This is a genomic window from Clostridium sp. D46t1_190503_E9, assembly GCF_015555225.1.
In the GTDB taxonomy this organism is placed as follows: domain Bacteria; phylum Bacillota; class Clostridia; order Clostridiales; family Clostridiaceae; genus Clostridium.
This window is the reverse complement of record NZ_JADNKB010000010.1, coordinates 1-57,671: the sequence shown is the minus strand read 5'-3', so window position 1 is coordinate 57,671 and position 57,671 is coordinate 1. Positions and strand designations below refer to the sequence as shown.

Genomic DNA, 57,671 nt, shown 5'->3' with positions numbered 1-57,671 from the left:
TTACAGATGTAGGACCAACATTTATTAAAACTGCTGATAATAATAACATTAATGAGCCTAGCCACTTCTTCATTTTCATTTACCTTTCCCTCCTATCTCTTTATATTTATTAAACATTAATATAGCTTGTACTAAAATAGTCCAAACTATTATTTGTGAAATCCAATTAACTTCAAACATCATAAGAGATAACAGAGTCAGTATTACTACATTTATAATTCCAATTTTTCTATTTTTTCTAATAAGATTTTCCCTTGTAATAGGCATTTTGTCATTTATTATTGGCGCCTTATTATAAACAGAAAATATACTAATAAAATTTAAAACAATGGAACTAGTTAAATTTAATTTATTGTTTTCGAATAAAATTATTATAATTACCATTAAAATTAATGTTGCAGTAAAACACTTTAATTGTGTATCTTCGTGATAACCACCAATAAAAGGCTTTGTAATTGACATTATAAAAAGTATTAATAAGCTTTCTTTAAAATATCCTAAAATTGAAAAAATTATAATTAAAAATATTATTTTTATCAATTCATATACTATTACTTTTAAAGAATATTTTATTTGTTCTATTTGCTCATCATTATAATTATTATATTCACCTAAACTATCAACGAATTTATATATTAATTTTTCCATAATATAAATCTTTCCTTATTAATTTACCATACCGCACCTATAAAGTGCAATAATTCTACATATTTTTTTCTGTATTTTAAATTTTATTTTTTTTATTATATTATTTCTTATATTAATTAAGTATTATTCACATTTAATTAATAAAAAATCTATATACTCTAAATATATTTTAAAGAGATTTACTTTACATAACATCTATCTATTATTATACATTAAATACCTATATAAAATATATATTCATATAGGTATTTTCATAACATATTTTCCATTTTAATGTAAATGAAAAAAGCCTTCTAAGTTTTTCGATATTAGAAGACTCCTATAAAATCATTTATTTATTTATTTATTTATTTATTTATTTATTTATTATATTCAAAACCTCATCTCCATACTTTTCAAATTTCTTTTCTCCCATACCTCTGATACTAAGTAATTCATCCTTGTCCTTTGGTATTTTATTAGCAAGTTCAATAAGAGTTGAATCTGAAAATATAATATATGGTTTTATTCCTAGTATATTTGCTTTTTCTTTTCTCCATAATTTTAGTTTATTAAATAAATCTTTATTTTCTATTTTTTCTTCAATATCTTCACTTAATTTGCAAATAACTTTTTCCTGTGATTTTAATACTTTTATCGATTTAGGATTTAATTTCAGCATTGAATATGTACCTTCTTTTAAATTAACATATCCTAAATCTAACAAAGTCTTGATTAAATCTCTTATAAATTTGCTGCTGTATTCCTTCATGATTCCATATGTAGTCAGGCTATCTAAGTTATTTTGAATTATCTTAGGCCCCTTAAATCCTCTTAATATATCAACTAATACTGAAATACCATACAGCTCTCTAGTTCTATATACACATGATAAAATCATTTGAGCTTCTATTGTAAAATCTCTAAGTTCTTCGTTATTTAAACAGTTGCTGCAATTATTACAATATGGCTTTGCATTTTTATCTCCAAAATAATTTAAAATAAAGCTTCTATAACATTTATCATATTCACAAAAATCAACCATACTTTGAAGTTTTCTTATTTCAATTTCTTTTCTAGTATTACCAACTGTAGTATATATTAAATATTCTAATGTTCTTATATCTTCCCTATTATATAAAAGGTGACATTCTGTTCTTTCTCCATCCCTGCCACCCCTACCTATTTCTTGATAATAGTTTTCAAGGTTCTTACATAAAGTGAAATGAATTATATATCTTACATTAGATTTATCTATCCCCATTCCAAAAGCATTTGTTGCAATCATTACATTAAAATTATCTTTTAAGAATTCTTCCTGATAATAGTTTTTCTCATCATCTTTTAATCCACCATGATACTTTGCTGCATCTATTCCTCTTTCTTTTAAATAATAATATAAAGCATCAACTTCTTTTCTAGTTGCACAATAAACTATTCCAGAAGCCTCTTCATGATCTCTTATATAATCTTTGACAAACTCTGCTTTATCTTCTTCCTTATGTACACATATTGATAAATTTTCTCTATCAAAACTACCTAAGTACATATATGGATTGATAAGTTCTAAAAGCTTAAAAATATCCTTTCTTACTTCTGTAGTTGCTGTAGCCGTAAATGCAGTAACCACAGGTCTAACATTTAAACTTCTTATAAAAGGAGCTATAAATGTATAGCTTTTTCTAAAATCATGTCCCCACATAGAAACACAATGTGCTTCATCTATTGCAACTTGACTTATCCAGAGCTTTCTTAACATCTTATTGAAGTATTCACTTTCTAATCTTTCTGGTGCTATATATAAAAGTTTAACTTCTCCATCGTAACATCTCTTTAATATTTTCTTTATTTCATCTAAACTTTGAGTACTATTTATATATTCTGCCTTTATCCCTATATCATTAATGGAATCAACCTGATCCTTCATTAATGATATTAAAGGAGAAATAACTAAAGTAATTCCATTAAAAATTAAAGCAGGAATTTGATAACAAATTGATTTTCCTCCACCTGTTGGCATAATGCAAAGGCTATCCCTTCCCCTTAAAATATTTGATATTATTTCACTTTGTCCTTCTCTAAAGGAGTTATATCCAAAATATTTTTCCAAAACTTCCATTGCTTTATTCATAATGTTAATCACTCCTTTCTCCTTAAAATTCTACCATATTTTCTAACTATTAAAACACATTTTATAATGAAATAATTAAAGAATTAAAAAATGAAAGAATTGTGGATGTTTTGCTATAATATAACAATAGCGAAGATAAATAGACTGTGAAATAAGCATATATCTAATACTTCTTTACATATCTATTTATCTTCGCCAACTTGTATTTCATTACTTTAAATTATCAAATGAAGAATTATCCTCATTAATGATATGTATTAAATTGGAGATATTATATAAAAATCGGAAAGTTAATATATATCATTATGTTTAATTCTCATTTTATAAGTTAACCTTTACATACATCTTAATTTAACCTTTTAATTATCTTATCATTTTGCTCTTTTGTTAAATTAAGTTTTTTTGTTATATTTAATAATTTTTCAAATAATTCATTTTCATTTATCATACTTCTTAAATAACTAGTTATGGAATTACTTATTTCTAAAACTCTTTGTAGAATTTCTATTCTATCTTCAGCTTTAAGTTTATTTTGTTCCACAGCTCTATATAATATATAGCCATATACTGAACATAACTCAACATAATCTATTATTTCTTCTGATGATATTTTATTTATCATGCATTCAATTTGTATTGGTGAATACTCTTTATAAATATCATTATTTATATTGAAATGTAATGATGCATTTATAAATTCATCCTTCAGGTCACTTGTTACTTTTTCTTCTAAGTAATTTAAAACTAGTCTATATATTATAACATCCATTACGACTGTCCCCCTAAATAATTCCTCTAATTATAATTTATCATAATTTTGCAAATTTTTAAATTGTATTCTTAAAATTTAAAAATATATTTTTATTTAATCTAAATTTATATTTAATATTAGCAAGAAGTTTAGTTAACTTTAGTTATTTTTGTGGCTTGTCTTAAACAACTTTTTATTTCATATTTAATAAATTAAATTTAATTAATTTAGTTTATTATTTATTGATTTGATTTAATATGTAGTAAATTCTTAATATTAGAATTTACTACATATTAATGATATTATAATTCTCTATTCAAGAAAAAAGATACCTATGTAAATTAAGGTATCTTTTCCATCTATATATTTAATTATGATTTGGGCATCTATTGAAAACTATATTAAATAATTTCCTTTACAGCTTTTATTATTTCATCACTTGTTAAACCATATTTTTTCATTAACTCATCAGGAGTTCCAGATTCGCCAAATGTATCTTTTATTCCTACTGTTTTAACTATTGTAGGATGATTACTTGTTACAACTTGGGAAACTGTTGCTCCAAGTCCACCTATAATTGAATGTTCTTCAGCTGTAACTATTCCTTTTGTTTCTTTTGCTGCCTTTATTATTAATTCTTTATCTATTGGTTTAATAGTAGAAATATTAATAACTCTAGCATTTATTCCTTCTTCTCTTAATTTATCAGATGCTTCTATTGCTTTTTGAACCATCATTCCAGTTGCAATTATAGCTACATCATTTCCTTCTCTAAGCTCTACACCTTTTCCAATTTCAAATTTATAGTTATCATCAAATATATCTTCTGTATTACATCTACCAAATCTTAAGTAAACTGGTCCCACAAAGTTTGCTGCTGCTTTTGTAGCTTGCATAGCTTCTCTGTGATCTGCTGGTACTATTACAGTCATATTTGGAAGTGCGCTCATAAGTGCTATATCTTCAACAGATTGGTGTGAACCACCATCTTCTCCAACTGTTATACCTGCATGAGTTGCAGCTATCTTAACATTCATCTTAGGATAGCATATTGAGTTTCTTATTACTTCAAATGCTCTACCTGTAGCAAATACTGCAAAAGTACTAGCAAAAGGTATATTTCCTACGTTAGCAAGACCTGCTGCCATTCCCATTAAGTTTTGTTCTGCTATACCTGCATTAAAAAATCTATCTTTAAACATATTTTTAAAATCACATGTTTTAGTTGACTTAGAAAGATCCGCATCAAGAACTACAACTTTATCATTTTCTTTTCCTAATTCTACTAGTGCCATTCCATATGATTCTCTTGTTGCCTTACCCATTATAAATCCCTCCTATTTCATGATTTCCATAATAGCTTGTTCTGTTTGTTCTTTGTTAGGTGCTTGTCCGTGCCATCCTGCTTGGTTTTCCATAAAGCTAACACCTTTACCTTTTACCGTTTTAGCTATTATTACTGTTGGCTTGCCTTTTGTTTCTTCTGCATTTTTAAAGGCTTTGTCTAATTCTTCATAATCATGTCCATCACATTCAATTACATTAAATCCAAAACCTTTAAATTTTTCATCTAAAGGATTTATTCCCATAACATCTTCGTTTTTACCATCTATTTGTAATCCATTGAAATCAACTATTGCAACTAAGTTATCTAATTTATAATGAGCTGCTGCCATTGATGCTTCCCAAACTAAACCTTCTTGAAGTTCTCCATCTCCTAATACTGCATAAACTCTAGCATTATTATTTTGGGCTTTTAATCCTAAAGCCATTCCTACAGCATTAGATATTCCTTGTCCAAGTGATCCTGTTGAAACATCAACCCCTGGAACATGTTTAGAATCTGGATGTCCTTGAAGTAATCCACCTGTTTTTCTTAAAGTCTTTAATTCTTCTTTAGGGAAAAATCCTTTTTCAGCTAATACTGAGTAAAGTGCAGGCGCAGCATGTCCTTTACTTAATACAAATCTATCTCTTTGCTCCCATTTAGGGTTATTTACATCTATGTTCATCTTTTCATAATATAAATATGTTAAGACATCTGCACAAGATAATGATCCACCTGGATGTCCAGACTTTGATTCACAAAGCATTTCTATTATATTCTTTCTAACATTCTTAGAAACAGAAATTAAATTTTCTTTATTCATATTTTACACCACCAAATCTATTTTACTGTTTTTCTTTCTACTAAATACGGTTTTAAATTAATAATATTTTCTTCTTTATTACTATTTGCAACATCCATTAATAAATTAAAGGCTTCCTTTCCCATATTATAAATAGGTTGTGCAATTGTAGTTAATTCTGGCTCTATATAAGAACATATTCCAATGTTATCATAACCCAATATTCCTATATCTTCTGGCACTTTTAAACCTTTTCTAATCAGACACTTGATTCCACCAATAGCCATAATATCACTACTATAAAATATTACATCAATATTATTATTTTTCATTATAAGTCTTTCTGTTGCATTTATTCCCCCTTCTAATGAAATTTCATCCTCTTCTAATAAAAGTTCATTAAAAATTTCATATTGCTTAGATATTTTTTGAAAATATCTAAGCCTTGAATTTGAACTCACTTCATTTTGAGTAGACCCAACAAAAGCTATATCCTTATACCCTTTTCCTATTAAATAGTCTAAACCTATTTTTATTCCCTCTTCATTATCACAAAAGACACCATTTATCTTTTCTACTTCATCAATGTGCCTATCGACAACAACAAATGGTACCTCATTAGATTTTAGCATACTTATAGAATTGTTCCTTTTACCATTTGCTACAATTATTACTCCGTCGACTAGTTTGCTTATTAATAATCTTATATACTCTTCTTCTTTCTTACTGCTATTAAAAGTATTACATAAGATCACACTATATCCTTGTTTTTCTGCTTCTGTTTCAATAGCCTTTGCCATTTCTGCAAAGAATGGATTTTCTATATCTGGAATAATAAAGCCTATAGTATAACTTTTCTTTGTGCTTAAACTTCTTGCCAGAGAATTTGGTATATAGTTTAGTTCTTTTACTGCTTTTAAAATTCTATTTCTTGTTTCATCTGAAACACTAATATCTTTATTATTTAATACCATGGAGGCTGTAGTTCTAGATACATTTGCATGTTTTGCTATATCTAAAAGAGTTACCTTACTCATAAATTCCACTCCTTATTGCAGTTTTACATATACGATTATACCATAGTTAATTAATATTTATTTGACAACTTTACTAATAATTTTGATTACTAACAATTTTTAGATCAGCTGCTATTTCTTTATCTACAGCTTCACCATTATATATTTTTAATGCTAATTCAACTCCTAATGCACCAATTAAATCTGGTTGTTGTGCTACTGTTGCAATCATTTCTCCTTTTTCAACTGCATCTAGAGCATCTTCATTTCCATCGAATCCAATAACCATCGCCTTAACATTGCTTGTTCCAATTGCCTTTGCTGCTCCAAGAGCCATTTCATCATTATGAGCAAATACTACTTTGACATCTGAATTACCTTGTAGTATATTTTCCATTACTGATAAACCCTTTTGTCTATCAAAATCTGCTGCTTGGCTTGAAACAAACTTAACATTTGCTTTATCATCTAAAATGCTATGGAATCCAGCTCCTCTATCTCTAGTTGCTGATGCTCCTGGAATACCTTGAAGTTCAACTACATTTATATTTGCTTCATTTCCAAGCTTTTCTAAAACAAATTCTGCTGCCATAGCTCCACCCTTTATATTATCTGAAGCTATATGGCTTGTAACTTCTCCACCATTTGATTGTCTATCTAAAGTAATTACTGGTATATTTGCCTTATTTGCAACTTCTACTGATTTAACAACAGCATCACTATCTGTTGGATTGATTAATAAGGCTACTACACCAAGTTGTATTAAATCTTCTACATTAGATCTTTCCTTAGCTGGGTCATTTTGTGAATCTAAAACTATTAACTCAAATCCTAGCCTTTCAGCTTCTTTTTCTGCCCCTTCTTTCATGCTAACAAAGAAAGGATTATTTAAAGTGGATAAAACTATTCCAATCTTTTTGTCACTATTTCTATTTGAGCATCCCATAAAGAAACTCATTGAAACTATGGCTACTAGAGAAAATGCTAATATCTTTTTTATACCTTTCATGTTATCTCCTCCTATTTCAATTATGCTTTCTTTCTGCTCTTCTTATCTAATAATACTGCTATTAAGATAACTAATCCTTTTACTATTGATTGATAAAATGGTGATACATTCATTAAGTTTAATCCGTTATTTAATACTCCTATGATAAGAGCACCTATTAATGTTCCTGTGATTTTACCTTCTCCACCTGCTAATGATGTACCTCCAATAACAACTGCTGCTATTGCATCTAATTCAAAGCTTGTTCCTGCATTTGGTGAAGCTGATGCTATTCTACTAGTTATAATTACCCCTGCAATTGCTGATGCAAAACCTGAAACTACATATACTAAAGTTTTAATTTTATCTGTGTTTATACCTGATAATCTAGCTGAATCTTCATTTCCACCTAATGCATAAAGATATCTACCAAATCTTGTTTGTGATAAAACATAAATTGCTATTATAGAAACGATTACAGTGATGATAACTGGAATTGGCATGAATCCTATTTTTCCATTACCTATATTAACGAATTTTTCTGGTAACTTAGAAATTGGAGTTCCATTTGTAAATACTAAAGTAGCACCTCTAAATATTGTCATTGTTGCAAGTGTTGCTATAAATGCTTGTAACTTACCTTTTGATATTAAAAGTCCATTTACTAAACCAATTGCTATACCAACTAAAGCTGCAACTACTATTGCTAATGTAACACTTCCTGTTGATTTGATTATTGATGCTGATAATGCTCCACTAATTGCTAAAGTTGAACCAACTGATAAATCTATTCCACCAGTTAAGATAACAAAAGTCATACCTACTGCAATTATTGCATTAACTGAAACTTGTGTAAAAACATTAGTAATGTTTGATAGTGATAAAAATGATGGTGTAACAAATGTGATTATCGCACATAGTAGCACTAATCCTATAAGAGATTTGTATTTAGATGCAGTTTCTTTTATATTAATATTCATAATTGTATCCTCCCAACTATTTATTCATTCCAACAGCTAATTTCATTATGCTTTCTTGTGAAGCTTCTTCTCTTTTTAATTCTCCTGATATTTTTCCTTCACTCATAACAAGAATTCTATCACTTATTCCTAAAACTTCTGGTAAATCTGAAGATATCATTATTATCGCCTTTCCAGATGCTTTAAGTTCATTTAATAATTCGTATATTTCCTTCTTTGCTCCTACATCTATCCCCCTTGTAGGTTCATCAATTATTAATACTTCTGGAGATAACATAAGCCATTTTGCAAGTATAACCTTTTGTTGATTACCTCCACTTAAATTTTTTATTAATTGATCTCTATTCGGTGTTTTTATCTTAATTTTATCTATGTAATAATCAACATCTTTTGTTGCTTTATTTTTATCTATAGCCATCATTTTGCTTTCATATTTTTTTAAATTAGATAAAATCATATTTTCAGCTACAGATAAGCTAAGAACACAGCCTTCTTTTTTTCTATCTTCTGATAAATAGCAAATTCCATTATCTATTGCTTCTTGAATATTTTTTATATCAATTTCTTTTCCTTTAATCTTTATTGTTCCAGAAGTCTTTTTATATTCTCCAAAGATTGTTTTTGCAACTTCTGTTCTTCCAGATCCCATAAGACCAGCTATTCCTAAGATTTCTCCTTCTTTTACGCTGAAACTTATATCTTTTATTCCAACATTTGAATTTAAATTTTCAACTTCTAAAATATCTTTTCCAACCTTTACTTCTCTGTAAGGGAATTGGTCTTCTATTTTTCTCCCAACCATCATTGAAATTAATTTGTCATTATCAATATCTTTAATTAAGGCATTCCCTGCATATTTTCCATCCCTAAGAACTTCAACTCTATCACATATAGCAAATATTTCTTCCATTCTATGAGATATATAAATTATTGCAATTCCTTTTTTCTTTAAGCTGTCTATTACTTTAAATAAATTCTTAGTTTCTACTTCTGTTAAAGCTGTAGTTGGCTCATCCATTATTATTACTCTTGCATTCTTAGTTAAAGCTTTTGCTATTTCTACCATTTGCTTTTCCCCAACATTTAAGCTAGAAACAAGAGTATTTGGATTTATATTTGCACCTATTTGATCTAAGAATAATTTACTTCTTTCTATAAGTTCCTTTTTATTTATTTTCCCAGTAAACTTATGATACTTTTCATTTCCTAAGAATATATTTTCTGCAACTGTTAAGTTATTTAAGACACTCATTTCTTGATGGATAATAGTAACACCATATTCTTCTGCTGATTTTATTCCTTTGATATGTGCTTCTTCTCCATCTATAAATACTTTACCTTCATCTTTTTGATATACTCCACTTAATATCTTCATCAATGTAGACTTACCAGCTCCATTTTCACCCATTAAAGCTGTAACTTCTCCACCATAAGCTGTTATATCAACATTATCTAGGGCCTTAACCCCTGGGAATATCTTTGATACTCCCTCCATTCTTAGCATTGGTATTCTTGTACTCATATAAATACCCTCCTTAACTAAAATACAACTCCTGATTTTAAAATTATATTTGCATACGGTGTTTGTTCACCTGTTCTAACTACTGCCTTACATTCCTTTAAGTTTCTTTTCAATTCTTCATGAGATACAAATGTTATTTTTACATCTCCTATAATTTCTTTTATTTCTTTAAAAAGTTTTGGACTTATATCTTCTGTTTCTTTTGCTAATATTACTTCTTCTATTTGTAGTTCTTCTAATGTTGCTTTTAAAGTTTGCATAAATGTTGGAATTCCATTTATTAATGCTAGGTCTATTCTTTCTGTTTCATTTGGTATTGGTAAACCACAGTCACCAATTGCTAACATATCTGTGTGTCCCATTTTTGATATTACTGAACTTAAATTACTATTTAATAATGATGTCTTTCTCATTAGTATTACTCCTCTCCATAAACCTCTTCCACTTCTTTTAAATATGGTATTGAAGGTTGTGCTCCTTTTCTTTGAACTGCTATTGATGATACCTTATTTCCAAATGTTACTGCTTTTATAAGGTTTTCTTTATTCAGATTTTTCACATCTAACTTTGAACTTAAGCCTCCTATAAAGCTATCTCCTGCAGCTGTTGTATCTATTGCATTTACTTTAAATGCTGGTACTACTTCACTAAATTCTTTTCCTATTACTGCAGCTCCCCTTGATCCTAAAGTTATAATTACAAATTTAACTCCTTTATTTAAGAAAACTTCTGCTGCTTTTTTTGCATCTTCTAAATTTTCTACTTTTATACCAGTTAAAACTTCTGCTTCTGTTTCATTTGGTACTATAATATCTGTTACTTTTAAAAGTTCATCATTTATTTTTTTAGCTGGTGCAGGATTTAGTATTGTTACTTTTCCAAAATCCTTAGCCTTTTTAAATGCTTTAAAAGTAATTTCTTCTGGTGTTTCAAATTGAGATATTAATATATCACTTTCTTTTAATGCTTTTTCTGATTTATTAATTTCTTCTTCATTTATTGTCATATTTGATCCTGGAACAACTATTATTGAATTGTTTCCGTTATCGTTAACCATTATAATTGCCATTCCTGTTGCTTCTTTTTCATCTTCATATATAAAACTTACATCTATATTATCTTCTTTTAATTTATTTTTAAGTATTAAGCCATTATCATCTCTACCTATCTTAGATATCATTACTACTTCTGAGCCACTTCTTTTAGCTGCTACTGCTTGATTTGCTCCCTTTCCACCTGATATCTTTTCAAAAGATTTTGATAAAATAGTTTCTCCTACTTGTGGTATATCCTTAACCTTTAAAACTAAATCCATATTCATGCTTCCAAGTACACATATCTTATTCATAAATCTCTCTCCTAAATAATTATTTTTTAGTAAATCGGTTTACTAAATCGGTTAACTATATAATAAACCATCTGTAAACGTTTTTCAAGTACTTTTTTTTAAAAAATTCTAAAAATTTTTGCATATCTTCCTTTACTTTATGTTATAATAATGATATACTTAATTCACTGACTAAGGTTAGTAACTTAATATCGCGGGATGGAGCAGTTGGCAGCTCGTCGGGCTCATAACCCGAAGGTCGTAGGTTCAAGTCCTGCTCCCGCAACCAAAAAAGCTTTGGATATATCCAAAGCTTTTTAATTTTTATTAATTACTTTTTGATGTTAATATTTTATCTTCTTTATCTTACAAATGAATATTCAACTTTTGCTAATCTATTTAGTTTTTCTGAATTTATATTCTCTATTTCATCTAATAAGTACTCTTTTAACCATATATTTTTTTCAGGTTTTAAGTTCTTTTGTACAGCTATTTTTTCACTTACTGCTATAGTCATAATAGCAACTAAGACGGCTCTAAATATTTGTTCATTATTGCTTGCAGATGCAACCCCTACAGAAATTAATCCACACAATATTGATTCAACACCAAATATATTATTAAACCTTTCTCGCTCACCTTCTAAATAAAACTCACTAAATCCATCAGTTAAATAATAATCTTCACACTGAACTACTGTTATGGTGTTAAATCTTTTTGAAAAACTTCTTAAACTCACTCTAACCTCTATATTTTCTTTTACCCTTGAACTGGTAAAGTCTTTGTTCTTTAATTTATCATCACTTTGGATTAATACTTTAAATTCCTCTAACTTTCCCTTAACGACGTTTATATTGTATCTATTTATGAATCTTAATGCTATTTCTTTTCTAAAAAACGAAAAATCAACTCCCATTATATCTAAAACTACAGGGATACCTTTTCTTCTTGCTACTCTAATTGCTTTTTCTATTATATCTACTCTTGCTGCATTTAAATCTTCTAAATTAATTAATAGGCAATCACATTTTGAAGTTATATCTGGTGATTCTTCAGTAGAATTACTAAATATTGAGTGACCATTATAGCATAAAATTCCTTGTGCTAGATCTTTTGCTGAAACTGAATTAGAGATACAGTGTATAAGAGGGTTCTTTTTTTTCTGCAAGTTCAAACTCTCGTCTAATGCCCTTATACCAATTTGCATTTTGTATCCTCTCTTACATCCTGAACTTAAATTATGCCGATGTTTCTATTTCATATACTACATCGATATATTTTATTCGACTATATTTTCATATGTTACATATTTATTTTTCTATAGGCTAATAGTTTAATCACATATTTTGTTATATAATTAAAATTAATAAAATTAGTAATTCAAAGGAGAAATTTATGAGTTGGATAGAAGAAATTAAAAGCTATGTACCTTATACTAAACAAGAAATAGCCGATAAAGAAGCAATTTTATATGCAATAAATAATTTTAATAATCTTTTAACTAGGGAAAACCCACTTGCCCATATCACTAGTTCTGGATACATAGTAAATAAAGATAAAACAAAAGTCCTTATGATTTATCATAATATATATAACTCTTGGTCTTGGACTGGTGGCCATGCTGATGGGGATGAAGATTTACTTTACGTTGCTATAAAAGAAGCTAAAGAAGAAACAGGTGTTAAAAATATAAAAGCATTAGATAATAAAATTTTTTCATTAGATGTTTTACCTGTTCCTGCACATATAAAAAAAGGTAAAGAAATCGCTTCTCACCTACATTTATCAGTTGCTTATTTATTAGAAGCTGATGAAAATGATGAACTTTTCATAAAAGAAGATGAAAATAGTGGTGTTAAATGGATTCCAATAGATGAGGTTGGAGTTTACTCAACAGAGCTAGATATGATTAAGCTATATGAAAAATTCAATCAAAAGATTAAACAATTTTATTAAATATAGAAAATAGATAATTCTGTGTAATTATCTATTCTTCACTAAAAATCTTGTGTTTTATTGACAAAAAAATCATCACATTGATTTAGACTACACATGACACTTCATCGGTTATATATGCAAAGGGGGTAACGAAACGCGACCCCCTTTATATCTTATTAAATTTACTAATTCCAATAACTTTCTACTATTAAAATATGCAGTTTATAAATAAAATAATAAAAAAATTTTGAAAAATATAAATACAAAGCATTTTCTATTTATCGTAGCTTTTATATTTATAATTTTATAGTATTTCCACTTCTATTCATTAAGTCTATAATTTGATACATATTTCCTATCTCGCCAACTTTAAGCTCGTCCTTTAAGTTATAAAAATCAAGGCATGCTCCACAGCTTATTATGTTTACACCTTTTTCTCTCATAGAATTTAAACTATCTAAAACATCTGACCCAGAACAAGTTAACTTTACTCCACCATTTATGAACATTAAATTTTCTGGTAGCACCTCTGCTTCCGCTAATGTATTAATATATACTTTCATTAGAGTTTCCCCTAATCTATCATCACCATTACCAAGTAAATTTGATGAAACTAATATAGTTGGAGCAACTGTCTGATTAACAATTTCTTCTTTATATACATCTTGATGTATTGTAGTAAATTCGCCCTTTGCTAATTGAATTGTATATAATCCATTTTCTTCTTCAAAACTACTATTTAGCTTTAATCCTTTAGCTAATCTTAATATATTATTTTTAGCAACCTCGTTATCTACTATTACTAAAGTTTCCTTTGAATCTTCTAAGTCAAAATATTTCTTTGTTTTTATAACAGGCATAGGACACGCTAGTCCCTTGCAATCTATAACATTCATACTGCCACCTCTTCATTTTATAATTTACTATCTTTATTTTATCTTATACTTTAATTATAGCGCTAATTTTATATATGCTTCAATTAATATTACAAATAATTAAAACTATATGTATATTAAATAGATAAAGAACTTGCTTAAACATAATAGAAAAATTAAAATCGAATATATTATTTAATCTTTAATATAAGTTATCAAACTACTAATTATATGTAGCTAATATCGATTATATAGATATCTTATTAAAATTTGAAATCTTTATTATACCTTATATATAATCGTTAGCAATACACAAGCCTCCATGACTATAACTTGCTATGTCATACTTAGTTAATTTTTCTCCGGCTAAAACTCTTGGTAATATCACATCAAAAGCAGTGCTTTCTGAAAAAATTACTCCTCCAGGTAATCCTAATATTGGTATGTCTCCTTTATAAGAAATTAGGAACATAGCGCCTGGAAAAATAGGTGTGCCATAAGAAATAATTTCTGCTCCAATTTCCCTTATTGCTTTAGGCGTTAAATCATCAGCATCAACAGACATTCCTCCAGTGCAAAGTATCATTTCTGCACCCTTTTCAAGCCAATAATTTATTGCTTCTTTTATTTCTACTAAATTATCTTTTATAATTGTTTGTCCAATAATATCACAACCATATGGATATATCTTCTTTTCTATAACACCTTTAAATGCATCTTGTATTCTTCCATAATACACTTCGTTTCCAGTTGTAACTATTGCAACTTTTTTCGGTTTAATTGGAATAACATTTATTATCTTTTTACTTACAACACTTTGAACTTTAAGTAATTTTTCTTTTTTAATTGCTAATGGGATAACCTTAGTTGCAGCAATTTTATCTCCCTTTTTAACAACTGTATCATTCTTAATAGTTGATAGAATAACTTCATCTATAGAGTTTAATTTAACAAGTAAATCTAAATCTATTTTAAGGAGTCCATCTATAGCAGCAAAGAATTCTATTTTCCCTTCCTTAACTTCTGAAAAAGTCAATCCACTACCTGCACATATATCTTTAAGAAATTCTGCTGCTTCATTTTCATGAACTAAATTTTCATCTTCATCCCATATATAAATATGATCTTTTCCTATTGATAAAAGCTCATCTATATCCTTTTCCTCAATTATATGTCCCTTTTTAAAAGCTACACCTTTAAATTCTCCTGGAACTACTTTAGTAATATCATGGCATAAAGCACATCCTATAGCCTCTCTTACATCTATAACTTTCATATGTTCACCTCTTTTATCATATAACACAATCTTTTATTCTACCAATTACCATTTCTACTCCATATTCAATTGTTCCTAAAGCAAAATCTAAGGATGAAATTAGAAATTTAGGATTCTCTGGTAAATTAACTATTAATGTTTTTTCTCTAATACCAGAAACACCTCTTGAGAGCATTATATTTTTACTCATTTGCAAATTATAGTATCTTATTCCCTCTGAAATACCACTTACTTCTTTTATAATTATATTTCTTGTTGCCTCTGGAACAATATCTGTTGGGCGACATCCAATTCCTCCGCTTGTTAGTATTAAATCTACTTTCAGTTCATCACTCATATACTTCATTTCATTTTCTATATCTACTTGATTACTTTTTAAAATTTTACATCTTAATATTTGATGCCCTCTATTTTCTAAATATCTTTTAATTATTTTTTCCCTATAATCATCATCTCCCTTTTTATATTCTTTATCATCTACAGTTATCAGCCCTGCTGTTATCATTAATCCCATACCTTTCTTGACTAATTCTCATGTTTTAATTAGGAATTATTTTTATACATAATTAATAAAAACTTCATATACCTTTTTTATTTTTAATCATTAATAAAGCTTCTAATACACCACCTCCTATATTTCTAGCTTTATCTGAAATTGTAGTATAATTATTTATTTCTTTTAACCTTGGATCTATATCTCCTATTTTTAATCCTATTTCAACTCTTGTTCCATCTTTTATAATACCTCTAAGTAACCCATCTATAGGTGCTAATACTTTTTCATTACCTATTGCTGCCAAAACTTCACCTTTTTTAACTATGTCACCTATAAATTTATAATTTTTTATAACTCCATTTGCTTCACTATATATTACTCTCTCTTTTGAATAACCAGCAATTTCTCCTGGTACACCAGTATTAGGCATTGCATAACCTTCAAATATTAACCTTCCTAGGTTATGCCCCCTCATTGTTTCTATAACAACATCAACATCAACACCAGCCTCAAATCCTGGTCCTAGTGCTATTGTTATTGGTGCCATTTCCTTATTGGTTCCTAAATTTTTTTTAGCTAGTATGGCATCCACTACTACAAATGGCTTAATTTTATTAATAAACTCTCCATTAGCATCTACTACTATTGGAATAAATTTATTCTTAAATGCATTATTTATATCATCTAAATTATATGCACGAATTGCTTTTATTCCTTCTACCTCAGCTTCTCCATTATATATAGCATCACTAAATGCTACGTTTCTTCTAATTGCAGTTGGTTTTTCTATTTCTAAAACTAATACATTAAATCCACTTCTATATAACTTTTGTATTGTTCCAGATGCTATATCTCCTCCACCTCTTACTATTACAGTCCCTAAATCCATAGCTCCCATCCTCTTTCTTATAATTTATATTAAAATAAATATATATCTTTAACTTTACTACTTCACTTAAATAAATCTCTTCTAAATTAGTAATCTATAAACTCTACATTAACACTATTTTATAAATTTTATTTTTTAAACTTCCATATATTATTTTATCTAACAACTTATCCTTTTCATTTCTTTTGATAATTTCCTTAATAAGTAACTTTAAATTATTTTCATCAATTGTCTCTACCTTATTTAGAAATAATAACCTTTCACCCTTAGAATACTTAAACAAACCATCTTTATTAAATATTACTTTTACAAAATGATTTATATTTATAACTTCTCCTAGAGAACTATTAGTAAGATCATTAAATTCACATAATCTATGCACATTATTATCATTTATTTCTAATCCTAATGATTCAAGACTCATAACTCCTATAGTTAAGTTTGTCTCACTAGAAATGACTGGTTCAGCATCATTCCAGCCCTTAATTGGTTTCCTTTTAGAGCCATCAGCTTCTAATAATATAAAATCAAAATCTTTTGTTAACGTTTTTATATCACTTTCATTTATACCTATAAATTTATTTTCTTTAGTTATAGCTTTAGAATATGCGTAAATTCCATTATTCTTCTTATCCCTTATAGAGTGATATTGGTTTTCACCTACAGCTAAAAAATCCACCTCATCTCTTGTTGGAACGAGAATTTTTGTTGTAGTTGATATTAAAACTTTATTATCATCTTTAAGATCATTTGCTAATAAATACATTAAAGTTGTTTTCCCACCACATCCAATTATAGATATTACAGATTTATTTTTTATCCCTATAATCTCCTTCAGCTTCAATTACTATCTCCCTATTCTTATTTAATTTTTCTATACTAATTCTAAACCACAATATAATTATATAATAAATAGTATATATGTTAAATATTTGAACACAATTTTGTTAAATTAACCATGTTTCTTAAATATTTCCTTTAAGTATTTTACAAATATTTATAAACTTAAATAAATTTCAAGTTATTATATAAAAAAATAAGTGAAGATTATAAGCTTCACTTATTTTTTTAACTATCTTATTGTTATTATATTTTTATTACTTCCCTTTTTAACTACTCTACCAATAATCTCTGCTTTTATTTGACTTCTATTATTCATATTCTCTAATAATTCATTTGCCTTGCTTTCTTCAACTGAAATTAATAGTCCTCCTGATGTTTGAGGATCAAAAAGTGCAAGTCTCATTTGCTCAGAAATTTCAGGACTAAAGTCTACCCATTCTTCAAAATATTTTTCATTAGAATATGCTCCACTAGGAAGACAATATTCTTTTATTAAATCTATTACTTTATTCATTATAGGTATTTTTTTACTATCTATTTCTATTTCAACTTCGCTTCCATTTGCCATTTCATATGCATGTCCTATAAACCCAAATCCTGTAATATCAGTACAAGAATTAACTCCTACTTTTTGCATTTCTTCTGAAGCAATTTTATTAAGAGTTGACATTACATTTGCTGCTTCTTCAAACTCTTCATCTGTAATAAATTCTATCTTCAAAGCTGTAGTTAAAACACCGCATCCAAGAGGCTTTGTTAATATAAGAACATCGCCATCTTTAGCGCCTGAATTTGTTACTACTTTTTTAGGGTCAACTATTCCTGTAACAGAAACTCCGTATTTGATTTCTTCATCTGTAATTGTATGTCCACCAGCTATTGTTGCTCCTGCTTCTCTTATCTTATCAGCCCCACCTTTTAATATCTCTGCTAATATTTCTGGTCCTATAGTTGCTGAGAAACATGCTAAATTTAATGCTGTTAATGGCTTTCCTCCCATTGCATAAACATCACTTAATGCATTAGTTGCAGCTATTTGACCAAATGTATATGGATCATTTGCAACTGGTGTAAAAAAATCTACCGTTTGAACTAATGCCAAATCCTCTGACAATTTATAGACACCAGCATCATCTGATTTATCAAAACCTACAATTAAATTTGGATCTCTATCCTCTACATTGGCTTCTATATGACTTAAAACCTTTGCTAATCCATCAGGAGTAAACTTACCTGCGCATCCGCATCTTGTTGATAATTGTGTAAGTTTTTTATTATTTAGTCCCATATAAACACCTCTTATATATTCTTCTATTATAATTCATGTAATTTACTTAATAATTAAATTATACCACTAAATTTTCATAAAAAAAGTGGACATATATAAGTTACTTATTCCATAACATTTTTAATACTAATTAACAAACTTACATATGCCCACTTGAGCTCTAAACTAAGAATAATATATAATATGCTTTCTATCTTATATATTATTAATTTAATTTAACATTTGCTTTAATTTCCCCTATTTTCCTCTTTCTTCTTCAGTTATATTTCTTATTGATTCTAGTTCTGTACATTCCGTTTCACAATTTGCTCCTCTATTCTCTAATCCATTTCCAAAATTAAAAGTAAAGAACATAAGCTCTACTTCTTCTTCTCTAAGTATTCTTAATATATCCATATTTATTTCTTCTTTTAATTTTTCGTATAATTTATAATTTAATTCATTAGTATAGAAATAAACAAAAACTCCAAATCCATAAGTTGATAGCTCATTAAAACTTACAATAATTAAATCTTTATCAATTTTTTCATGACTATTTAATAATTCTTCAATTCTACTTATGCAATTTTTAATTTTTTCAACTTCAGTGTCAAACTTAATAGTGAACTTAAAATGTATTCTTCTTAGTTTTCTTTGTGTCCAATTTATAATATTTTCATTTGCAAGCTTTGAATTTGGTACAGTTGCAACCGCCATAGAAAACGTCCTTATTTTTGTGCTTCTAAACGTTATATCTTCAACTATTCCTTCAACTTGAGATGTTTGTATCCAATCACCTATTGCAAAAGGTCTATCTAATACTATTATAACTCCACCAAATAAATTAGAAAAAGTATCTTGTGCCATTAGTGCAAATGCTACACCACTAATTCCAAGACCAGCTATGAATCCAGTAAAACCAAATTCCCTGGCTACACAACTTACCCCTATCACTATAATAACTAATCTTATTATTATAGATACAAAAGGAAATACTATTGTATTTCCTCCATCATTTTTATGCATTCTTGTATATAAGAGAGAATTTTCTAGAGTTAAATTGTAAAAGAAATAACATATTACTATAACTATAAATATTTTTTTTAATCTATCACTTGTAACTGTATTAACATTCAGACCATCGAAATCTATAATCTTTAATGATGCATAAAAAGAATATAATGTTATATATAGCTTGATTGGCTTTTCCAACGCCCTTACCAAGCTATCATCTGCAAAGTTTTTAGTTCTCTTTACTATCCTAATTATATAATCAAAAATCTTAGTTATTATATATTTGTTTATAGCTAAAGCTATAATTATGACTATACCTGCAATTATGTATTTGCTTATACTTATCTTTAATAATTCTGTAAAAATATCTTCTATCTCTTTCATAGTTCCTCCTAAAAGGATTTCTATAAAATGTTAACTATAAATCTAAATAACATTTTCATTTTTATATCAAATATTATTTTTACCTATATTCTTTATTTTTATCCATTTTATGAATTTAATATTTCCTATAATTCTTCTTAAATTCACTAATTATTTGTCATAAGATTTAATATATTTTACAAATAAAAAGAGAAAGGAATTATCCTTTCTCTTTTCTCTTAGATTTATTTAATTTAAATCCAATATCTAGCTTGTAATTCTAAAAAATTATTATCTTAATTCAAAAGAATCACAATCTGTACATTCTACTTGAGTTGGATTTTTTTCATGAGTTCCAACTTGAATCATTGATAATGTACAATATTTTTCATTTGTATTATTATACTTACATTGTTCAACTGTACATTTTATACTTGGGTTCTTATCCATTAAAATCACCACCTTACAAAGTTATTATTAGCTTTATAAGTTATACTATTCATAAAATAAAACTATTTTAAAGTGATGAAATTAATCTATTTTATTGATCCTTAGAATCTCTTCTTAAATCTTTAAATTAAAAATTCTTTGCTATTTCTTTTGCTTCAGCTATTTCATCTGTAACAATCTTTTCTACATCTATTCCATATACATCTAAGTTTTCAGCAGCAACGCTCTTAATATCTTTAACACCAAAGAATGTTAAAATAGATTTTAAATATCTTTCTCCCATTTCTAGGTCTTTAGTTATTGGATTTGAATAATCTCCACCTCTTCCAGAAACTATTAAAGCCTTAGTTGCTTTACATAATCCTACTGGACCATTTTCAGTATATTTAAAAGTTATTCCTGTTACACTTACATAGTCAAAATAAGCTTTAACTATTGCTGGTGTTCCTAAATTCCACATTGGTGTAGAAATAACAATCTTATCTGCTTCAGCTATTTGATAAGCATATTTTAAAATTGGGTGCTTCTTACTCTCTTCAGTTTTTTCTCCAAATACAGCTGCTAAATCTTCTGGTCTTAAAAAGTCAATTCCTTCCTTATATAGATCTAAAACTGTTACTTCATCATTTGGATTATTCTTTTTATATTCTTCTATAAAATTATCTGATATTCTAAATGTTCTTGATTGTCCTTCTGGTTTAATATTTGCTTTTATATATAATACTTTATTCATTTTGTCCTCCTAATAGTAATTACCATTGGTAATATACTTGTATTTTGCTATAATATAAATACTAGTTTAAATATTCTTTTTTTTCAAGTAGACACTTTTTTTATACATAGTATCCAAATTGATACTGCTTCTCAATTAAAATAGTATAACTTATATTTTTATTGTGATTAAATTTTGTGAAATTTATGTTATAGATAAGGAGAAATTATATGGAGAAATTCTCAATAACTCATAATGATTGTTATATAAACGAATCAAATAACTCTCATGAGATATGTCCAATGATTTTGGTGCATAAGCTAATTTCTGGCAAATGGAAAATATTAATACTATGGTATTTATGCAAAGAACCGCTTAGATTTAGCGATTTAAAAAGAAAGCTTCCTAATGTTACTCAAAAAATGCTTACAAATCAACTTAGAAGCCTAGAAGAAGATAATTTAATTTACAGAAAAGTTTATCCTGTAGTTCCTCCCAAAGTTGAATATGGCCTAACTGCTGTTGGAGAAAAAATAATGCCTGTACTTCAGGCTATGCATAATTATGGTGAGGATTATATAGATATGATGAACGGAAACTCAATGGATAATTAATAATTTACACCGAAGAATTAAGGTGATAATTCATATTCGCTAAATGAAAAATGAAAAATTATAGAATGAATAAGTTATTGCATTAATTTTAGGAAAGCCGAATGAAAAAATGATAGAGTTATAGAAAAATCCTTAAGGGATTTTTAATTTATATTGTGCTTTACACAAATTAATTCTTTAAGTTTTACGTAGTAAAACCTCCTTAACTCTTTCACTATTAACTATTAATTTGTGCTCTTTCGCTTCCTAAATATTTATTAATAAATATTAGTGGATAAATATAAATAGAGCATGCGAAATAAGCATACTCTATTTATATTTATCACGATATTTAATTGTCTCCAAAGACTTTTTTCTTTAACATTAATCCAGCTTTTGTTACTGCTACGCCACCTTGTGCAGTTTCTCTTAATGAAGCTGGTAAACTTCTTCCTACTTTGTACATTGCAGATAATGCATCATCAAAAGGTATCTTAGATTCTACACCTGCCATTACTAAATCTGCTGTACATAATGCACTCATAGCTCCAGAAGCATTTCTTTTAGCACATGGAATTTCTACTAATCCAGCAACTGGATCACAAACTAAGCCTAATATATTTTTAAATACTATAGCAGCTGCATCTAATGACATTTTTGGTGTTCCACCCATCATCTCTACAACTGCTGCTGATGCCATTGCTGCCGCTGATCCACATTCGGCTTGGCACCCACCTTCAGCACCTGCAAAAGTTGCATTTCTTCCAATTATCATTCCAACTGCTGCTGATGCAAATAATGCTCTCATTAATTCTTCATCATTTTTTCCAAGCCTTTCTCCAGCTGTTAAAATAACAGCTGGTAAAATACCGCAAGAACCAGCAGTAGGGCATGCAACTATTTTCCCCATTGATGCATTTACTTCTGATGATGATAATGCCATAGCCATCGCTAAAACCATAGTATCTCCAGTTAAAGAGTTTCCCTTTTTTAAATATTGTTGCATTTTATATGCATCTCCACCAATTAGCCCACTAACTGAATATACTTCTTTTTCTCTTGCTTCAGTTGCACCACTTCTCATGGCATCTAAAGTCTTTTTCATTTTTAGAAATACCTCTTCTCTTGAAATATCCCTATCTTCCATTTCTCTTATAATTGCGTATTCACTTAATGAAATTGAATTTTCTTCACATATATGTACAAGTTCTTCTCCAGATTTTGCTATGTCCAAACTACTCACCCTCCTCAACTTTATTAATAAGGATTACTTTTTCTATTCCTTCAACTTCTTTTATTTGTTCTATTAATTCATCTGAAATTTTACTATCAACTTCAAATGTCATAGTTGCATTTTTACCTCTTTGACTTCTGCCTAAATTTAAAAATGCAATATTAACTTTATTATCATATAAAATATTTGTAACCTTTGCTACAGTTCCAGGTATATCTCTATGGGAAGTTATTATCGTTGCATAAGCACCTGTGAATTTAACTTTATTTCCGTTTATTTCAACGATTTCAATATTTCCTCCACCAATTGAACTTCCTATAACATCACACTCTTTACCATTTTTACACTTAATTAAAAATCTAACAGTATTAGGATGATAATCTCCTAAATCTTCGTCTTTAAATGTTATTTTTATTCCTTTTTCTTTTGCAATTTCAAGTGAATCCCTAAGTCTTTCATCTGAAGGATCCATTCCCATTATTCCTGCAACTAAAGCTCTGTCAGTACCATGTCCCTTATAGGTTTTTCCAAAGGATCCATGTAATAAAAATGTCACTTCTATAACATCATCACCTGCAATTGCTCGAGCAACTTTACCTAATCTTGCTGCTCCTGCAGTATGTGATGAAGATGGTCCTACCATTATAGGGCCTAATATATCAAAAACACCCATGCCACTCATGATTTTTTCTCCTTTTGTATTTAATTTTGCTATACATATTATATATTGGAATTAATTAAAAATCTATACGAGCTATTACTTATTAAATGTATAAGTAGAACACCTAATAAATTATAGTATATGAATAAATTTAGTATTTTACTAATTTATATAAAACTTAAATATAAATGAATCACTCTTTTAATTAAATGAATATATTGATTATTTATTATACCTATTTAATTTTATAACTTATTACATAAAAAATATTAACCAAAGAGTTTAACTAAACTTAAATCATATATTTTTATTAAGTAAGGATTATCCTTAAAATAAAGTCTAAACTTATTACCATTTTTCTTAAAGTAAATAGTAGTTATACCATTTAACTCTCTTTTTAATTTAATCTTATCTATTTCGTGCCTTTTATACTTAAGTATACTCTTTCTTCTTATAACTTCCAATTCATCTTTATCAATATTAAATACATTGTTTTCAAATATAGTAACCTTTCTACTATATATTATTCCTATAATAAAAATTAAAAATATTAATATCGCAAATCTAGGCTTTTCTATAAGATTTATAATAGAAATGGAAATTAAATAAAAAGGAAAAATTTCTTTAAAAACTTTGGTATTAGTGTAATCAAATAATATATTCTCCTTATTTAGCTCTTTTCTTAAATCTTCAAGCTTACCTTTTTCACTCCATAAAAGAGAACCCAAACTTAACGAGTAAATTTTCCCCCTATAAGTTAGTATTCCTAAATAGCCTTCATCATAAAAAACACTTCTAATATCTGATTTTTTTATTTTTACTTTTCTAAAAAAACTTTTATAAATGAAATCATCATCAGTTAATTCTATAATTACTTTTTTATAATCATTTATTAATACCATAAAAACCCCCATAAGTAATTTAAGAATGAAAAAGTTAAGAAATGAAAAAAATAAAATAAAAATTTTTAAGATTTTTTACACTTTCATAATTTAACGAAGGTAAATTATTTCCTAAATTCTTTCATTCTCTCACTCTTTCATCCTTTCACTTTTCTAGTATTTATAAAATACGCTTCCACCTATAAATTCTCTTAATATACTATTAGTTGGTACATAATCCTTATCTATTTCTTTAAAGAAACCTAAAAATGATTTTAGTCTACTTGCTTCTAAATAAACTGGACTGTCTTGACCAATTTTATCTAGCTCTTCTAGTGCATATTTCTTTAATACACATAATTCATAAACTAAAGTTGAATTAAACATAACATCAGCTTCTTCTTGGAAAACAAAAATATTTCTTTCTTCTCCTCTTCTAATAGATGGCCACATCTTCAAGGTTTGTTCTGCTCCATACCCTCTAGATAAATGATCTCTAACGATTCTTCTTACTCTTCTTATATCAGTAGTTGCTATTCTATTATGATTATCTAAATTTAATTGAGTTAGTGCAGATATATAAATTTTAAATTTTTGATTATCTGAAATTGATGAAGTAAGAATTGGATTTAACCCATGGATTCCTTCAATTAATAATATTCCATTGCTTGGAAGGGTTAACTTATTACCAACCCACTCTCTTCCACCCTTTTTAAAATTAAAACTTGGAATTTCTACTTCCTCTCCTCTTAGCAAACTGCTTAAATTAGAATTAAATAATTCTAAATCTAAAGAATAGATACTTTCAAAATCATATTCTCCATTTTCGTCTTTTGGAGTATGGTCTCTATCTACAAAATAATCATCTAATGATATAGGGATTGGTACATACCCATTTACTCTAAGTTGAACTGATAATCTATTAGCAAAAGTAGTCTTACCTGAAGAGCTAGGCCCTGCTATTAACACAACCTTTGTTTCTTTTCTTTCATTTATCATATCAGCTATTTGTGCTATTTTCTTTTCATGCAAAGCTTCAGAAACCATAATTAAATCTCTAAACTCTCTATTTTCAACTTTGTCATTTAATGAGCCAACTTCTCCAACGCCTAGAATGTTAAGCCATCTTTCTGTTTCCATAAAAATTTGAGATAACTTTCTATTTTCCTTAAAATCAGATACAGAATTTAAATTATCTTTCTCTGGATATCTTAATACAAATCCTGGCTCATAATACATTAAATCAAATGCTTTAATCACTCCTGTTGAATATGCCATTTGACCATAGAAATAATCATATCTTCCATCTAATTCATATAAATTTACATTTTCAAAAGATACATGATTTAATAAAGAAACCTTATCATCCATTCCATATCCCTTAAATATTTCAATAGCTTTTTCTCTTTTTACTCTTATCTTATTTATAGGTAAGTCTTTTTCGATAATCTCTTTCATTTTCAACTTTATCTTATCTATATCTCCAGTACTTAAAACTTCTTCCTTATGAAGTTCACCAAATACCCCTTCTCCAAGACTATGTTCAATTGTTATAACTGAATTATCGAAAAGGTCTAAAGTAGCTTTTATAAAAATGAACTGTAATGTCCTAGTGTAAATTTTATATCCTATAGTACTATCAAACATTATTAATTCTATATCACCATCTCTATCTATAACTCTAAACAACTCATGATACTTTCTATTTACTCTGCATAATGCTACATCCGTTGAATCTATTTTTAGTGAAGTGTCTATAAATTCCTTGTAAGTAATACCCTCTTGAACATCATATTCTTTGCCCTGGTATTTTATCTTAAAAATACTCATAATTGCCCTCCTCCAGCTAAACTTTTTTGTAAATATTTTCTAAATATCCTTATTTAATATTATATACTGAATGTTCAAAAAATCTATAAAAATATCTTACATAATACTACCTTATTAATACTCATATAATACTCACCTTATTAATATAAGAATAAATCTATTCATTTATACAAATAATATCTCTTACGAGGTGGTTTTATGTTTATTGTACTAATTAGAACAATTTTTCTTTATGCTTTAGTTATATTAGTAGTTAGGTTAATGGGAAAGAGACAAATTGGAGAATTGCAGCCTTATGAATTTGTAATTACTATAATGATTTCAGATTTAGCTGCATTACCGATGCAAGATACACGATTACCATTAATATTAGGCGTTATTCCTATTATAACTTTACTATTTATTAAGACGGTATTATCATTAATTCAACTAAAAAGCCAAAAAGCTAGGAAAATTTTAGAGGGTGAACCTTGCATATTAATAAATAGAGGTAAAATAAATTTTGAAACTCTAAAAAAACAACAAATTAACTTAGATGAACTTATGGAAGAAATAAGACTTGCTGGATATTTTGACTTAAGTGAAATTGAATTTGGTATATTAGAAAATAACGGACAAATGTCCTTTCTAACTTCTAATAAATCTAGTGATGGAATCTCAAGTTCTCAAAATACTAGTTCATCTGAGCCTAGACTACCTATTATTTATGTTTTAGATGGTAGAATAAATAGAAATGCACTAACTTCCGGAAATAAAACTGATGAGTGGATTCAAAATGAACTAAAGAAACATAAGGTTAACTCAATTAAAGATGTGTTAATTGCAATGACAGATACTAAAGGTAAATTTATTTACCAACTTCATACAGATAAGGAGGATAATTAATGAAAAACAGCATTATTTCTATACTCCTATTTATAGTATTAATTACAGGATTATTTTTTCTTGATACTAAATTTGTATCACTTTGTGATGATGTAATGATAAAATGTGAAGAAATAGAAGATCTTCTTGCTGAAGGCGAAGAATATTTAGCATATGAAAGTTCAGTTGAACTATTATCATTAATTAAGGAAAAAGCTGATATTCCTGCAATATATCTAAATCATGTTGATTATGATTCATTAATGAATGAATCTCTAAAGTTAACTCTTTATATAAAAGGTGAAGATAAGGCTGAATCATTAGCAACTCTTCATGTAGTAAGATATGCAGCCGAACATTTAAAAGATCTACAAAAGCCTAATTTACAAAATTTATTTTAAAATAATTTTTTAATTCAATCTGATCTTATTTTAATTTACACTTAATTATAAACATGCAAAGCTTATATGAAATAAAAATTACTTGGGATGTCTTTGACATCCCTTTAATTTTAATTGTGTGACAGCATATTTTTAAATTTTTAAATAAAAAAACATTCATAAACTAGTTCATAAAAATGCATCAATGTCATATACATACTATTATCGCGCAAGATTTATACGAAATATTTGAATAATTATTCAAATATACTATTGCATAATTATACCATAAGCTGTATAATTATAAACATAGTTTTCTCGCAAACTATATGAATATTTTTATTTGACTACTTTTAATATTTTAGTAGCCTATATAATATCTAAACAAATATGGCTTCAATATTGCTAATTCTATCAAATAAATCTATAAATGTTTTTAAATATAAATGTTTGATAATTAAATAGATAATTGAAGCATATAAATCAAACAAATTTTTATTAGTAATAAATATACTGTTGCTATTTATAAATATTCTTTCTTTTATTCTTAGCAATATACAAGGGGGCTTTAATATATGAAAAAAATTAATAAAGTTGTACTAGCCTATTCAGGAGGATTAGATACTTCAATAATTATTTCTTGGCTAAAAGAAAATTATAACTGTGAAGTTATTGCTGTAGTTGGTAATGTTGGACAAAAGGATGAACTCGTAGGTCTAAAAGAAAAAGCACTTAAAACTGGGGCTTCAAAGTGCTATATAGAAGATTTAACTCATGAGTTTGTTAATGAATATATTTTCCCTACTATTAAGGCTAATGCTATTTATGAAGGAAAATATCTTCTTGGTACATCTTTTGCAAGACCAATAATCGGTAAAAGATTAGTTGAAATAGCTTTAGCTGAAGGAGCTGATGCTATTTGTCATGGATGTACTGGCAAAGGAAATGACCAAGTAAGATTTGAGCTTGCTGTTAAAGCCTTTGCGCCAGACATGGAAATAATAGCTCCATGGAGAATTTGGGATATAAAATCTAGAGAAGAAGAAATTAAATACGCTTTGGATAAAGAAATTCCAATAGCAATAAGCTACGAAACTAATTATAGTAAAGATAAAAATTTATGGCATTTAAGTCATGAAGGCCTTGATTTAGAAGATCCAAATAATGAGCCAAACTATGATAAAATCTTAGAGCTAACAAATACATTGGAAAAAGCACCTGATAAATCAACTTATATAACTTTAAAATTTGAAAAAGGTATTCCAGTTGAATTAAACGGTGAGAAATTAGATGGTGTTACTTTAATTGAAAAGCTTAATAAAATAGGCGGAGAAAATGCCATTGGAATAATTGACATGGTTGAAAATAGGTTAGTTGGAATGAAATCCAGAGGTGTTTATGAAACCCCAGCTGGAACTATACTTTACAAAGCTCATAAAGATTTAGAAGAAATTTGCCTTGATAAGGAAACTTCTCACTACAAAGAAATTGTAGCATTAAAATTTGCAGAAATTGTTTATAACGGCCAATGGTTTACTCCCCTTAGAGAAGCTTTAACCGCATTTATAGAAAAAACTCAGGAAACTGTTACTGGTGAAGTAAAACTTAAATTATATAAAGGAAATATAATAAATGCTGGAATGACTTCTCCTTACTCCTTATATAGCGAAGAGTATGCAACATTTGGAGAAGATGCTGTATATGATCAAGAAGATTCTGCTGGGTTTATAAACTTATTTGGTCTTCCTATAACAGTTAAAGCAAAAATGAATGAAACACTAAAGAAAGCTGGTAAATAAATATGAAACTTTGGGGCGGACGATTTGAAAAAGGAGTTAATTCATTAGTTAATGATTTTAACTCATCAATACGAGTGGATTCAAGAATGTATAAGGAAGACATCTTAGGTAGTTTAGCTCATGTAAAAATGTTAGGAGAACAAAATATCATCCCAAAAGAAGATAGTATAAAAATAGCTGCTGGCCTAGAAACAATATTAAAAAGATTAGAAAACGGAGTTATCAAAATAGATGAAGCTTCTGAAGATATCCATAGTTTTATAGAAGGAACATTAACCTACTATATTGGTGATGAAGGAAAAAAACTTCATACTGGAAGAAGCAGAAATGACCAGGTAACTCTCGATACAAAGCTATATTTAAAAAGTGCCTTAAAAGATTTAGTAAATAATATTCTATCTCTTCAAGAAGTTATCTATCAAAAGGCTAATGATAATGTAAATACTATAATGCCAGGATATACTCATATGCAAAAGGCACAACCTATAACCTTTGCACATCATTTATTAGCATATTCTGAAATGTTTAAAAGAGATTTAGGTAGAATATTTGATTGTTATAAAAGATTGGATCAAATGCCATTAGGTAGTGGAGCTCTTGCTACATCAACCTATAACCTTGATAGACATATGATAGCAAAAGACTTAGGCTTTGCTTCTCTTACCGTAAATAGCTTAGATTCAGTTTCAGATAGAGATTATGCAATAGAAGCTTTATCAACCTTATCTATGATAATGATGCATTTATCAAGATTTTCTGAAGAAATTATTCTTTGGGCAACAAATGAATTTAGCTTTATTGAACTATCTGATGAATATAGTACTGGTAGCAGCATAATGCCACAAAAGAAAAATCCTGATGTTGCAGAATTAGTTAGAGGAAAAACAGGAAGAGTTTATGGTGATTTAATAACACTTCTTACTGTTATGAAGGGGCTTCCTCTTGCTTATAACAAAGATATGCAAGAAGATAAGGAAGCTTTATTTGATGCCTTAGATACAGCAATTTTATCATTAAAAACCTTCACTGGAATGTTAAATACTATGAAGATTAATAAAGAAAGCATGAGAAAAGGAGCTTCTAGTGGATTTACAAATGCTACTGATGTTGCCGACTATCTAGTAAAAAAAGGTTTAGCTTTTAGAGTGGCACATGAAATAGTTGGTGAAATAGTTCTTTATTGTATAAAAAATGATTTAGCCATAGATGATCTTTCATTAGATGAATTTAAAAACTTCTCACCTATTTTTGAAGAAGATATATATACTGCAATAGATTTAGTAAATTGTGTTGAAGAGAGAAAGGTTTTTGGCGGTCCAAGTTCCTCTTCAGTAAAAATTCAATTAAATTTACTTTTAGAATCAATAAAAAATACTAAGGAGGATTTAAAATGCTTAAAGTAGGAATAATTGGGGCAACTGGCTATGTAGGAGTTGAACTACTTAGTCTTTTATCAAATCATCCTAAAGTTACTATTGAAGCTATAAGTTCAGTTTCTTATGAAGGTGAGCCAATATCTTCTATATATAAAAATCTATATGGTGTTACAAACTTAATTTGTGAAAAACAAAATGATGTTATAAATAAATGTGATATTATATTTGCTGCACTTCCTCATGGTCTTAGTGAGGAAATTGCAGAATTAGTTTATAAGGAAAATAAAGTACTTATAGACCTTGGGGCAGACTTTAGATTAAAAAGCGAAGAAGATTATAAGAAATGGTATGGAAAAGATTTTTTATATAAGGATCTTCATAAAAAAAGTATTTATGCTCTTCCTGAGCATAACAGAGAAAAAATTAAAGAATATAAAATAATAGCTAATCCAGGATGCTATCCTACTTCGATAGAACTTGGATTAATGCCTTTACTAAAAGACTCATTAATTAAATTAGATAATATAATATGCGATTCAAAATCAGGAGCAACAGGTGCTGGAAGAGGTCTTGCATTAAAGTCTCACTATCCAGAACTAAATGAAAACTTTTCTCCATATGGAATAGGTTCTCATAGACATACTCCAGAAATAGAACAATGCCTATCAGATATAGCACAAGAGGATGTAAATATTACCTTTACTCCTCACCTACTTCCAATAAATAGAGGTATATTATCAACTATATACTGCTATCCCAAAGAAAAAACAACTATTGAAAATATTCATAATTTATACTCTAACTTTTATAAATATGAGCCTTTTGTAAATATACTTCCACTTGGTGATACAGCTTCTATAAAAGATGTTAAATACACAAATAATTGCAATATATCATTACATTTAAATCATAGAGGTGATGGACTAATAATCATCAGCACAATAGACAATATGATTAAAGGAGCTGCGGGACAAGCAATACAAAATATGAATATAATTATGGGATTTGAAGAAACAGACGGATTAAAATTAGTTTCTTCTGGAAACTAATTTTAATTTTTTAATTGTAATAAGGGGGTTTTACAATTGCAATTAATTACTACAAATGGAATTACTGCTCCTCAAGGTTTCCTTGCATCTGGAATTCATTGTGGACTTAAGAAAAATAACTTAAATCTAGATTTAGCACTTATTTATTCAACAGTCCCAGCCACAGCTGCTGGAGTATATACAAAAAATAAAGTTAAGGGAGCTCCTATTTATATAACTAAGGAACATTTATCTAATAAAAAAGCTCAAGCAATAATAATAAATAGTGGAAATGCTAATACATGCAATGGGGATGATGGATTAGTAAAAGCTAAAAGAATGACTGAACTTCAAGCAAAGGCTCTTAAACTAAAAACAGGTGATATTTTAGTTGCATCAACAGGTGTTATAGGAATTCCTTTAAATATAGATGCAATAAAAAATGGAATTCCAATGCTTACAGATAGATTATCAAAAGATGGTTTTGATGATGCTGCCACTGCAATAATGACAACTGACACTTATAAAAAGCAGCTATCTTTAGAGTTCATGATAGGTAACAAAAAAATAACTATTGGAGCTATGGCAAAGGGTTCTGGAATGGTAGAACCTAATATGGGAACTATGCTCTCTTTTATAACAACCGATTTAAATATTTCTGGAGAAATGCTTCAAGAAGCTTTAAAAGAAAGCACAAAAATAAGTTATAACAGAGTCAGTGTAGATGGTGATACTAGTACAAATGACATGGTTTTAATATTAGCTAATGGTCTTGCTGATAATGAAATAATTAAAAGAAAAGATACAAATTACTACTTATTTATTGAAGCATTGAATAAAATTAATATAACTCTTGCTAAAATGATCGCTAAAGATGGTGAAGGTGCAAGTAAGCTTCTTGAATGTGTTGTTTATAATTGCAAATCTCAAAAAGATGCAGAAATATTATCTAAAAGTGTTATAAACTCCCCTTTAGTAAAAACAGCAATGTTTGGTAGTGATGCTAATTGGGGAAGAATTTTATGTGCTCTTGGTTACTCAGGAATTAATATAGATCCAAACAAAATAGATTTAACATTTGAAAGCTCTGTAGATAAAATTGATGTTTGTAAAAATGGTATAGGACTTTCCTTTGATGAAGTTAAAGCCAAAGAAATATTATTAAAAGATGAAATTACTATCCATATTAACATGAATGATGGCAACTTCTCCTCTACTGCCTGGGGATGTGATTTAAGCTATGATTATGTAAAAATTAATGGTGACTACAGAAGTTAACTGGAGGTATTAAGTTTTGAATTATTTTGAACATGCAAGAGTATTAACTCAAGCACTTCCATATATACAATCATTATCAGGTAAAATAGTAGTAATAAAATATGGTGGAAATGCAATGACTAGTGATGAACTAAGGAAAAGTGTTGCAACTGACATAGTATTATTACAATGTGTAGGAATAAAACCTGTTATAGTTCATGGAGGTGGACCTCATATATCAGAGTTTATGAATAAAATAGGTGAAGAAAGTAAATTTATAGATGGTCTCCGTTATACAGATGATAAAACTATAGAAATAGTTCAAATGGTTTTAGGAGGTAAGGTAAATAAAGACATAGTAAGCTTAATAGAAAGCGCTGGTGGAAAAGCACTCGGCTTATGTGGCATAGATGCCTCATTTATAAAAGCAAGAAAATTAGAAAAATCAATTGATCTCGGATTTGTAGGAGAAATAACATCTATTGATACAACTCTACTAACTACTTTATTATCATCAGGATACATTCCTGTTATAGGATCAATTGCAACAAGCGAGAATTGCACTCAAACTTACAATATAAATGCAGATATCTGTGCATCTAAATTAGCTTCAGCGCTAAAAGCTGAAAAATTAATGCTGCTTACAAATGTTCCTGGATTAATGATAGATCCAAATGATGAAGCTACATTAATATCATCACTAAGACTACATGAAATAAAAAAACTACAAATGGATGGAATAATAAAAAGTGGTATGATTCCTAAAATTGATTGTTGTATAGAAGCCATAAGAATGGGAGTAAAAGAAGCACATATAATAGATGGCACTCTCCCCCACTCAATACTTTTAGAGCTACTCTCAAAAGAAGGAATAGGAACAATGATATATTAACAATTATTATGGGGGTTTTTATATGTCTAATGATTTATCTTTAATGTCAACTTACTCTTATCTTCCTGTGAATTTAGTTAAGGGTAATGGCTGTATGCTATATGATGATAATGGAAATGAATATATAGATTTTACAAGTGGAATCGGGGTAAATAGCCTTGGTTATGGGAATTCTGAATGGAGCAAAGCTATATCTAATACCGCCTGTACTTTGCAACATACATCAAATATTTTTCTTAATGAGATTACTTTAAAGTTAGCTGATAAAATAACTACTCTTTCAGGAATGAGTAAAGTATTTTTTTGCAACTCTGGTGCTGAGGCTAATGAAGGCGCTATAAAATTATCTAGAAAATATAGTTTTGATAAATATGGAGCTAATAGAAATAAAATTCTTACATTAAAGCAATCTTTTCATGGTAGAACTTTAGCAACTTTAACAGCAACTGGACAAGATAAATTTCACAACTACTTCTTTCCTTTTCCTGGGGGATTTGATCATTTTAAAGCAAATGATATAGATGATTTCAATGATAAATTATCTAATGATGTTTGTGCTGTTATGATGGAAGCAATTCAAGGTGAAGGTGGAATTTATCCTTTAGATTATAAATTTGTAAAAGAAGTTTATAAAATATGTAAAGAAAGAGATATTATTTTAATATTTGATGAAGTTCAATGTGGAATAGGTAGAACTGGAAAACTATTTGGTTATCAACACTTTGATGTAAATCCGGATATAGTTACCATTGCTAAGGGCTTAGGATCAGGTTTACCTATAGGAGGTTTTCTATGCAATGAAAAATTATCAAACGTCTTTAAACCTGGTGACCACGGTACAACATTTGGTGGAAATCCAGTGGCTTGCTCTGGAGCATTGGTTGTTTTAGATACCATTTGTACTAACTCTAAATTAAATGAAATTACGGAAAATGGTGAGTACTTAATTTCTTTACTTAAAGATATAGATTCAAATTTAATTAAAGAAGTTAGAGGTAAAGCCTTAATGATAGGATTAGAACTAAAAATACCAGCTTTAGAAATACAAAAGAAAGCACTAAAAAAAGGGCTTTTAGTATTAACAGCTGGACCAAATGTCGTTAGGCTACTACCACCTTTGATAATAACAAAAGAAGAAATAAAAAAAGGAATAGAAATAATAAATGCAATATTAAGCAATGAGTAATAACAATTGATAATGGACAATTAAAATTAATAATTATTGAAATAATTCAGCACAGCTGAATTAAGAATATATTTTCTAAACTCTAAAGGTTTATACATTAATTATCCATTGTGCATTGTGCATTATCAATTGTAAAAATGGGGGTTTTTATGAATAAGGATTTACTTAAAATGGAGGATTTATCTAAGGAGGAAATTCTTGATATTTTGAATCTTGGGGATCAATTAAAATATGAATTGAAACATGGTATTAAACATCATTATCTTGAAGGTAAAACTCTTGGAATGATATTTGAAAAGTCTTCTACTAGGACAAGAGTTTCTTTTGAAGCTGGCATGTATCAACTAGGAGGGTACCCATTATTTTTAAGCTCAAGTGACTTACAAATAGGCCGTGGGGAGCCTATTCAGGATACATCTAGAGTATTGTCTAGATATCTAAATGGAATAATGATAAGAACCTTTGCTCAAGATGAAGTAAAGAGACTTGCTGAATCTTCTAGTATTCCAATAATAAATGGTCTTACTGATGATGAACATCCTTGCCAAGTTTTAGCTGACTTAATGACTATTAGAGAAAATAAAAATACTTTTGATGGTTTGAAAGTAGCTTATATAGGTGATGGTAATAATATGGCACAATCACTTATAGTCGGTTGCTTAACTGTTGGAATGAACATCTCTCTAGCTATTCCCAAAAATTATATGGTTAAAGATCACTATATAGAAAAAGGAAAAGAAATTGCTAAAAATAATAATTTAAACTTTGTAATAGTTGATAATCCTGAAGAAGCTATTAAAAATGCTGATGTAGTTATAACTGATGTATGGGCTAGTATGGGAAAAGAGAATGAAGCTAGCGAAAGACTAGCTGCCTTTTCTTCTTATCAAGTAAACTCTAAACTTATGTCTCTTGCTAAAGATGATGCTATAGTTCTTCACTGTTTACCTGCACATAGAGAAGAGGAAATAACTGAAGAAATACTAGAAAAGCATGCAGATACAATTTTTGAAGAAGCTGAAAATAGACTTCATGTTCAAAAAGCTATTTTAGTTAAATTAATAAAGGAAAAATAATAAAAATAAAAGAAGTCCATGGGTTTATTTAAGCGCTTGGACTTCTCTTATTACATCTATAATTAAGAATTATATTTTACATTATATGAAAATCAGAAAGTTAATACATATCACCTAACTCGCAATTTTCAAATATACTACTTTCAATCCAATTAGAAGTTAATAGTAATTATTTTCTTATAAACATTTTATAAATTAAAATATATTATAATAAATTCTCACTATATACCATTTATTCCATGATATCTACATAAAACTTGCCAACATCCAATATTTATTGTAGGATATACACTATCATAAGAATATTATATGGACAACCTATATAATTTATTGTAGCCTTTGCTTAGTTTTAATTGGAGGTGTATATTTTTGACAAAAAAAGCTTTATTATCTGTAAGTATGATTTTGTTATTAATTTTCAACAATAGCAATTTAGTATTAGCAGAACCAAATTCTTCGGATACTCAAACTATTCAAGAGAATAAAGTTAAATATGAACAATTAGATGACGAAACTATAGAATTAGATACTGAGATTAGTAAGTTAAATACTGAAATAGAAAATTTAAATACTCAATTAACAGAAAATAATTCTAAAATTGAAGATACAGAAAATGAAATAATTACTATTAACCACAAAATTGAAGAAGCAAAGCTAGAAATTGAAGAAACACAAAAAACTATTGATGGACGTGTTCGGTCCATGTATAAAAGTAATATGGCTACAGATATGATTGTTTACTTAGTAACTTCTGAAAATCTTTTTGATATGCTTAATAGAGTACAAGCTATGAGCAAAATAATTTCAGTTGACAAACAAATGATTATTGAAATAAATGAAAAAAAAGAAGCTCTTGATAAAAATGCTAAAGAGATTGAAAAAAAGCAATCTGACTTAAAAAAACTTCAAGAATCAATTGAAAATAACTTAAATGAAGTAAGCGAGAAAAAGGAAGAACAACAAAAACTTTTAGATGATTTAAATTCTAGAAAAGATGAAATAATGAATATAATTGAAGCTAACGAAGAGAAATTAATCTCTCATCCATTATCAATTATAAATTCAGATTCTTCATCAATTTCAGAAGTTCAGGATGCAGTTAACACATTACAATATATGTTACCTCAGCTTAATAGTGATTATGTTATAGGATTAGCTAATGCTGCAATTGCTTCAGGCAATGAAAAAATAGCCTTAAGTGAAACTCCACCGCCAACTTCCAATTTTATGGGGGATGCTAGTACTAACAATAGTAGTAACAACAATAGCAATAACAATACTAATAATAGCTTAGGATCGTATTCTATGACTGCTACAGCTTACACTGGACATGGCTTTACTGCAACAGGCCTTAAACCAGTACATGATCCTAATGGACTAAGTACAGTTGCAGTTGATCCAAGTGTAATACCCCTAGGCTCCAAAGTTCATGTTGAAGGTTATGGATATGCAATAGCTTCTGATACAGGTGGTGCTATTAAAGGCAATAAAATAGACCTATATATGAATTCTGAAGCAGAGTGCATTGCATTTGGTAGAAGAACAGTAACCGTTACTATTATAGCTTATCCGGGTGAATGGTAGGATTTTGCAAAACAAAATAGTGAAAAGTGAAAGAATTAGTAAAATAATTCAACCATGTTGAATATAAAAATCTAAATATTAGCAAAGAGGACAGTATCTAAATTTACGTAAATCTAGATACTGTCCTTTTTATTAAAAGTGCTGTCTAACACTTGGAATTTAAGTTTTGACTAGCAAAACATCCCAAACTTTTCACTATTAACTTTTAACTAAATAAATTGCTTTGCAATCTTCTTACTTCTCTAAATAATTAATAACATGTTTTATTATCATATTGATGCTTCCATCACCATTTCTTTGTATTTCAAATCTAGTATTATCATGATAAGCTTCTTCATTTATGTATAAATCTATATCTTTGTCAATTTTTAGTCTTACTCTCTTTAACTTTTTTTCAACCCATTGCTTATCTACAGCAACTTCATCTTCTAAGCCATGACTTTTTACAAAAGTTGAAAAATCATTTTTTACTTGTGGATTTTCTTTAAATAGCTCATTAGAAAGCTCATCTATATTTATAGTATCTTCTTCTTTTAACTTTGCTTTAACAGTAGTCCTTATTCTCTCTGCTTTATCTGCATCTTCTACTATATTACTTCTAGTCCAATTTTCAGCTGCTTTTAGGAATGTTTTAGTCATATCCCTTTCACTACTAATTATTGAGCATCCTAGGAAGTTGCTTATAAAGTAATTTGCTCCATATTCTTCTTCCTCTTTACTTTTTCTTTGCTTATCTATAACCATTAAATCATATCTTTGATTTTCTCTTATAGGTTTAATAAAAGCTGCTTTTTGTATCCTTTGACTACTACCTGGAAGTCCTGCTGATTGTGGAACTATATCTATTCCTATTTTATTTTCTTTAAACCCAACTTGGTGAGTAAAATTTTTAACATAATCCATCTTAAGTATACCAATCATTGGACCTTGATCTGTAATTAATGAAACTATTATTAAATCACATGAAGGGATATTTACATTTGCCTTCATTATTATAAACAATTGCCTTGCAAGCTCTTGTGATAATCCTATTAAATTGTTATCTATTCCATTTAAATAATCTTGAACTACTTCTTTTACTATATTTCTTTCTTGGTTAAAAACTGCATATTTTAATTCCTCATCTTTAAAACATTTTTCTATATGTCTATGCAGAAACTTATATGTCTCTTCATTTAATTCAAGGTTATATTCATTTAGAATTGCTTCATCCCCATTAGAATCAACAATATGTATGACAGCCTCTTGTATATTTATATCATTTATATATTCCATTAGTACACCACCTATAATATTTCTTAAATAATTTAGATATATAAGTTGCAATAATTTTTATATTTATCTAATTATATTTATTAAAGAATATTTAAATAAATTTATTATTTTTGCAACTTATATAAGAATAATATATAATTATAATTTTCCTATTCACTAAAAAACATTTCTATTTATTTAAATAAGTTTATAAATTATTTAGTATGATTTTATTAATAATTATTCATGTTATTAATTGAAAAATATTTTCCTTCAAAATTAAAATGAAGTTTCAATTAAATTAACTACTTCTTCTAAATTATTTAGCTTTTTAAATGCTAACTTTTCAATATCTTCACTAGGCTCTTTTAAATCTGGTATGATAACTGGAATCATTCTTGCCCTACTTGCTGCTATCGTTCCTGCTTCTGAATCTTCTAGTACCATACATTTATTTGCAGGTATATCTAGCTTTTCTGCAACTTTTAAAAACACCTCTGGATTTGGCTTAGATTTTTTGACTTCATCTCCGCATAATATATAATCATAATAATCATAAATACCAGCCTCTTTTAAAAGCCTATAAGCTACTTCCCTATTTGAAGATGTAGCAACAGCTTTTTTTATATTTTTATCAGTTAAATATTTTAATAACTCGTCTATTCCCTTCTTCTTTTCTACTTCACCATTCATTATTTTTGATAAATAAATATTATTTCTTTCCATTATATAATTATCAACATTTATTTTATTTTCAAACTCACTATGTAAAGTATTTCTAACACTTTCATGATTAGTTCCAAGTAATTTATATAGCAAATTTAAATCAAATTCTATATTAAATTCCTTTGCAGCTTCCTTCCATGATTCATAAGAAAGTCTTTCTGTATCAAATATTAATCCATCCATATCAAATATTACTAGTTCTAAATTTTCCATTGCACTTCCCCCAGTCATTTCTTCATTATATATTCTATACTAAAACTTATTATTTTTTAACCTCTAATATAAATTGCGAATATAAAGGCTAAGATAACTAGATATTATATAAAAATCGGAAAGTTAATACATATCATTATGTTTAAGTCGCAATTTATAACAATGGTTTAATAAATTTTAGTTAAATAGCCATAATATTTATACACTAGAAATTAATTTCTAATTTTTTTGTTTCAATTAAATTTATTTTGGGTTATAATACTATTGACAAGAATAAATATGTAGAATATATATTCTTGATATATTTTAGCTTTACAGCTTATATTGTAATAAAATTTAAAATTATGGAGGTTTATACCATGTTAGTTTCAGCACAAGAAATGTTAAACAAGGCTAAAGCGGGAAAATACGCTGTAGGTCAATTCAATATTAACAACTTAGAATGGACTAAAGCTATTTTACAAACTGCTCAAGAAAATAATTCACCTGTTATATTAGGAGTTTCAGAAGGAGCTGCTAAATACATGTGTGGTTTCAAGACTATAGTTGGAATGGTAAATGGCATGATGGAAGAGTTAAACATCACTGTCCCTGTTGCAATTCACCTAGATCACGGTAGCTATGAAGGAGCTTTAAAAGCTATGGAAGCTGGATTCTCATCAATAATGTTTGATGGATCTCACTATCCAATCGATGAAAACATAGCTAAGACAAAGGAAATGGTTAGATTAACTTCTGAAAAAGGACTTTCTTTAGAAGCAGAAGTTGGTTCAATCGGTGGAGAAGAAGATGGAGTTGTAGGTGCAGGCGAAATTGCTGATGCTGCTGAATGTAAAGCAATTGCTGACTTAGGAGTAACTATGTTAGCTGCTGGTATTGGTAACATCCACGGACAATATCCTGAAAACTGGAAGGGATTAAGCTTTGATGCTTTAGAAGCTATAAGCAATGTTACAAACAATGTTCCTCTAGTATTACATGGTGGTACTGGAATTCCAGAAGAAATGATTAAGAAAGCTATTTCTTTAGGTGTTGCTAAGATCAACGTTAACACTGAGTGTCAATTAGCATTTGCTGAAGGTACTAGAAAGTATATTGAAGCTGGAAAAGACCTTCAAGGAAAAGGCTTTGACCCAAGAAAGCTTTTAGCTCCAGGATTTGAAGCTATAAAAGCTACAGTTAAAGAAAAAATGGAATTATTCGGATCAGTTAACAAAGCATAATTCTATTAAATATAAAGGTAGAAAGATTTTCTTTCTACCTTTTAATTTTGTCTAACAATTTTAGCCTAGTCTAAATTTTTAGACAGAATTTCTTCTTTATAATCTTTTAAATTCCATCATTACTTATATTATCCTAAAGCAACATCTAAAACCATCATGACTATAAAGCCAAATATTAAACCCAATGTTGTTAGTTTTTTATTCTCCATTGATGCTTCTGGTAATAACTCTGCACCTATAACAGCAATCATGGCTCCTGCTGAAAATGATAATAAAAATGGTAGTATGCTTCTAACTGATAATGCAGCTATTACTCCAATTACACCCGCTATTGGTTCTACTAAACCTGACGCTTGACCATATAAAAAGCTTTTTGATCTTGATATACCGTCTCTTCTTAATGGTAAAGATACAGCAGCTCCCTCTGGAAAGTTTTGTAGTCCTATTCCTAAGGCTAAAGTCATTGCTGCTATTAATGATGTTCCTGGTATTCCAACTGCAACACCACCAAATGCAACACCCACTGCTAAACCTTCTGGAATATTATGAAGCGTTACTGCCAGAACTAGAAGTATACTTTTTTTGTATTTGCTTGTTTTAGGTAAATCTTCCTCTCCTTTGTTGGTAATTACACCATAAGAATATGAATCCATCAATTTATCAGCAAAAATTAAGAATAGTCCCCCTAAAAGAAATCCCAGTGATGGAATAACAAATCCACTATATCCAAGTTCATTACATAGTTCTATTGCTGGATTTAATAAAGACCAAAAACTAGCAGCCATCATTACTCCAGCACCAAACCCTAACATTGTATTTAAAACTTTCTTATCTACTTTTTTAAAGAAAAAAACCAATGATGCTCCTAAAGCTGTAATAAACCAAGTAAATAAAGTTGCAAATAATCCTTGAATAACTGGATTAAGTTCACTAAACCAGTCCATATATATATCCTCCTTAGTATTTAGATTCCTTAATTATAATTTACTAAAGAGGCTCAACTTTTGTTACAGATAAATACAAAATACTACATTATTATCTTAATTTTAAAGTCCTTTTCCATTCTTTGATGTTATGCCTTTTTCCTCTAATATTTCATAAATTGTTTTTGATGTTGTGTCATTTATTGTATAACCAAGTAGTTCTAGTATTTCTTCTAATTTTTCTTCTGACGTAGTTTCTATTTCTAAATACGGAAATGGACAAAAGCTTTTATCATTTATGTCTATTTCTACTAAAGATTCATTTAATTTATAGCTTTCTCTATATTTTTTGATAGATTGCTTTAAATTCAATCCTAAAGATAAAAATATTTTTTCTGCAGCTATTTTATCTTCAACTATAGTTTCATTTTCTTCCATAACTTTAAACGTTTCTTGGCTTAACATTTTTTTTGTAGTCATATACACTACTTCTTTATTTGACATTCTATCATCTGTTATTCTTATTCTTGCATATCCTTTTACATTTAATAGTCTATTATCTTCAAAATCATATATATTATTTGTTTGATATTCTTCTTTTACTTTTTCAGCTCCTAATAATTTAAGCTTTTCTCTTATACTATCAACATCTATATCAATTATTCTAGTTTCTAATTCTTTCATCTAAATACACTCCCTCTAAAAATCATATAAAATATTATATCATAATGAAAATAGAAACAAAGTAACTTATTCCACTATTTAAATTACTATATTATAGTTATTTATTCAAAATGGTCATATATCTATATTGTATATTTAGACAAATTTTTGTAATAAGTATAATATTTCAGTATCGGTGTCCGAAATATAACATGTAACCATAATTTTGTATTAAATGTATAAAACTGTATTAGATGTAATTGCCATATAAAATTTTATTATGAGAGGTTAGTTTAATGAGTAGCAGAAAGAAATTTATAAATGTGAGAGATTTAAAAACAGGCATGGTCATAGCTAGTGAGATAGTATCTAATGGAACTGTTCTTGTTGGCGAAGGAATAACAATTAATCAACAAATGTTAGATAAACTAAATTCTATTTGTGCTTTTGACACTGTTGAAATATATACTAATGATCAAGATAATTCAAAAGAAACAATTGCTTTAAAAAAAGCTGAAAAAACCCTTAGTAATATTTCTATAGATGTTAAGCTAATATTTGATAATGCTAAAACTCTTCAAGCATCAAATACAAATGAAATAAACGAATACGCAAAAAAGTTATCTCAGGAACTTAAACTTAGCAGTAGTGTTTTAAAAAATATTGTTCTACATGGTAGCGATGAAGATTGTATCTATAGACACTCTGTAAATGTGGCTTCATTAAGTTATTTACTTGGAAAATGGCACGGATTAACTGATAATAAACTTCATTCACTTATTTATGCATCTTTATTACATGACTTTGGTAAAACAAAATTAGATGAAGATATAATAAGAAAAAAAGATCCTCTTTCTAAAAAAGATTTTGAAATAATAAAAACTCACCCTACTATTGCTTATAATGAAATAAAGCAAATTCCATTTATAAGTCAATCAGTACTTTATGCAGTTTTAATGCATCATGAAAGATGTGATGGAACTGGATATCCACTTGGACTTAAAGGAAATCAAATTCATGATTTTGCTAAAATTATAGCAATAGCTGATACTTTTGATGCAATTAACTCAAATAGAATATATAAGCAAAGAAAAAAGCCACTAGAATCATTAAAGATCATAAAAGATGAAAGTCTAACAAAACTAGACTATAGCCTATGTTGTACATTTTTGGAAGGAATGGCAAACTTTTATATAGGACAAAATGTATTACTAAATAATAAAAGTAAGTGTAAAATAATTCAAATGAATTTAAATAACATTTCATCTCCACTTTTACTATGTGAAGACGAATTCATTGACTTAAGTAAAACTACTGACCTTTATATTGAAAAAATATTATAAAAATTAAGCTACTTCTAATTATGGAAGCAGCTTAATTTTTATAATTTTTCTCTTCTTTTACTTGATTTTATAAATAATTCTTTTAATCTTTTCTCATCACTTTCAACTAGAGCTGATTTTATATAATTTATCTCATTTATAAAATTATCTATTGATTCTATCAAATTTTCTTTATTTCCAATAAATAATTCACTCCATAAATCTTCATTTATATTTGCAATTCTAGTCAAATCTCTATAACTATCACCAATGAAACTTCCTGTGTCTCTACCTTCTTCATCGCTATTAATTAATGCAACCGCTATTGCATGAGGAAGCTGACTTGTAAAACTTATCATTTTATCATGAAATATAGGATCTATCCTTTTAATTCTTTTGAACCCCATATCGTAAATAATATCCTCTAGAACCTTTAGATTTTCTTCTTTATTTTTATCAGTTACAGTTATTAAATAATTTGCCCCTTTAAAAACTTCCTTAGATGCATAATCAATACCTCTCTTTTCTCTCCCAGCCATAGGATGTCCAAATATAAAATCTATATCTGAAGGTAATATATTTAATATGTCATCAATAAAAAGCTTTTTTATTCCTGTAGTATCAGTAACTATTGCCCCTGACTTAAATAAGTTTCTATTTTCTTCAATAAATCTTTTAATAAGCATAGGGTATATTGCAAGAATAATTAAATCGGCCTTTCCTACAACTTTACTAGCATTAACATAGCCCTTCTTAATTATTCCTAGTTCTTCTGCCTTGCTCAAAGTACTTAAATTACTATCAATTCCATAGACTTCTTCATATCCTGCTGCTTTAAGCGCCATAGCAAAACTTCCACCTATAACACCAAGCCCTACTATTAAAATTCTCATAAAAACACCCCAACTAAATATAATTGATAATGGACAATGGACAATTCCAGTTGATAATTGATAATGTACAATGGATAATTAAGGAGAAACTTCTCCGAAGTTTTTAGTATTTTTAATTTCTAAACTCCTTTAGGATTTTATTCCTTAATTATCCATTTTTAATTTTCAATTGTCCGTTGAAATTCTATTTTCCTAAACTACTACTGAAGTTTATTACCTAATTGTCCATTGTCAATTGTGCATTATCAATTATTTCTTTCCTTCCATTTCTGCTAGTATCTTAACTTTATCCATTATCTTTTTAAAAGCTTCTGGCTTTATTGATTGCTGTCCATCACTTAATGCACATTGTGGGTTGTTATGGACTTCTATCATTAATCCATCAGCTCCTGCACTTATTGCAGCTTTAGCTAATGGTTCTACAAGGTACCAGTATCCTGCTGCATGACTTGGATCTACTATAACTGGTAGATGTGATTTCTTTTTCACTACTGGAATTGCACTTAAATCCAATGTATTTCTTGTATAAGTTTCAAATGTTCTTATACCTCTTTCACATAATATTACATTTTCATTTCCAGCTGCCATTATATATTCAGCAGACATTAACCATTCTTCTATTGTCGCAGATAAACCTCTTTTTAATAAAATAGGCTTGTTTGTTCTACCTAGTTGTTTTAATAAATCAAAGTTTTGCATATTTCTTGCACCAACTTGAATTACATCTACATCTCTAACAAATATATCTATATAATCTGTTGACATTATTTCCGTTACTATTGGTAGTCCTGTAGCCTTCCTAGCCTTTTTTAGAAGTTCTAAACCTTCTAATTCTAACCCTTGAAAACTATATGGAGAAGTCCTTGGCTTAAATGCTCCACCTCTTAAAAATGTTGCACCTGATTCCTTTACGCTCTTAGCTATTTCTATTATTTGTTCTTCACTTTCAACAGAACAAGGTCCTGCCATAATAGCTAAGTTATTTCCTCCAATTAAACTACCTTTTACATCAATTACTGTATCATCTGGCTTAAATAATCTATTAGCCTTTTTATAAGGCTCTTCAACTTTAAGAACTTTATCTACTCCAGCAAATCTAAGAAGCTTATCAGAATCTATAGATCGAGTTTCCCCAACTACACCCAAAATGCAGAAAGTTTCTCCTTGTGATAAGTGAACTCCTAGACCTTTACTCTCCAATTCTTCCTTAACCTTCAATACTTCATCTTCACTACAATTCGGATTCATTACAATAATCATACCTATCCCTCCATACTACTCTTACAATTAAAAATTTATAATTGATAATTGACAATTTATGAAGAAACTTCTCAAAAGTTTCTAAAATTATATTTTTAACTCTTCACTTTTAACTTTTCCATTTTTTTTAGCACTTCCATAGCCATTACATACCCAAATTCTCCAAAACCGCATATTTGTCCTATACATGCTGCTGCTATTACTGATTTATGCCTAAATTCCTCTCTTGCATGTATGTTTGATAAATGAACTTCAACAGTATTTATATTTACTGCTTTTATTGCATCCATTATAGCGTAGCTATAATGTGTATATGCACCAGGATTTATTATTATACCATCATATTTTTCATAATATGCCTTATGAATTCCATTGATTATTTCACCTTCAATATTGCTTTGAAGTAACTCAATATCAATATTTCTTTTTTGCCCCTCTTCTTTGATGTAATTACAAACATCTTGAAAGTCCTTAGTTCCATAAATTTCTTTTTCTCTTACTCCTAACATATTCAAATTAGGACCATTTATAACTAGTACCTTCATCTAACCCCTCCTAAAAATACTTATTGCTAAATTATTTTAATGATTTTATCTAAAGTTTCTTTTATAGTTGTATCATTAATTATTCTCACATCACAATAATCGTTATATAAATTATATCTTTCAGAATATAGGTTGTAAAGTTTAGACCTACCCTCTGATAATAGTGGTCTTGATGATATATCAACATCTCTTAAAATATCTTCTATTGGTCTATCTATAAATATTATTATTCCTTTATCCTTAAAGAAATCTATATTCTCTTTTCTTTTTACTACTCCACCACCACTAGAAATTACTATATTACTTTTATTACTTAATTCTTTGCAAGATCTTGTTTCATAATCCCTAAAATATTCTTCACTAATATTAAATAATTCCTTTACTGTACTATTAGATATTTCTTCTATATATTTGTCCATATCACAAAAGTCATAATTTATTTTATTTGATAACTCCTCACCTATAGTACTTTTACCGCATCCAGGCATTCCAATTAATAAAATTATATTTTTATCCATTTATATTCTCCTATAACTAGATGAACTTCAACTTTAATTTTTCATATATTTCTTTTATTATCTCTTCATCAATCGATATACCTTGCCATATTTCTTGTGCCTTAGCTGCTTGACCTATAAGCATATATAATCCGCAAGTAGTTTTTTTAGATAATGAATTCCCTATATTCAAAAACTTAGTTTCCATGGGATTGTATATTAAATCAACTAAAACATTAAAATTTTTTACTACATCTTCTGATACTGGTGATACATTAATATCAGGATACATGCCTACAGGAGTAGAATTTATTAAAATATCTCCACTGATTTCTTTTAATTCTTCATAAGTTATTAAATCTACATTTTGTAAATCAAACTCTTCTTTTTTTGGTTTCCTGCTTACAATCTTAACATTCGATATTTTATTATCTAACAAATAATGCGTTACTGCTCTGCAAGCTCCTCCATTTCCTAAAATAACTGCACTTTTTCCTTCTATACTTATATTATTAACTTTTAACATATATCCAAAACCATAGTAATCAGTATTATATCCATATAGCTTTCCATTTTCTAAAGCTATAGTATTTATTGCACCTATTTTTTCTGCTTCTTCTGATATCTTATCAATATATTTCATTATATCTTTTTTGTAGGGTATAGTTACATTTGTACCCTTTATCTTTAATAGTTTTAAAGCTTCTGTAAACTCTTCTAGTCTTTCTTTTTCCACTTCAAATAATTTATATGCCCCATCTTTATTTATAAATTTTAGTAATTCACTATGAATTTCTGGTGATAAACTATGTGAAAGCTTTTCTCCTAATAATCCATAAAACTCCATAACCGTACCCCCTGTCTCTATCTTAATTTATATTATGTTATTTAACTATTTTCTTGATTATAAATATTATAACATAATCAAATATTTTTTATAAAAATGGATATGTACAATATTATTTATAGTTCTGATTCTATTAAATCATCATAATCTTAGACATATACACTTTGATTTGCTTAATATCATTATAAATTAAAGAATATTAACTTGAATATTAAAAAAAGATTTTTCTAAAAAATTAAAGCAGTGAAACACTTTCAAAGTATCACTGCTTATATGCTATTGAATATATTCATTTTTTATAAATTGCCTTTTATTATCTAATTTAAACCCTTGTCTATTATAAAATTTAACTTCTTCTTCATTATATTCTTTATTACTGTTTACTATATACATTACTTCATTTTGTTTTGCATTCTTTTCAAGCTCTAATATTAATTGATGCCCTACTCCTAATCCTCTATATTTTTCATCAACAATTATATCGTTAATATCTAATCTTTTATTATAATTTATGTCCTCAATAAGATTACTATTAACATAACCTATAACATCATCATTTAATTGTGCTACAAGAACTATAGAACTTTTATCTTCTGCTATGGATTTTATGTTTGAATAATCTAGCTTTGAATTAAGCCTATGAATATCCTCATAATCATTTAATTTAATTTCCCTCACATCAAAACCCACCATAAAAATGCCTCCTATCACTTTGTAAACGTTTATAAGAATGGTAATTTTAAAAGAAAGGTTACCCTTCCTTCTTTTTTAATTTTAATCTTATTTTCTGAAAATTCTAAATATTATTTATATTATAATTATACACCTAAATTTTTCTAATTACTACTATTTTTTATTATTTTATTTATAAAGATTATAAGTTTCATCCATAGCTTAAATCCTTATAGGCAATACATTTATTCATTAAATGATATACTAATAAGCAAAAAATTTATTAGTATATTAAGTTTCTAAACTATTACCTTTTAAAAAAATTAAAAGGGATACTCTAAAAAGTAACCCTTATATTAAAAATTATAGTTTATTATTTTTTAATTCAGCTTATATTTTATTATTAATCTTACTTATGTGCTAAGAGTTAATTTATATACTATAAACTCGCCTTATAGCTTCCAATAATTTTAAAGTATCCACTATTTTGTTCTATAAGTTTTAAAGCATTTTTAACTTCACAATTTTCTAGGCTGCCTTCAAAATCAACATAAAGTAAATACTTCCAAGATTCATGCTTATTTGGCCTTGATTCTATCTTAATCATATTTATATTATTTTCTGCAAAGTATCTTAATAAATTATAAAGTGTACCAGCCTTATCTTCCAAAGAAAATACTACACTAATTTTATTACATTCATCATTATATTTTAATTCTTTTCCTATAATTATAAATTTAGTATGATTATCCTTTTTATCATTTATGTTTTCTTGTAATATATCTAGTCCATAAATTTGTGCTGCCCTTTTACTTGCTATAGCAGCTTTTTTAGTATCTTTTAACTCTGAAATTAGCTTAGCACTTATTGCTGTATTATGATATGGTATTAACTTCATATTTTGATATCTACTTAAAAACTTCTTGCTCTGTTCAAATCCTTGAGGATGTGAATATATTTCCTGTATGCTATTTATATCTGATCCTTTTACTCCAATTAAATGCTGATCTATTTTAATGCATTCTTCTCCAATAATATAAAATCCATATTTAACCAGAAGATCATATACTTCAGTAATTGCTCCTGTATATGAATTTTCAATAGGTAAAATTGCATATTGTATTTCATTATTTTTTAAAGCATCAAATACATCTACAAACTCATCATAGTTTTTTACATTATCGCAGTTTTTAAAGTACTTTAAAAGAGCTTCTTCACTAAAAGATCCTTTAACTCCTTGATATCCAAATATAAAATTTGAGTTTTCTCCAATTAGGTTATTTTGAATATTATTATTTTCTTGTATTACATTAGATTGAAGGGATCTGCTTAATTCCATTAAATTTTCAAAAAAGCTTCTTCCAATGTCCATATATGAACTATTATTAAGCTTTTTTATATTTTTTTCTATAACTTCTTCTTCTCTTTTACCATTAAAAATTGGTAACTTATTCTTCTTTTTATATTCACCAACCTTAACTGCAACATCCATTCTTTTTTCAAATAAAGAAATTAATTCTTTATCTATAGAATCAATTTCTTTTCTATACTCTTCTAATTCACTCATTAATTATCTCCCCTTTATTAAGTCAAGTAAGCCTATTGCTGTTACAGCCTCAATAACAGGTACAGCTCTTTGAACTATACATGGGTCGTGTCTTCCTTCAACTCTAAACTTAACATTTTCATTTGTATTAATATCTATTGTATTTTGCTCTTTTATAATAGATGCTGTAGGCTTTATTGCAACCTTAAATAATATAGGCATTCCATTTGTAATTCCACCTAGTATTCCACCATTATTATTAGTTTTTGTTTTTATCTTATCTCCATCATAATAATATTCATCATTACATTCTGACCCAAACATATTAGTCATTTCAAATCCCTTACCAAACTCTATTCCTTTTACTGCTGGTACTGAAAACATTAAATGAGCTAATGTAGATTCTACTGAATCGAAAAATGGATTACCTATTCCAGGGTTTATTCCAGTAACAGCACATTCTATAGTACCTCCAACTGAATCTCCATCATACTTTGCTTGTAATATAGTATGCTTTATCTTTTCAGCTAAAGAATCATCAATTAATGGTAATTCCATTTTTCTTAAATTTAATATCTGCTCTTTAGATATATTTGTACTATTAAAATCTTTATCTTCTATATCTTTTATTGAAGATATATGAGCACCTATAAATATACCTTCTTTTTCTAATATCTGCTTACATACAGCTCCTGCAAAAACTAAATTTGCAGTTATTCTTCCTGAAAAATGACCACCACCTCTATAGTCATTAAATCCATCATACCTCATATATCCTGTATAGTCAGCATGCCCAGGTCTCATATAATCCTTTGTTTTATTATAATCTTTTGACCTTGTATCAGCATTTCTTATTATTGCACAAAGAGGTGTTCCTGTAGTCTTGCCTTCAAAATATCCACTTAATATTTCTGGAAGATCACTTTCTTTTCTTGCTGTTGACATTGCATTTTTCCCTGGAGCTCTTCTATTCATTTCTAAAAGAACTTTATCCATATCTATTTCAAAACCTGATGGCAAACCATCTATATTAATTCCTATGGCATTTCCATGGGATTCTCCAAATATAGAAACTTTTATATTATTGCCCCATACCCCACTCATCTACATTTCCTCCTAGCATTTTAAAATCTTCAAAAAAGCCTGGATAAGATTTTGCTACACAATCATAATCAGTTAATTCAATAGGATTTTTACATCTAGTTGATGCTATCGCTAAAGTCATTGCTATCCTATGATCCTTCCAGCTCCAAACCTGTACTCCACCTTCAAGTTCATCTACACCATCTATTATAAGACCATTTTCCTTTTCTACTATTTTAGCTCCTAACTTATTAAGCTCAGTAGCTACAGCCTTTAATCTGTCACACTCTTTAATTCTAAGTCTGCTTGCATTAACAATTTCAGTTCTTCCTTTTGCAAGTGTTGCTACTAATGATATTACTGGAATTATATCTGGGCATTGTGATGCATCTATTATAGTGGATGCCAATTCTTCTTCTACTTTGCACTTAATATGATTCCTATCAACTATAAATTTTGCTCCCATTCTTTCTAGTATATCTATTACTTCTTTATCTCCTTGAAGGGAATCCTTTTTTAAATCACTAATAGTTACATTTGATCCAAGTGCATCTGCAGCAAGATAAAATGCTGCCTGCGAATAATCGCCTTCAACTCTATAGTTTCTAGATATATACTTTTGATTTCCTTTAACTATAAACTCTTTGTAATCTTTATTTTCTATTTCTATTCCAAAATCCTTCATACAATCTAATGTTAAATCAATATATCCCTTTGACTCTATTCTAGTACTTATATTGATTTTAGAGTCACCATCTAATAAAGGAAGTGAAAATAAAAGTCCTGTGATAAATTGCGAACTTATATTCCCAGGCAAATTAAATTCTCCTGGCTGTAATACCCCCTTGACAATCATATTTAAATCATTTTCTACACTATGATATTTGATACCTTGTTCCTTGAATATATCAAAATATGTGTCTAAAGGTCTTTTACCTAAGTTTCCTTTTCCAACAAACTTAGTCATTCCAGCAAATAATAAAGATATAGGTATAATAAATCTCAAAGTAGAGCCTGACTCATTACAGTCAATCGCTCTAACTGGATTGATTATTGAATCTTCTCTATATATCCCACTTATTGTCACCTTATTTGTATCCCTATCTATAACAGCTCCCAATGCAATCATTGCATCTATAGTTGCATTAATATCATCTGAATAATCTATATTTTCTATTACAGAAGTCCCACTCCCTAAAGCAGCACAAATAATAGCTCTATGTGACATACTTTTAGAAGGTGGAACCTTCACCGTTCCATTTAATCTAGATTTCGATAATCTTAAACTATTCATAAAACACCACCTTATTTGTAATGGGAAGAATTAAAGAGTTAAAAAACGAAAAAGTTAATGGTAATAATTTTTTCACTATTAATTTCTTATATTTTACTTCTCATTCTTTCCCTTTTCATTCTTTTTCTCTTTTCTAATATTCACCTATATAATCATAACTCTGTTTACCGAGTTATTTCATCAATTCTTTCATTCTTCCATTTCTTCATTTTTCTGAAATATTTTACTTGTTGTTTTGTATATAAAGCTATCGCCTATTTCTTTTAAGAAAATCAGATTTAAATTGTTTCCTAAGTTTTTCTTATCAAGCTTCATAGTTTCTAATATTTCTTTAATATCTATTGTTAGTTCATATGGCAGATTATATTTTATTAATATATCTTTAATTATATCCTTTGTACCATTCTTTGTTATTCCTAATTCTTCACTTAATTTAGTTATTTCATACATCCCAATTGCAACAGCTTCTCCATGGGTATATTTACTATAATTATAATACTGCTCAATTGCATGACCTATTGTGTGACCAAAATTTAAAAGCATTCTTTCCCCAGTATCTTTTTCATCTTTTTCCACAACTTCTGTCTTAATTTTGCAACAATTATGAATGATGTATTCTATATTGTTCATAACTTCCTTCTTATCACTATAATTGATTAGACTTTTAAAAAACTCTCTATCTTTTATACAACCATATTTAATAACTTCTGCCATTCCATCATTAAATACTCTATCACTTAAAGTTTCTAGAACCTCTGGATCTATAACTACTTTCTTAGGATGATAAAAACTTCCTACTAAATTTTTACCTTTCTCTAAGTCTACTCCAACTTTTCCACCTACACTACTATCCACTTGTGCTAATAAAGTTGTAGGTATTTGTACAAAAGGTACACTTCTTAAATAAGTAGATGCAACAAATCCACCTAAATCTCCTATAACTCCTCCACCTAAAGTCATAATTAAATCACTTCTAGTAAACTTAAAATTTAAAAGTTCATCATAAATTAAAGGTAAAGTGAAAAAACTCTTACTTTCTTCACCAGGATCAAGTACTACCTTCTTAACCTCATAGCCAGCACTAATTAAATTATTTAATACTAGCTCTCCATAAAACTTATCAACATTTTTATCAGTTAAAATAAATATCTTATTACCTTTAAAAAGATTCTTTATCTCATCTGATAATTTATTTATTATTCCTTTTTCTATAATAATATCATAGCTACTATGAATTAAATTTACGGATAACTTCATTAAAACACCTGCTTTCCAATTAATAATTGATAATGGACAACTGACAATTACAATTGATAATTCATAATGGACAATTGATAATTTAGGAAAAACTTCTCTAAAGTTTATAAAAAATATTTCTTAATTCATAAACTCCTAAAGGAGTTTATTCCTTAATTATGCATTGTCCATTATCCATTGACCTATATTTCTCTTCCAACGGCTGCTGCAATAGCTTTTAATTCATCAAATAATGTTCCGTAATCTTCTGGTTTTATTGATTGTGGACCATCGCATAAAGCTTTAGCTGGGTCGTTGTGTACCTCTATTATAAGGCCATCTGCTCCTACTGCAACTGCCGCCTTTGCAAGAGGTGATATCATATATCTTTTTCCTGTTGCATGGCTTGGATCTACAATGACTGGTAAATGACTTAATTTTTTAATTGCTGGTATTGCACTTAAATCTAATGTATTTCTTGTATAAGTCTCAAATGTTCTTATTCCTCTTTCACAAAGAATTACATTTTCATTTCCTCCAGCCATTATATATTCCGCACTCATTAAAAACTCTTCTATCGTTGCAGATAAGCCTCTTTTTAATAGTATTGGTTTATTTGTCCTTCCTAATTCTTTTAACAAATCGAAGTTTTGCATATTTCTTGCTCCAACTTGAATTACATCTACATCTCTCTCAAATATCTCAACATCATATGGTGACATTATTTCTGTAACTATAGGTAACCCTGTTTGCTCCCTTGCTATTTTTAATAATTCTAAACCATCATACTCTAATCCTTGGAAACTATATGGTGAAGTTCTTGGTTTAAAAGCTCCACCTCTTAAGAAATTTGCCCCTAATTTCTTAACTTCATTTGCTATAAATGTCAATTGCTCTTCACTTTCTACTGAACATGGTCCAGCTATCATAGCTATTTTATTTCCACCTATCTCACTATTATTTACTTTTACAACTGTATTATCTGGATGGAATAACCTGTTAGCTTTTTTGAATGGCTCTTGCACATGCATTACCTTCTCAACATTATTATTTGCTTCAATTTTAAGAGGATCTATTTTGCTTGTATCTCCTACAAGTCCTAAGATTATTAATTCTGTTCCTATAACAGGATTAACCTTTACCCCTTGTACTTCAAGTTCTTCTGTAAGCTTTCTTATTTCCTCTTCAGTTGTTTTTGGTTTTAAAATAATTATCATGAACTTGCCCCCTTTTTATTAATTAATATCTGATAATTAATATTTGATGATTTAGATAATAATCTATATAAACTAAGCTATTTAGATTTTTATATTAAAAAAGAGACCTCAAATGAGCCCTCTTAAGTAATCAAAATTTCTTTACCTAATTATACCAAACAGCAACCTTTTGTCAATATAATGAAAGAGCTTCATATATTTTTAACTTTATAATATTGGAGCAATTAACATTATTAAGGCTTCTTTTATCCTTAACCATCTTCCTCGATTATTATACTCTTCCATAGTTACTAAATTACACTCTTCAATATCTTTACAAAAGATTTTTTCTTGTTCCTTTGCAAATTTATCTTCAAATATGAATGCATTTATCTCAAAATTTAATTGAAAACTTCTGATATCTAGATTTGCAGTACCAATACTACACACCTTTCCATCAGCAACCATAGTTTTTGAATGTATAAAACCTTTTTGATATCTATATATTTTAACTCCACACGCTATTAATTCTCCAATATTAGCACTTAATATCCATTCCATAAAGAAATGATCTGGCTCTCCTGGTACCATTAGTCTTACATCTACTCCAGATAATGCTGCAATCTTCAGCGCTTCTTTCATTGGTTCATCTGGCACTAAATACGGAGTTTGAATATATACATTTTTCTTTGCATTATTAATTATCTTCATATATGCATTCTTTATATATTCTTCTTTATGGTCAGGACCTGATGATATTATTTGTATTCCAACATCACCATAGCTTTCTTGCTTATTGAAGTATTTTTCATAACTTTTAAGCTCTTCTTCTGACGCATAATCCCAGTCTAAAATAAACCTCTTGTTAAGCTCATTTACAGCTTCTCCTTGAACTCTTATATGCGTATCTCTCCAAAAGTCAAATTGCTTTCCTTTGTTTATATATTCATCTCCAACATTAAAGCCACCTACATAACCAATGTTTCCATCTATTACAACAATCTTTCTATGATTTCTATAATTCAAACGTATATTAATATATGGTAATATTCCTGGGAAAAATACTGCAAATTTTATTCCTAAGCTTCTTATGTACTTTATATCTTTATTTCTTATGGACTTAGACCCCATTCCATCTATTAAAAGTCTTACTTCTACACCTTCATCTACTTTTTTCTTTAATTCATTTAGTATAGATTTTCCTAGTCCATCTAATCTAAATATATAATATTCAATATGTATAAAATCTTTAGCAGACCTAATATCATTTATTAAGTCCTTAAATTTATCTTCTCCATCAATGTAACTCTTAATGCTATTACCTATTGTATATAATGCTCCTGAATGATTATAATTCATCATTATAAGATCCACATATTCTTTTGATATTCTTTCTGCTCTTTTTTCTTCTTTAAATTTTTCAATTAAATCTTTTGCCTTTTTCTCATCTGTTACTTTCTTTTCTCTAAATATCTTTTGTCTATTTAAGTTTTGACCAAAAATTAAATATATTATAAATCCAACTCCCGGAAGAACTAATAATATTAACAACCATGCCCATGTAGTAGTAGGTTCTTTTCTTTCTATAAATATTAATGATATTGCAGATAAAATATTAATGGTATAGGCTATTATAAATAAAATAGATGCGCTCATCTTATCACCTCCAAGAATACTTCTAATTGATAAGTAATAATGCATAACTAATGAAAAAATTCAGCAAAGCTGAATTATAAAATATAAAAAACATATTTTCCTAAACTCCTAAGAATCTTATTCATCAATTATCCACTGTCCATTATACATCATTTATTATAATTATATCCACTTTTTATAAGTATTTAAAGAGATTCTATATTGTATTTTGTATATAAAACATCCTCATTTTCACATTACAAAAAGAGTGTTGTATTAACGTAATAATACAACACTCTTTTTTAAACGATACCCTATAAATAATCAGGCAAATTAGTTTTGTCCGAAATATCTGTCTAATAATCCCTTGAATGCTTGTCCGTGTCTAGCTTCATCTTTACACATTTC

Annotated in this window: 56 protein-coding genes, 1 tRNA gene and 1 pseudogene (1 of these 58 running past the window's edge); 15 read left to right on the top strand and 43 right to left on the bottom strand. The window is 28.1% G+C overall.

What is annotated here, in order from left to right; translation table 11 throughout:
• The 12 genes from I2E83_RS18190 to rbsK form a co-directional block, all read right to left on the bottom strand.
• A protein-coding gene (locus I2E83_RS18190) for a hypothetical protein (RefSeq protein WP_008680297.1) crosses the window boundary here: on the bottom strand, positions 1-79 show its 5' portion. Its footprint begins 50 nt before the window's first position; only the first 79 of its 129 coding nucleotides appear in the window; it begins with the start codon at positions 77-79; its stop codon lies off the left edge, out of view.
• On the bottom strand, positions 76-648 hold the full coding sequence (locus I2E83_RS12460) for an accessory gene regulator B family protein (protein ID WP_195265255.1): 573 nt from the start codon (positions 646-648) through the stop codon (positions 76-78). The genes I2E83_RS18190 and I2E83_RS12460 overlap by 4 nt, the downstream gene beginning before the upstream one ends.
• A gap of 355 nt (positions 649-1,003) precedes the next feature.
• Complete coding sequence (recQ, locus tag I2E83_RS12455) at positions 1,004-2,758, bottom strand: DNA helicase RecQ (RefSeq protein ID WP_195430074.1); 1,755 nt, start codon at positions 2,756-2,758, stop codon at positions 1,004-1,006.
• Between the two features lie 346 nt (positions 2,759-3,104).
• Positions 3,105-3,527, bottom strand: coding sequence for a hypothetical protein (locus tag I2E83_RS12450; RefSeq protein WP_195430071.1), 423 nt, complete (start codon positions 3,525-3,527; stop codon positions 3,105-3,107).
• A 383-nt stretch (positions 3,528-3,910) separates the two neighbouring features.
• A complete protein-coding gene (locus tag I2E83_RS12445; RefSeq protein WP_195430069.1) occupies positions 3,911-4,834 on the bottom strand; it encodes a transketolase family protein in 924 nt (307 codons plus the stop codon).
• A 12-nt stretch (positions 4,835-4,846) separates the two neighbouring features.
• Positions 4,847-5,659, bottom strand: a complete 813-nt coding sequence (locus I2E83_RS12440) for a transketolase (protein ID WP_195430068.1) — start codon at positions 5,657-5,659, stop codon at positions 4,847-4,849.
• Between the two features lie 17 nt (positions 5,660-5,676).
• Positions 5,677-6,675 (bottom strand): LacI family DNA-binding transcriptional regulator, encoded by a 999-nt coding sequence (locus tag I2E83_RS12435; RefSeq protein ID WP_195430066.1) that lies wholly within the window; start codon positions 6,673-6,675, stop codon positions 5,677-5,679.
• 73 nt (positions 6,676-6,748) lie between these two features.
• Positions 6,749-7,663, bottom strand: coding sequence for a ribose ABC transporter substrate-binding protein RbsB (gene rbsB / locus I2E83_RS12430; RefSeq protein ID WP_195430063.1), 915 nt, complete (start codon positions 7,661-7,663; stop codon positions 6,749-6,751).
• Positions 7,664-7,683: 20 nt separating this feature from the next.
• Complete coding sequence (locus I2E83_RS12425; RefSeq protein WP_195265240.1) at positions 7,684-8,622, bottom strand: ribose ABC transporter permease; 939 nt, start codon at positions 8,620-8,622, stop codon at positions 7,684-7,686.
• 16 nt (positions 8,623-8,638) lie between these two features.
• Positions 8,639-10,144 (bottom strand): sugar ABC transporter ATP-binding protein, encoded by a 1,506-nt coding sequence (locus I2E83_RS12420; protein ID WP_195265237.1) that lies wholly within the window; start codon positions 10,142-10,144, stop codon positions 8,639-8,641.
• Positions 10,145-10,161: 17 nt separating this feature from the next.
• Positions 10,162-10,557: a D-ribose pyranase gene (rbsD, locus tag I2E83_RS12415; protein ID WP_195265235.1), complete on the bottom strand. Its 396-nt coding sequence runs from the start codon at positions 10,555-10,557 to the stop codon at positions 10,162-10,164.
• 5 nt (positions 10,558-10,562) lie between these two features.
• Positions 10,563-11,492: a ribokinase gene (gene rbsK, locus I2E83_RS12410; RefSeq protein WP_195265225.1), complete on the bottom strand. Its 930-nt coding sequence runs from the start codon at positions 11,490-11,492 to the stop codon at positions 10,563-10,565.
• Positions 11,493-11,684: 192 nt separating this feature from the next.
• Between rbsK and I2E83_RS12405 the strand changes: the two genes are divergently transcribed.
• A tRNA-Met gene (locus tag I2E83_RS12405) sits at positions 11,685-11,760 on the top strand.
• A 72-nt stretch (positions 11,761-11,832) separates the two neighbouring features.
• Here the strand turns inward: I2E83_RS12405 and I2E83_RS12400 are convergent.
• Positions 11,833-12,678, bottom strand: a complete 846-nt coding sequence (locus tag I2E83_RS12400) for a hydroxyethylthiazole kinase (protein WP_195265223.1) — start codon at positions 12,676-12,678, stop codon at positions 11,833-11,835.
• Positions 12,679-12,866: 188 nt separating this feature from the next.
• Here I2E83_RS12400 and I2E83_RS12395 point away from each other — a divergent pair, with 188 nt between their 5' ends.
• The gene (locus tag I2E83_RS12395) at positions 12,867-13,427 is read left to right on the top strand and encodes an NUDIX hydrolase (protein WP_195265221.1); all 561 of its coding nucleotides are present in this window, start codon (positions 12,867-12,869) and stop codon (positions 13,425-13,427) included.
• Positions 13,428-13,705: 278 nt separating this feature from the next.
• On the opposite strand, the gene yedF is transcribed toward I2E83_RS12395, so the two are convergent.
• From yedF to I2E83_RS12350, 9 genes are all read right to left on the bottom strand, one after another.
• Complete coding sequence (gene yedF / locus I2E83_RS12390) at positions 13,706-14,305, bottom strand: sulfurtransferase-like selenium metabolism protein YedF (protein WP_195265219.1); 600 nt, start codon at positions 14,303-14,305, stop codon at positions 13,706-13,708.
• Between the two features lie 268 nt (positions 14,306-14,573).
• Complete coding sequence (locus I2E83_RS12385; protein ID WP_195265217.1) at positions 14,574-15,560, bottom strand: molybdopterin-binding protein; 987 nt, start codon at positions 15,558-15,560, stop codon at positions 14,574-14,576.
• Between the two features lie 16 nt (positions 15,561-15,576).
• Positions 15,577-16,074: a molybdopterin-binding protein gene (locus I2E83_RS12380; RefSeq protein ID WP_195265215.1), complete on the bottom strand. Its 498-nt coding sequence runs from the start codon at positions 16,072-16,074 to the stop codon at positions 15,577-15,579.
• A gap of 64 nt (positions 16,075-16,138) precedes the next feature.
• On the bottom strand, positions 16,139-16,945 hold the full coding sequence (gene yqeB / locus I2E83_RS12375; protein ID WP_195430061.1) for a selenium-dependent molybdenum cofactor biosynthesis protein YqeB: 807 nt from the start codon (positions 16,943-16,945) through the stop codon (positions 16,139-16,141).
• A gap of 103 nt (positions 16,946-17,048) precedes the next feature.
• Positions 17,049-17,789, bottom strand: coding sequence for a selenium cofactor biosynthesis protein YqeC (gene yqeC, locus I2E83_RS12370; RefSeq protein ID WP_195430057.1), 741 nt, complete (start codon positions 17,787-17,789; stop codon positions 17,049-17,051).
• Between the two features lie 228 nt (positions 17,790-18,017).
• Positions 18,018-19,076 (bottom strand): selenide, water dikinase SelD, encoded by a 1,059-nt coding sequence (gene selD, locus I2E83_RS12365; protein ID WP_195430054.1) that lies wholly within the window; start codon positions 19,074-19,076, stop codon positions 18,018-18,020.
• Positions 19,077-19,313: 237 nt separating this feature from the next.
• Positions 19,314-20,453: a mechanosensitive ion channel family protein gene (locus tag I2E83_RS12360; RefSeq protein WP_195265209.1), complete on the bottom strand. Its 1,140-nt coding sequence runs from the start codon at positions 20,451-20,453 to the stop codon at positions 19,314-19,316.
• Between the two features lie 270 nt (positions 20,454-20,723).
• Positions 20,724-20,882, bottom strand: a complete 159-nt coding sequence (locus I2E83_RS12355) for a DUF1540 domain-containing protein (protein WP_142690777.1) — start codon at positions 20,880-20,882, stop codon at positions 20,724-20,726.
• A gap of 127 nt (positions 20,883-21,009) precedes the next feature.
• On the bottom strand, positions 21,010-21,615 hold the full coding sequence (locus I2E83_RS12350; RefSeq protein ID WP_195265207.1) for an NAD(P)H-dependent oxidoreductase: 606 nt from the start codon (positions 21,613-21,615) through the stop codon (positions 21,010-21,012).
• Between the two features lie 209 nt (positions 21,616-21,824).
• Between I2E83_RS12350 and I2E83_RS12345 the strand changes: the two genes are divergently transcribed.
• Positions 21,825-22,208, top strand: a complete 384-nt coding sequence (locus I2E83_RS12345) for a helix-turn-helix domain-containing protein (RefSeq protein ID WP_279325039.1) — start codon at positions 21,825-21,827, stop codon at positions 22,206-22,208.
• Between the two features lie 331 nt (positions 22,209-22,539).
• On the opposite strand, the gene sdaAA is transcribed toward I2E83_RS12345, so the two are convergent.
• The 4 genes from sdaAA to I2E83_RS12325 all read right to left on the bottom strand — a co-directional run bounded on the left by sdaAA (position 22,540) and on the right by I2E83_RS12325 (position 26,793).
• Complete coding sequence (gene sdaAA / locus I2E83_RS12340; RefSeq protein ID WP_195265205.1) at positions 22,540-23,421, bottom strand: L-serine ammonia-lyase, iron-sulfur-dependent, subunit alpha; 882 nt, start codon at positions 23,419-23,421, stop codon at positions 22,540-22,542.
• A gap of 1 nt (position 23,422) precedes the next feature.
• Positions 23,423-24,103, bottom strand: a complete 681-nt coding sequence (gene sdaAB, locus I2E83_RS12335) for an L-serine ammonia-lyase, iron-sulfur-dependent subunit beta (protein WP_195265203.1) — start codon at positions 24,101-24,103, stop codon at positions 23,423-23,425.
• A gap of 248 nt (positions 24,104-24,351) precedes the next feature.
• Positions 24,352-24,984 carry a hypothetical protein gene (locus I2E83_RS12330; RefSeq protein ID WP_195430051.1) on the bottom strand — a complete coding sequence of 211 codons (633 nt, stop codon included), beginning with the start codon at positions 24,982-24,984 and terminating at the stop codon, positions 24,352-24,354.
• A 153-nt stretch (positions 24,985-25,137) separates the two neighbouring features.
• Positions 25,138-26,793 carry a nucleoside kinase gene (locus I2E83_RS12325; protein WP_195430049.1) on the bottom strand — a complete coding sequence of 552 codons (1,656 nt, stop codon included), beginning with the start codon at positions 26,791-26,793 and terminating at the stop codon, positions 25,138-25,140.
• Between the two features lie 198 nt (positions 26,794-26,991).
• On the opposite strand from I2E83_RS12325, the gene I2E83_RS12320 reads away from it, so the two are divergent.
• From I2E83_RS12320 to I2E83_RS18185, 10 genes are all read left to right on the top strand, one after another.
• Complete coding sequence (locus tag I2E83_RS12320) at positions 26,992-27,678, top strand: DUF421 domain-containing protein (protein WP_195430046.1); 687 nt, start codon at positions 26,992-26,994, stop codon at positions 27,676-27,678.
• The gene (locus tag I2E83_RS12315; protein ID WP_195265196.1) at positions 27,678-28,058 is read left to right on the top strand and encodes a DUF4363 family protein; all 381 of its coding nucleotides are present in this window, start codon (positions 27,678-27,680) and stop codon (positions 28,056-28,058) included. The genes I2E83_RS12320 and I2E83_RS12315 overlap by 1 nt, the downstream gene beginning before the upstream one ends.
• A 554-nt stretch (positions 28,059-28,612) precedes the next feature.
• A complete protein-coding gene (locus tag I2E83_RS12310) occupies positions 28,613-29,836 on the top strand; it encodes an argininosuccinate synthase (RefSeq protein WP_195430043.1) in 1,224 nt (407 codons plus the stop codon).
• Between the two features lie 2 nt (positions 29,837-29,838).
• The gene (gene argH / locus I2E83_RS12305; RefSeq protein WP_195265192.1) at positions 29,839-31,239 is read left to right on the top strand and encodes an argininosuccinate lyase; all 1,401 of its coding nucleotides are present in this window, start codon (positions 29,839-29,841) and stop codon (positions 31,237-31,239) included.
• A complete protein-coding gene (gene argC / locus I2E83_RS12300; protein ID WP_195430038.1) occupies positions 31,227-32,261 on the top strand; it encodes an N-acetyl-gamma-glutamyl-phosphate reductase in 1,035 nt (344 codons plus the stop codon). Before argH ends, argC begins: the two co-directional genes overlap by 13 nt.
• Before the next feature lie 36 nt (positions 32,262-32,297).
• Complete coding sequence (gene argJ, locus I2E83_RS12295; protein WP_195430035.1) at positions 32,298-33,518, top strand: bifunctional glutamate N-acetyltransferase/amino-acid acetyltransferase ArgJ; 1,221 nt, start codon at positions 32,298-32,300, stop codon at positions 33,516-33,518.
• Positions 33,519-33,534: 16 nt separating this feature from the next.
• Positions 33,535-34,389 (top strand): acetylglutamate kinase, encoded by an 855-nt coding sequence (gene argB, locus I2E83_RS12290; protein WP_195265187.1) that lies wholly within the window; start codon positions 33,535-33,537, stop codon positions 34,387-34,389.
• A 22-nt stretch (positions 34,390-34,411) separates the two neighbouring features.
• Positions 34,412-35,575 (top strand): aspartate aminotransferase family protein, encoded by a 1,164-nt coding sequence (locus I2E83_RS12285; protein WP_195430032.1) that lies wholly within the window; start codon positions 34,412-34,414, stop codon positions 35,573-35,575.
• 149 nt (positions 35,576-35,724) lie between these two features.
• The gene (argF, locus tag I2E83_RS12280) at positions 35,725-36,651 is read left to right on the top strand and encodes an ornithine carbamoyltransferase (protein WP_195430030.1); all 927 of its coding nucleotides are present in this window, start codon (positions 35,725-35,727) and stop codon (positions 36,649-36,651) included.
• 369 nt (positions 36,652-37,020) lie between these two features.
• Entirely contained in the window at positions 37,021-38,235 is a 1,215-nt protein-coding gene (locus I2E83_RS18185; protein WP_195430028.1) for a 3D domain-containing protein, read from the top strand.
• Positions 38,236-38,469: 234 nt separating this feature from the next.
• Here the strand turns inward: I2E83_RS18185 and I2E83_RS12270 are convergent, their stop codons facing one another.
• Together I2E83_RS12270 and I2E83_RS12265 are read right to left on the bottom strand one after the other, a co-directional pair.
• On the bottom strand, positions 38,470-39,510 hold the full coding sequence (locus I2E83_RS12270; protein WP_195430026.1) for a nucleoid-associated protein: 1,041 nt from the start codon (positions 39,508-39,510) through the stop codon (positions 38,470-38,472).
• 258 nt (positions 39,511-39,768) lie between these two features.
• Positions 39,769-40,428: an HAD family phosphatase gene (locus tag I2E83_RS12265; RefSeq protein WP_195265178.1), complete on the bottom strand. Its 660-nt coding sequence runs from the start codon at positions 40,426-40,428 to the stop codon at positions 39,769-39,771.
• A 359-nt stretch (positions 40,429-40,787) separates the two neighbouring features.
• On the opposite strand from I2E83_RS12265, the gene fba reads away from it, so the two are divergent.
• Complete coding sequence (fba, locus tag I2E83_RS12260) at positions 40,788-41,651, top strand: class II fructose-1,6-bisphosphate aldolase (protein ID WP_195265176.1); 864 nt, start codon at positions 40,788-40,790, stop codon at positions 41,649-41,651.
• Between the two features lie 128 nt (positions 41,652-41,779).
• Here the strand turns inward: fba and I2E83_RS12255 are convergent, their stop codons facing one another.
• Both I2E83_RS12255 and I2E83_RS12250 read right to left on the bottom strand, forming a co-directional pair.
• Positions 41,780-42,595: a ZIP family metal transporter gene (locus I2E83_RS12255; RefSeq protein ID WP_195265174.1), complete on the bottom strand. Its 816-nt coding sequence runs from the start codon at positions 42,593-42,595 to the stop codon at positions 41,780-41,782.
• A 102-nt stretch (positions 42,596-42,697) separates the two neighbouring features.
• Positions 42,698-43,258 (bottom strand): CYTH domain-containing protein, encoded by a 561-nt coding sequence (locus tag I2E83_RS12250; RefSeq protein WP_195265173.1) that lies wholly within the window; start codon positions 43,256-43,258, stop codon positions 42,698-42,700.
• Between the two features lie 275 nt (positions 43,259-43,533).
• On the opposite strand from I2E83_RS12250, the gene I2E83_RS12245 reads away from it, so the two are divergent.
• Entirely contained in the window at positions 43,534-44,580 is a 1,047-nt protein-coding gene (locus tag I2E83_RS12245) for an HD-GYP domain-containing protein (protein WP_195265159.1), read from the top strand.
• Positions 44,581-44,618: 38 nt separating this feature from the next.
• On the opposite strand, the gene I2E83_RS12240 is transcribed toward I2E83_RS12245, so the two are convergent.
• From I2E83_RS12240 to I2E83_RS12180, 13 genes and pseudogenes are all read right to left on the bottom strand, one after another.
• Entirely contained in the window at positions 44,619-45,452 is an 834-nt protein-coding gene (locus tag I2E83_RS12240) for a prephenate dehydrogenase (RefSeq protein WP_195265157.1), read from the bottom strand.
• A gap of 249 nt (positions 45,453-45,701) precedes the next feature.
• Positions 45,702-46,712 (bottom strand): 3-deoxy-7-phosphoheptulonate synthase, encoded by a 1,011-nt coding sequence (gene aroF, locus I2E83_RS12235; RefSeq protein WP_195265156.1) that lies wholly within the window; start codon positions 46,710-46,712, stop codon positions 45,702-45,704.
• 95 nt (positions 46,713-46,807) lie between these two features.
• The gene (gene aroQ / locus I2E83_RS12230; RefSeq protein WP_195430024.1) at positions 46,808-47,257 is read right to left on the bottom strand and encodes a type II 3-dehydroquinate dehydratase; all 450 of its coding nucleotides are present in this window, start codon (positions 47,255-47,257) and stop codon (positions 46,808-46,810) included.
• Positions 47,258-47,283: 26 nt separating this feature from the next.
• On the bottom strand, positions 47,284-47,775 hold the full coding sequence (locus tag I2E83_RS12225) for a shikimate kinase (RefSeq protein ID WP_195265152.1): 492 nt from the start codon (positions 47,773-47,775) through the stop codon (positions 47,284-47,286).
• Positions 47,776-47,791: 16 nt separating this feature from the next.
• A complete protein-coding gene (aroE, locus tag I2E83_RS12220; RefSeq protein WP_195430022.1) occupies positions 47,792-48,601 on the bottom strand; it encodes a shikimate dehydrogenase in 810 nt (269 codons plus the stop codon).
• A gap of 276 nt (positions 48,602-48,877) precedes the next feature.
• Positions 48,878-49,294 (bottom strand): GNAT family N-acetyltransferase, encoded by a 417-nt coding sequence (locus I2E83_RS12215; protein ID WP_195265149.1) that lies wholly within the window; start codon positions 49,292-49,294, stop codon positions 48,878-48,880.
• Between the two features lie 418 nt (positions 49,295-49,712).
• Positions 49,713-50,840 (bottom strand): prephenate dehydratase, encoded by a 1,128-nt coding sequence (pheA, locus tag I2E83_RS12210; RefSeq protein WP_195430020.1) that lies wholly within the window; start codon positions 50,838-50,840, stop codon positions 49,713-49,715.
• A gap of 3 nt (positions 50,841-50,843) precedes the next feature.
• Positions 50,844-51,923 carry a chorismate synthase gene (gene aroC / locus I2E83_RS12205; protein ID WP_195265144.1) on the bottom strand — a complete coding sequence of 360 codons (1,080 nt, stop codon included), beginning with the start codon at positions 51,921-51,923 and terminating at the stop codon, positions 50,844-50,846.
• On the bottom strand, positions 51,901-53,196 hold the full coding sequence (gene aroA / locus I2E83_RS12200; RefSeq protein ID WP_195265135.1) for a 3-phosphoshikimate 1-carboxyvinyltransferase: 1,296 nt from the start codon (positions 53,194-53,196) through the stop codon (positions 51,901-51,903). The genes aroC and aroA overlap by 23 nt, the downstream gene beginning before the upstream one ends.
• A gap of 189 nt (positions 53,197-53,385) precedes the next feature.
• Positions 53,386-54,453 carry a 3-dehydroquinate synthase gene (gene aroB / locus I2E83_RS12195; protein ID WP_195430018.1) on the bottom strand — a complete coding sequence of 356 codons (1,068 nt, stop codon included), beginning with the start codon at positions 54,451-54,453 and terminating at the stop codon, positions 53,386-53,388.
• A 182-nt stretch (positions 54,454-54,635) separates the two neighbouring features.
• Positions 54,636-55,649: a 3-deoxy-7-phosphoheptulonate synthase gene (aroF, locus tag I2E83_RS12190; RefSeq protein ID WP_195265131.1), complete on the bottom strand. Its 1,014-nt coding sequence runs from the start codon at positions 55,647-55,649 to the stop codon at positions 54,636-54,638.
• A 207-nt stretch (positions 55,650-55,856) separates the two neighbouring features.
• On the bottom strand, positions 55,857-57,284 hold the full coding sequence (gene cls / locus I2E83_RS12185) for a cardiolipin synthase (RefSeq protein WP_195430017.1): 1,428 nt from the start codon (positions 57,282-57,284) through the stop codon (positions 55,857-55,859).
• A gap of 312 nt (positions 57,285-57,596) precedes the next feature.
• Positions 57,597-57,671: pseudogene (locus tag I2E83_RS12180) on the bottom strand (NADH peroxidase); the annotation flags it as partial.

What these genes read in the sequence shown, in the direction of transcription:
- I2E83_RS12460 (WP_195265255.1), bottom strand. Translation starts at nt 648, where the DNA reads ATGGAAAAATTAATATATAAATTCGTTGATAGTTTAGGTGAATATAAT.
- recQ (WP_195430074.1), bottom strand. Translation starts at nt 2,758, where the DNA reads ATGAATAAAGCAATGGAAGTTTTGGAAAAATATTTTGGATATAACTCC.
- I2E83_RS12450 (WP_195430071.1), bottom strand. Translation starts at nt 3,527, where the DNA reads ATGGATGTTATAATATATAGACTAGTTTTAAATTACTTAGAAGAAAAA.
- I2E83_RS12445 (WP_195430069.1), bottom strand. Translation starts at nt 4,834, where the DNA reads ATGGGTAAGGCAACAAGAGAATCATATGGAATGGCACTAGTAGAATTA.
- I2E83_RS12440 (WP_195430068.1), bottom strand. Translation starts at nt 5,659, where the DNA reads ATGAATAAAGAAAATTTAATTTCTGTTTCTAAGAATGTTAGAAAGAAT.
- I2E83_RS12435 (WP_195430066.1), bottom strand. Translation starts at nt 6,675, where the DNA reads ATGAGTAAGGTAACTCTTTTAGATATAGCAAAACATGCAAATGTATCT.
- rbsB (WP_195430063.1), bottom strand. Translation starts at nt 7,663, where the DNA reads ATGAAAGGTATAAAAAAGATATTAGCATTTTCTCTAGTAGCCATAGTT.
- I2E83_RS12425 (WP_195265240.1), bottom strand. Translation starts at nt 8,622, where the DNA reads ATGAATATTAATATAAAAGAAACTGCATCTAAATACAAATCTCTTATA.
- I2E83_RS12420 (WP_195265237.1), bottom strand. Translation starts at nt 10,144, where the DNA reads ATGAGTACAAGAATACCAATGCTAAGAATGGAGGGAGTATCAAAGATA.
- rbsD (WP_195265235.1), bottom strand. Translation starts at nt 10,557, where the DNA reads ATGAGAAAGACATCATTATTAAATAGTAATTTAAGTTCAGTAATATCA.
- rbsK (WP_195265225.1), bottom strand. Translation starts at nt 11,492, where the DNA reads ATGAATAAGATATGTGTACTTGGAAGCATGAATATGGATTTAGTTTTA.
- I2E83_RS12400 (WP_195265223.1), bottom strand. Translation starts at nt 12,678, where the DNA reads ATGCAAATTGGTATAAGGGCATTAGACGAGAGTTTGAACTTGCAGAAA.
- I2E83_RS12395 (WP_195265221.1), top strand. Translation starts at nt 12,867, where the DNA reads ATGAGTTGGATAGAAGAAATTAAAAGCTATGTACCTTATACTAAACAA.
- yedF (WP_195265219.1), bottom strand. Translation starts at nt 14,305, where the DNA reads ATGAATGTTATAGATTGCAAGGGACTAGCGTGTCCTATGCCTGTTATA.
- I2E83_RS12385 (WP_195265217.1), bottom strand. Translation starts at nt 15,560, where the DNA reads ATGAAAGTTATAGATGTAAGAGAGGCTATAGGATGTGCTTTATGCCAT.
- I2E83_RS12380 (WP_195265215.1), bottom strand. Translation starts at nt 16,074, where the DNA reads ATGGGATTAATGATAACAGCAGGGCTGATAACTGTAGATGATAAAGAA.
- yqeB (WP_195430061.1), bottom strand. Translation starts at nt 16,945, where the DNA reads ATGGATTTAGGGACTGTAATAGTAAGAGGTGGAGGAGATATAGCATCT.
- selD (WP_195430054.1), bottom strand. Translation starts at nt 19,076, where the DNA reads ATGGGACTAAATAATAAAAAACTTACACAATTATCAACAAGATGCGGA.
- I2E83_RS12360 (WP_195265209.1), bottom strand. Translation starts at nt 20,453, where the DNA reads ATGAAAGAGATAGAAGATATTTTTACAGAATTATTAAAGATAAGTATA.
- I2E83_RS12355 (WP_142690777.1), bottom strand. Translation starts at nt 20,882, where the DNA reads ATGGATAAGAACCCAAGTATAAAATGTACAGTTGAACAATGTAAGTAT.
- I2E83_RS12350 (WP_195265207.1), bottom strand. Translation starts at nt 21,615, where the DNA reads ATGAATAAAGTATTATATATAAAAGCAAATATTAAACCAGAAGGACAA.
- I2E83_RS12345 (WP_279325039.1), top strand. Translation starts at nt 21,825, where the DNA reads ATGGAGAAATTCTCAATAACTCATAATGATTGTTATATAAACGAATCA.
- sdaAB (WP_195265203.1), bottom strand. Translation starts at nt 24,103, where the DNA reads ATGAGTGGCATGGGTGTTTTTGATATATTAGGCCCTATAATGGTAGGA.
- I2E83_RS12330 (WP_195430051.1), bottom strand. Translation starts at nt 24,984, where the DNA reads ATGGTATTAATAAATGATTATAAAAAAGTAATTATAGAATTAACTGAT.
- I2E83_RS12325 (WP_195430049.1), bottom strand. Translation starts at nt 26,793, where the DNA reads ATGAGTATTTTTAAGATAAAATACCAGGGCAAAGAATATGATGTTCAA.
- I2E83_RS12320 (WP_195430046.1), top strand. Translation starts at nt 26,992, where the DNA reads ATGTTTATTGTACTAATTAGAACAATTTTTCTTTATGCTTTAGTTATA.
- I2E83_RS12315 (WP_195265196.1), top strand. Translation starts at nt 27,678, where the DNA reads ATGAAAAACAGCATTATTTCTATACTCCTATTTATAGTATTAATTACA.
- I2E83_RS12310 (WP_195430043.1), top strand. Translation starts at nt 28,613, where the DNA reads ATGAAAAAAATTAATAAAGTTGTACTAGCCTATTCAGGAGGATTAGAT.
- argH (WP_195265192.1), top strand. Translation starts at nt 29,839, where the DNA reads ATGAAACTTTGGGGCGGACGATTTGAAAAAGGAGTTAATTCATTAGTT.
- argC (WP_195430038.1), top strand. Translation starts at nt 31,227, where the DNA reads ATGCTTAAAGTAGGAATAATTGGGGCAACTGGCTATGTAGGAGTTGAA.
- I2E83_RS12285 (WP_195430032.1), top strand. Translation starts at nt 34,412, where the DNA reads ATGTCTAATGATTTATCTTTAATGTCAACTTACTCTTATCTTCCTGTG.
- argF (WP_195430030.1), top strand. Translation starts at nt 35,725, where the DNA reads ATGAATAAGGATTTACTTAAAATGGAGGATTTATCTAAGGAGGAAATT.
- I2E83_RS12270 (WP_195430026.1), bottom strand. Translation starts at nt 39,510, where the DNA reads ATGGAATATATAAATGATATAAATATACAAGAGGCTGTCATACATATT.
- I2E83_RS12265 (WP_195265178.1), bottom strand. Translation starts at nt 40,428, where the DNA reads ATGGAAAATTTAGAACTAGTAATATTTGATATGGATGGATTAATATTT.
- fba (WP_195265176.1), top strand. Translation starts at nt 40,788, where the DNA reads ATGTTAGTTTCAGCACAAGAAATGTTAAACAAGGCTAAAGCGGGAAAA.
- I2E83_RS12255 (WP_195265174.1), bottom strand. Translation starts at nt 42,595, where the DNA reads ATGGACTGGTTTAGTGAACTTAATCCAGTTATTCAAGGATTATTTGCA.
- I2E83_RS12250 (WP_195265173.1), bottom strand. Translation starts at nt 43,258, where the DNA reads ATGAAAGAATTAGAAACTAGAATAATTGATATAGATGTTGATAGTATA.
- I2E83_RS12245 (WP_195265159.1), top strand. Translation starts at nt 43,534, where the DNA reads ATGAGTAGCAGAAAGAAATTTATAAATGTGAGAGATTTAAAAACAGGC.
- I2E83_RS12240 (WP_195265157.1), bottom strand. Translation starts at nt 45,452, where the DNA reads ATGAGAATTTTAATAGTAGGGCTTGGTGTTATAGGTGGAAGTTTTGCT.
- aroF (WP_195265156.1), bottom strand. Translation starts at nt 46,712, where the DNA reads ATGATTATTGTAATGAATCCGAATTGTAGTGAAGATGAAGTATTGAAG.
- aroQ (WP_195430024.1), bottom strand. Translation starts at nt 47,257, where the DNA reads ATGAAGGTACTAGTTATAAATGGTCCTAATTTGAATATGTTAGGAGTA.
- I2E83_RS12225 (WP_195265152.1), bottom strand. Translation starts at nt 47,775, where the DNA reads ATGGATAAAAATATAATTTTATTAATTGGAATGCCTGGATGCGGTAAA.
- aroE (WP_195430022.1), bottom strand. Translation starts at nt 48,601, where the DNA reads ATGGAGTTTTATGGATTATTAGGAGAAAAGCTTTCACATAGTTTATCA.
- I2E83_RS12215 (WP_195265149.1), bottom strand. Translation starts at nt 49,294, where the DNA reads ATGGTGGGTTTTGATGTGAGGGAAATTAAATTAAATGATTATGAGGAT.
- pheA (WP_195430020.1), bottom strand. Translation starts at nt 50,840, where the DNA reads ATGAGTGAATTAGAAGAGTATAGAAAAGAAATTGATTCTATAGATAAA.
- aroC (WP_195265144.1), bottom strand. Translation starts at nt 51,923, where the DNA reads ATGAGTGGGGTATGGGGCAATAATATAAAAGTTTCTATATTTGGAGAA.
- aroA (WP_195265135.1), bottom strand. Translation starts at nt 53,196, where the DNA reads ATGAATAGTTTAAGATTATCGAAATCTAGATTAAATGGAACGGTGAAG.
- aroB (WP_195430018.1), bottom strand. Translation starts at nt 54,453, where the DNA reads ATGAAGTTATCCGTAAATTTAATTCATAGTAGCTATGATATTATTATA.
- aroF (WP_195265131.1), bottom strand. Translation starts at nt 55,649, where the DNA reads ATGATAATTATTTTAAAACCAAAAACAACTGAAGAGGAAATAAGAAAG.
- cls (WP_195430017.1), bottom strand. Translation starts at nt 57,284, where the DNA reads ATGAGCGCATCTATTTTATTTATAATAGCCTATACCATTAATATTTTA.